General features: G+C 55.3%; 55 protein-coding genes (1 of these 55 running past the window's edge). 40 read left to right on the forward strand and 15 right to left on the reverse strand.

Annotation, left to right across the window (positions count from 1 at the left end; translation table 11 throughout):
• The 4 genes from C6366_RS13265 to C6366_RS13280 all read right to left on the reverse strand — a co-directional run.
• Positions 1–294: sodium:calcium antiporter (locus C6366_RS13265; protein ID WP_368731489.1), on the reverse strand; the 294-nt coding region annotated here is incomplete at its 3' end.
• Between the two features lie 11 nt (positions 295–305).
• A complete protein-coding gene (locus tag C6366_RS13270) occupies positions 306–1,367 on the reverse strand; it encodes a tRNA(5-methylaminomethyl-2-thiouridylate) methyltransferase (protein WP_107738667.1) in 1,062 nt (353 codons plus the stop codon).
• A gap of 217 nt (positions 1,368–1,584) precedes the next feature.
• Positions 1,585–2,112, reverse strand: coding sequence for a YeeE/YedE thiosulfate transporter family protein (locus C6366_RS13275; protein WP_107738669.1), 528 nt, complete (start codon positions 2,110–2,112; stop codon positions 1,585–1,587).
• Positions 2,109–2,627 carry a YeeE/YedE thiosulfate transporter family protein gene (locus C6366_RS13280; RefSeq protein ID WP_158269781.1) on the reverse strand — a complete coding sequence of 173 codons (519 nt, stop codon included), beginning with the start codon at positions 2,625–2,627 and terminating at the stop codon, positions 2,109–2,111. Before C6366_RS13280 ends, C6366_RS13275 begins: the two co-directional genes overlap by 4 nt.
• A gap of 299 nt (positions 2,628–2,926) precedes the next feature.
• Between C6366_RS13280 and C6366_RS13285 the strand changes: the two genes are divergently transcribed.
• From C6366_RS13285 to C6366_RS13320, 8 genes are all read left to right on the forward strand, one after another.
• Positions 2,927–3,700 carry a FadR/GntR family transcriptional regulator gene (locus tag C6366_RS13285; RefSeq protein WP_107738671.1) on the forward strand — a complete coding sequence of 258 codons (774 nt, stop codon included), beginning with the start codon at positions 2,927–2,929 and terminating at the stop codon, positions 3,698–3,700.
• 26 nt (positions 3,701–3,726) lie between these two features.
• Complete coding sequence (betA, locus tag C6366_RS13290) at positions 3,727–5,382, forward strand: choline dehydrogenase (protein ID WP_107738673.1); 1,656 nt, start codon at positions 3,727–3,729, stop codon at positions 5,380–5,382.
• Positions 5,383–5,420: 38 nt separating this feature from the next.
• Positions 5,421–6,365, forward strand: a complete 945-nt coding sequence (locus C6366_RS13295; protein WP_107738675.1) for an ABC transporter substrate-binding protein — start codon at positions 5,421–5,423, stop codon at positions 6,363–6,365.
• Positions 6,366–6,652: 287 nt separating this feature from the next.
• Entirely contained in the window at positions 6,653–7,114 is a 462-nt protein-coding gene (locus C6366_RS13300; protein ID WP_107738677.1) for a 4Fe-4S dicluster domain-containing protein, read from the forward strand.
• A complete protein-coding gene (locus C6366_RS13305; protein ID WP_107738679.1) occupies positions 7,111–8,994 on the forward strand; it encodes an aldehyde ferredoxin oxidoreductase family protein in 1,884 nt (627 codons plus the stop codon). The genes C6366_RS13300 and C6366_RS13305 overlap by 4 nt, the downstream gene beginning before the upstream one ends.
• A gap of 14 nt (positions 8,995–9,008) precedes the next feature.
• On the forward strand, positions 9,009–11,324 hold the full coding sequence (locus C6366_RS13310) for a CehA/McbA family metallohydrolase (RefSeq protein WP_107738681.1): 2,316 nt from the start codon (positions 9,009–9,011) through the stop codon (positions 11,322–11,324).
• 119 nt (positions 11,325–11,443) lie between these two features.
• On the forward strand, positions 11,444–11,746 hold the full coding sequence (locus C6366_RS13315; protein ID WP_107738683.1) for a hypothetical protein: 303 nt from the start codon (positions 11,444–11,446) through the stop codon (positions 11,744–11,746).
• A complete protein-coding gene (locus C6366_RS13320) occupies positions 11,743–12,663 on the forward strand; it encodes a glycosyltransferase family 9 protein (RefSeq protein WP_107738685.1) in 921 nt (306 codons plus the stop codon). The genes C6366_RS13315 and C6366_RS13320 overlap by 4 nt, the downstream gene beginning before the upstream one ends.
• Positions 12,664–13,174: 511 nt before the next feature.
• Here C6366_RS13320 and C6366_RS13325 read toward each other — a convergent pair.
• From C6366_RS13325 to C6366_RS13345, 5 genes are all read right to left on the reverse strand, one after another.
• Positions 13,175–13,873 carry an L-threonylcarbamoyladenylate synthase gene (locus C6366_RS13325; RefSeq protein ID WP_107738687.1) on the reverse strand — a complete coding sequence of 233 codons (699 nt, stop codon included), beginning with the start codon at positions 13,871–13,873 and terminating at the stop codon, positions 13,175–13,177.
• 175 nt (positions 13,874–14,048) lie between these two features.
• Complete coding sequence (locus C6366_RS13330; protein WP_107738782.1) at positions 14,049–14,639, reverse strand: RNA methyltransferase; 591 nt, start codon at positions 14,637–14,639, stop codon at positions 14,049–14,051.
• 48 nt (positions 14,640–14,687) lie between these two features.
• On the reverse strand, positions 14,688–15,071 hold the full coding sequence (locus C6366_RS13335) for a holo-[acyl-carrier-protein] synthase (RefSeq protein WP_107738784.1): 384 nt from the start codon (positions 15,069–15,071) through the stop codon (positions 14,688–14,690).
• A 47-nt stretch (positions 15,072–15,118) separates the two neighbouring features.
• Positions 15,119–15,844 carry a pyridoxine 5'-phosphate synthase gene (locus C6366_RS13340; protein ID WP_107738689.1) on the reverse strand — a complete coding sequence of 242 codons (726 nt, stop codon included), beginning with the start codon at positions 15,842–15,844 and terminating at the stop codon, positions 15,119–15,121.
• Positions 15,845–16,036: 192 nt separating this feature from the next.
• Positions 16,037–18,655 carry a tetratricopeptide repeat protein gene (locus C6366_RS13345; protein ID WP_107738691.1) on the reverse strand — a complete coding sequence of 873 codons (2,619 nt, stop codon included), beginning with the start codon at positions 18,653–18,655 and terminating at the stop codon, positions 16,037–16,039.
• Between the two features lie 177 nt (positions 18,656–18,832).
• Between C6366_RS13345 and C6366_RS13350 the strand changes: the two genes are divergently transcribed.
• Positions 18,833–19,213, forward strand: coding sequence for a molybdenum cofactor biosynthesis protein MoaE (locus tag C6366_RS13350; RefSeq protein WP_107738693.1), 381 nt, complete (start codon positions 18,833–18,835; stop codon positions 19,211–19,213).
• On the opposite strand, the gene C6366_RS13355 is transcribed toward C6366_RS13350, so the two are convergent.
• Positions 19,170–20,021: a glycosyltransferase family A protein gene (locus tag C6366_RS13355; protein ID WP_107738695.1), complete on the reverse strand. Its 852-nt coding sequence runs from the start codon at positions 20,019–20,021 to the stop codon at positions 19,170–19,172. The genes C6366_RS13350 and C6366_RS13355 overlap by 44 nt on opposite strands.
• Before the next feature lie 558 nt (positions 20,022–20,579).
• Here C6366_RS13355 and galE point away from each other — a divergent pair.
• Genes galE through dapB form a run of 3 tightly spaced genes read left to right on the forward strand, consistent with a single transcriptional unit; the run spans position 20,580 to position 22,920 of the window.
• On the forward strand, positions 20,580–21,557 hold the full coding sequence (gene galE / locus C6366_RS13360; protein WP_107738697.1) for a UDP-glucose 4-epimerase GalE: 978 nt from the start codon (positions 20,580–20,582) through the stop codon (positions 21,555–21,557).
• Between the two features lie 52 nt (positions 21,558–21,609).
• The gene (locus C6366_RS13365; protein WP_107738699.1) at positions 21,610–22,092 is read left to right on the forward strand and encodes a GNAT family N-acetyltransferase; all 483 of its coding nucleotides are present in this window, start codon (positions 21,610–21,612) and stop codon (positions 22,090–22,092) included.
• Positions 22,093–22,125: 33 nt separating this feature from the next.
• Complete coding sequence (gene dapB / locus C6366_RS13370; protein WP_107738701.1) at positions 22,126–22,920, forward strand: 4-hydroxy-tetrahydrodipicolinate reductase; 795 nt, start codon at positions 22,126–22,128, stop codon at positions 22,918–22,920.
• A gap of 191 nt (positions 22,921–23,111) precedes the next feature.
• Here the strand turns inward: dapB and C6366_RS13375 are convergent, their stop codons facing one another.
• The gene (locus C6366_RS13375) at positions 23,112–23,708 is read right to left on the reverse strand and encodes an HAD-IIIA family hydrolase (protein WP_107738703.1); all 597 of its coding nucleotides are present in this window, start codon (positions 23,706–23,708) and stop codon (positions 23,112–23,114) included.
• A 177-nt stretch (positions 23,709–23,885) separates the two neighbouring features.
• On the opposite strand from C6366_RS13375, the gene C6366_RS13380 reads away from it, so the two are divergent.
• Positions 23,886–24,938, forward strand: coding sequence for a hemolysin family protein (locus C6366_RS13380; protein WP_107738705.1), 1,053 nt, complete (start codon positions 23,886–23,888; stop codon positions 24,936–24,938).
• On the opposite strand, the gene C6366_RS13385 is transcribed toward C6366_RS13380, so the two are convergent.
• Positions 24,933–26,531, reverse strand: coding sequence for a DUF3880 domain-containing protein (locus tag C6366_RS13385; protein ID WP_107738707.1), 1,599 nt, complete (start codon positions 26,529–26,531; stop codon positions 24,933–24,935). The two genes, C6366_RS13380 and C6366_RS13385, sit on opposite strands and share 6 nt — an antisense overlap.
• A gap of 64 nt (positions 26,532–26,595) precedes the next feature.
• Between C6366_RS13385 and C6366_RS13390 the strand changes: the two genes are divergently transcribed.
• The 6 genes from C6366_RS13390 to thyX all read left to right on the forward strand — a co-directional run bounded on the left by C6366_RS13390 (position 26,596) and on the right by thyX (position 31,380).
• Positions 26,596–27,183 (forward strand): RlmE family RNA methyltransferase, encoded by a 588-nt coding sequence (locus tag C6366_RS13390; protein ID WP_107738709.1) that lies wholly within the window; start codon positions 26,596–26,598, stop codon positions 27,181–27,183.
• Between the two features lie 236 nt (positions 27,184–27,419).
• Complete coding sequence (locus C6366_RS13395; protein WP_107738712.1) at positions 27,420–28,163, forward strand: YebC/PmpR family DNA-binding transcriptional regulator; 744 nt, start codon at positions 27,420–27,422, stop codon at positions 28,161–28,163.
• Between the two features lie 72 nt (positions 28,164–28,235).
• On the forward strand, positions 28,236–28,742 hold the full coding sequence (ruvC, locus tag C6366_RS13400) for a crossover junction endodeoxyribonuclease RuvC (protein WP_107738714.1): 507 nt from the start codon (positions 28,236–28,238) through the stop codon (positions 28,740–28,742).
• A gap of 135 nt (positions 28,743–28,877) precedes the next feature.
• A complete protein-coding gene (gene ruvA, locus C6366_RS13405) occupies positions 28,878–29,483 on the forward strand; it encodes a Holliday junction branch migration protein RuvA (RefSeq protein WP_107738716.1) in 606 nt (201 codons plus the stop codon).
• Positions 29,484–29,595: 112 nt separating this feature from the next.
• Entirely contained in the window at positions 29,596–30,621 is a 1,026-nt protein-coding gene (ruvB, locus tag C6366_RS13410; protein WP_107738718.1) for a Holliday junction branch migration DNA helicase RuvB, read from the forward strand.
• Positions 30,622–30,630: 9 nt separating this feature from the next.
• Positions 30,631–31,380, forward strand: coding sequence for an FAD-dependent thymidylate synthase (thyX, locus tag C6366_RS13415; protein ID WP_107738720.1), 750 nt, complete (start codon positions 30,631–30,633; stop codon positions 31,378–31,380).
• Here the strand turns inward: thyX and larC are convergent.
• Positions 31,328–32,641: a nickel pincer cofactor biosynthesis protein LarC gene (gene larC / locus C6366_RS13420; protein WP_107738722.1), complete on the reverse strand. Its 1,314-nt coding sequence runs from the start codon at positions 32,639–32,641 to the stop codon at positions 31,328–31,330. The two genes, thyX and larC, sit on opposite strands and share 53 nt — an antisense overlap.
• Positions 32,642–33,004: 363 nt before the next feature.
• Here larC and C6366_RS13425 point away from each other — a divergent pair, with 363 nt between their 5' ends.
• Positions 33,005–33,682, forward strand: coding sequence for a CBS and ACT domain-containing protein (locus C6366_RS13425; protein WP_107738724.1), 678 nt, complete (start codon positions 33,005–33,007; stop codon positions 33,680–33,682).
• Positions 33,683–33,695: 13 nt separating this feature from the next.
• On the opposite strand, the gene C6366_RS13430 is transcribed toward C6366_RS13425, so the two are convergent.
• Positions 33,696–34,523, reverse strand: a complete 828-nt coding sequence (locus C6366_RS13430) for a tRNA1(Val) (adenine(37)-N6)-methyltransferase (protein WP_107738726.1) — start codon at positions 34,521–34,523, stop codon at positions 33,696–33,698.
• 188 nt (positions 34,524–34,711) lie between these two features.
• On the opposite strand from C6366_RS13430, the gene C6366_RS13435 reads away from it, so the two are divergent.
• A complete protein-coding gene (locus C6366_RS13435) occupies positions 34,712–36,040 on the forward strand; it encodes an ATP-binding protein (RefSeq protein ID WP_107738728.1) in 1,329 nt (442 codons plus the stop codon).
• 606 nt (positions 36,041–36,646) lie between these two features.
• On the opposite strand, the gene C6366_RS20080 is transcribed toward C6366_RS13435, so the two are convergent.
• Positions 36,647–36,871 (reverse strand): hypothetical protein, encoded by a 225-nt coding sequence (locus C6366_RS20080; protein WP_199221513.1) that lies wholly within the window; start codon positions 36,869–36,871, stop codon positions 36,647–36,649.
• 95 nt (positions 36,872–36,966) lie between these two features.
• On the opposite strand from C6366_RS20080, the gene C6366_RS20730 reads away from it, so the two are divergent.
• From C6366_RS20730 to C6366_RS13525, 19 genes are all read left to right on the forward strand, one after another.
• Positions 36,967–37,086: an adenylyl-sulfate kinase gene (locus tag C6366_RS20730; protein ID WP_368731490.1), complete on the forward strand. Its 120-nt coding sequence runs from the start codon at positions 36,967–36,969 to the stop codon at positions 37,084–37,086.
• A 23-nt stretch (positions 37,087–37,109) separates the two neighbouring features.
• Positions 37,110–38,111 carry a UDP-N-acetylglucosamine 4,6-dehydratase (inverting) gene (gene pseB, locus C6366_RS13450; RefSeq protein ID WP_107738732.1) on the forward strand — a complete coding sequence of 334 codons (1,002 nt, stop codon included), beginning with the start codon at positions 37,110–37,112 and terminating at the stop codon, positions 38,109–38,111.
• 110 nt (positions 38,112–38,221) lie between these two features.
• Positions 38,222–38,485, forward strand: coding sequence for a hypothetical protein (locus C6366_RS19340; protein WP_146164855.1), 264 nt, complete (start codon positions 38,222–38,224; stop codon positions 38,483–38,485).
• Entirely contained in the window at positions 38,472–40,202 is a 1,731-nt protein-coding gene (gene pseC / locus C6366_RS13455; RefSeq protein WP_107738734.1) for a UDP-4-amino-4,6-dideoxy-N-acetyl-beta-L-altrosamine transaminase, read from the forward strand. The genes C6366_RS19340 and pseC overlap by 14 nt, the downstream gene beginning before the upstream one ends.
• Before the next feature lie 18 nt (positions 40,203–40,220).
• Positions 40,221–40,511, forward strand: coding sequence for an ORF6N domain-containing protein (locus tag C6366_RS20085; protein ID WP_199221509.1), 291 nt, complete (start codon positions 40,221–40,223; stop codon positions 40,509–40,511).
• Positions 40,511–40,786, forward strand: coding sequence for a hypothetical protein (locus tag C6366_RS20090; protein ID WP_199221510.1), 276 nt, complete (start codon positions 40,511–40,513; stop codon positions 40,784–40,786). The genes C6366_RS20085 and C6366_RS20090 overlap by 1 nt, the downstream gene beginning before the upstream one ends.
• A gap of 105 nt (positions 40,787–40,891) precedes the next feature.
• Positions 40,892–41,176 carry an N-acetylneuraminate synthase family protein gene (locus tag C6366_RS13465; RefSeq protein WP_199221511.1) on the forward strand — a complete coding sequence of 95 codons (285 nt, stop codon included), beginning with the start codon at positions 40,892–40,894 and terminating at the stop codon, positions 41,174–41,176.
• A gap of 11 nt (positions 41,177–41,187) precedes the next feature.
• Positions 41,188–42,045, forward strand: a complete 858-nt coding sequence (locus tag C6366_RS13470) for a bifunctional 2-polyprenyl-6-hydroxyphenol methylase/3-demethylubiquinol 3-O-methyltransferase UbiG (RefSeq protein ID WP_107738738.1) — start codon at positions 41,188–41,190, stop codon at positions 42,043–42,045.
• 9 nt (positions 42,046–42,054) lie between these two features.
• Positions 42,055–43,074: an N-acetylneuraminate synthase family protein gene (locus tag C6366_RS13475; RefSeq protein ID WP_107738740.1), complete on the forward strand. Its 1,020-nt coding sequence runs from the start codon at positions 42,055–42,057 to the stop codon at positions 43,072–43,074.
• The gene (locus C6366_RS13480; protein WP_107738742.1) at positions 43,056–43,817 is read left to right on the forward strand and encodes an NTP transferase domain-containing protein; all 762 of its coding nucleotides are present in this window, start codon (positions 43,056–43,058) and stop codon (positions 43,815–43,817) included. Before C6366_RS13475 ends, C6366_RS13480 begins: the two co-directional genes overlap by 19 nt.
• A complete protein-coding gene (locus C6366_RS13485) occupies positions 43,814–44,872 on the forward strand; it encodes an N-acetylneuraminate synthase family protein (protein ID WP_107738744.1) in 1,059 nt (352 codons plus the stop codon). The genes C6366_RS13480 and C6366_RS13485 overlap by 4 nt, the downstream gene beginning before the upstream one ends.
• Entirely contained in the window at positions 44,872–46,791 is a 1,920-nt protein-coding gene (locus C6366_RS13490; protein ID WP_107738746.1) for a methyltransferase domain-containing protein, read from the forward strand. The genes C6366_RS13485 and C6366_RS13490 overlap by 1 nt, the downstream gene beginning before the upstream one ends.
• Positions 46,788–47,912, forward strand: coding sequence for a class I SAM-dependent methyltransferase (locus C6366_RS13495; protein ID WP_107738748.1), 1,125 nt, complete (start codon positions 46,788–46,790; stop codon positions 47,910–47,912). Before C6366_RS13490 ends, C6366_RS13495 begins: the two co-directional genes overlap by 4 nt.
• Complete coding sequence (locus tag C6366_RS13500) at positions 47,905–49,131, forward strand: ATP-grasp domain-containing protein (RefSeq protein ID WP_107738750.1); 1,227 nt, start codon at positions 47,905–47,907, stop codon at positions 49,129–49,131. Before C6366_RS13495 ends, C6366_RS13500 begins: the two co-directional genes overlap by 8 nt.
• An 18-nt stretch (positions 49,132–49,149) precedes the next feature.
• Complete coding sequence (locus C6366_RS13505) at positions 49,150–50,499, forward strand: radical SAM protein (RefSeq protein ID WP_107738751.1); 1,350 nt, start codon at positions 49,150–49,152, stop codon at positions 50,497–50,499.
• A 17-nt stretch (positions 50,500–50,516) separates the two neighbouring features.
• The gene (locus C6366_RS13510; protein WP_107738753.1) at positions 50,517–52,619 is read left to right on the forward strand and encodes a glycoside hydrolase family 57; all 2,103 of its coding nucleotides are present in this window, start codon (positions 50,517–50,519) and stop codon (positions 52,617–52,619) included.
• Between the two features lie 67 nt (positions 52,620–52,686).
• Positions 52,687–54,528, forward strand: coding sequence for a methyltransferase domain-containing protein (locus C6366_RS20095; protein WP_199221512.1), 1,842 nt, complete (start codon positions 52,687–52,689; stop codon positions 54,526–54,528).
• 97 nt (positions 54,529–54,625) lie between these two features.
• The gene (locus tag C6366_RS13520) at positions 54,626–55,453 is read left to right on the forward strand and encodes a DUF1698 domain-containing protein (RefSeq protein WP_107738757.1); all 828 of its coding nucleotides are present in this window, start codon (positions 54,626–54,628) and stop codon (positions 55,451–55,453) included.
• 141 nt (positions 55,454–55,594) lie between these two features.
• Positions 55,595–57,230, forward strand: the 5' end (the start) of a protein-coding gene (locus C6366_RS13525) for an FkbM family methyltransferase (protein ID WP_107738759.1). Its footprint extends 1,712 nt past the window's final position; the window shows 1,636 of its 3,348 coding nt (coding positions 1–1,636); it begins with the start codon at positions 55,595–55,597; the stop codon falls past the right edge of the window.

Here is a 57,230-nt window from a genome sequence, read left to right on the forward strand (position 1 = left end):
GGTGGGGATGGGGCGGATCATGGCCACCAGGCCGAGGATCATGCCCAGGTTGAAGATGTTGGAGCCCAGGACGTTGGAGAGGGCAATGGCGGGCAAGCCCTGGTACGCCGCGGTCATGGTGACCAGGAATTCCGGCGCCGAGGTTCCGGCGGCGACGATGGTCAGGCCGATGACCAGCTCGGAGATGCCCCAGCGCCGGGCAATGGTCGCGGCGTTGTCCACGATCAGCCCCGCCCCTTTCCAGAGCAGCGCGGCGCTGACCACGATCAGGCCAAGGTTGAAGAGGGTGTCCATAGGTGGTGGTTTCAGGACGGGGAGTTGGCGTTGATCCAGTCTTGTTTTTCTTGCTTTGTCCGGTCCCAGGTGAACTCCGTCCAACCGGTTTCGGACGGGGATTCGGCGGGGCATTCCAGGGTACGGGACTGGTCGGAACTGGTGACGCGAATCAGGGGAGCTTGTCCAGGGGGGCGTTTTTTCGCGGTGAAGCCGGCCACGAAGGTCGCGGCCAGGCGGATATCCTCCTCGGTCCAGATTATGCCCGGCTTACGACGGCCCAGGGCCAGGGGGCCTTGGACGTCCGCGGTCTTGAACAGCAGATCCTCGGCCTGGGCCATGCGCGCCAGGGCATCGTTATTCGCCTTGTTGCGGCCGACCATCATCCAAAGCCCGTCGTTCCAGTACTGCCGGGACATGTTGGCCAGGGCGAAGTCACGAGGGGACGGATCGGGAATGCGGGTCAGGACCGGCCAGAATCGTTTGGCGGATTCCTGTTCCGCCAGCAGGCAGCCGCCTGCCGGGGTGGGGATTTCGGTCAGACCATAGGTTTCGGCCAGGCGAAGCTGGTCCTTGCGGCCGCGGCCGGAAATGGAGTGCAGTCGGGAGCGGTCCACCAATCCTTCCTCTTCCATGGGCGTGGGGGGAAGGTGGCCGGCGCAGAGCGGGCGCAGCAACAGATCGCGAACTTCGGCCTGCTTGCTGATCAGGTTCAAGGTATCCCGGCGTTGGGACATGGGCCGCTGGCCGAGGACTTCCCCGCTGATCAGGAACCGGGCGCCGTACTGGTCCAGCAGGGATTTGGCGTGGGCGAGCATGGTTATCTTGCAATCCACGCAGGGGTTGAGCACCTTGCCGTATCCGAAGCGCGGGCCTTGCCGCAAAATGTCGATGAACTCCTGATGCACGTCCACGGGCCGGATTTCCAGATTATAGATGCGTTGCCAGTGTCCGATTTTGTCCGGGTGGCCGAAAAACGGGGAACAGAAATGCAGGCCGAGGACTCGCAGTCCCTGGTCGAGCACGGTCTTCATGGCCAGGATGCTGTCCAGCCCTCCGGAGAAGAGGGCCAAGGCGTGGTAGGTTTGGGTCATGGGGGGGGAGGAAAAGGTTGTCGGGAAGCAGGAAAACGCAGAGATTACGCCTTTTCCTTTCAGGATGCAAAAGTGAGGGCGGGTTACAAACCCGCCCTCACGGCTTTGATGTTTGCTCTTGCTCGACAACCGGTATCGGCATCGAAAACGCTAAGAAGCAGCGCAAAATGGCTTCAGTTTCGATACCGATACCGATACCGACTCCGACCCCGGCAACCTAGAGCCCTTTACGTTCAAACCAGCGAAATAGCAGGACCGCGCCGACAATGAACACCGGAATGACCAGCCAATGGCTGACGCCGAGCATTTCCGGCAGGGTCAGACGTCCGTAGTCGCCCCAGGTGTACACCGTGGATCGCAGCCAAGGATAGGCTTCGGCAAAGAGCCCTCCGCCAACGATCATCCCCAGGATGCCCCACAGCGCGTCCCAGCGGCCCTCGCCCAGCGCCCCCATGGAGGTGCCCGGGCAGTAGCCCAGCAGGCCCCAGCCTAGGCCGAAAAGCAGGCCGCCGATGATGATCGGCCCGAGCATCAGGGGTTTCACGGAGAGTTTGGCCACTCCCAGATCCTGGAGCAGATACACGCCGACCATGCCCACGATCACACTGGAAAGCATGAACTTGATGATGGTCATGTCCATCAACCGGAGTGCGCCGAGTTGCTTGTCGTAGCGCAGCACCCGTCCTTTCTGAAGCAGGAAGCCGAAGAGGAAGCCGGTGATCAGTCCGTAGATCAGGATGCTCATGACTTACCCCCTCCGTAGACGATGCGGGCCATGATCAACCCGCCGATAAAAAAGCAGACCAGAGCCACAAAACCACTGACAGCCAGTTGAAGCGAACCGCTCAACCCATGACCGCTGGGTCAGCCGTCTGCCAGTCGGGCCCCGAACATGGCCACCACGCCGCCGGAAAAGGCGACTACGGCCCGCTTTACCGGGGTGTGGCCGAAGCGTTCCCGCCACATGTCCGGGACGGATTGCCAGCGGAACGAGCCGGAGGTCCAGGCCGAGACCAGGGAGCCGAGGACGATTCCGATCACGAACATCCACTGCCAGTCGATGCGGGGAACCACCCGAGTGAAGTACTCCAGTTGAGCGACCCGCTCCGGGCTGAACCACTGTTCGATCATCCCCGCCGTGCGCACGAAGGACGTGGACGCACCGAAAAACTGCCCGGCCAACCAGACCGACATCACCCCGACCAGGCCGCTGAGTCCTCCGGCCAGATACGGGCTCCATCCTCCGTCACGTTTGATCATGATGCTGCCTCCTTGATGTTCGCCAATCTCGCGGTTTGGCGTTTCGCAAAAGCCGAATGCTTTTGTCCGAATGCATTTGCGATGGTTCTATCACATTCCGGAATCAGGTCCAGTCCGGTCACGGTTCCACCTCTTGTGAGCAGGTGAACAAGCGAAGTCTTCCGGCATATTTGGGGTTGACATTCATGCCGCGGCATGTAGATTGGTATGGCCATTAGGCGGTGCCTCTTTGTTGCTGCTTTTGATATTGTTCAATTTTTTTATAATATGGGGGGCATATTTTTATGGAGGGCAGTAAAATGGACCGTCCATTCAGTGTCGGCAAAGTCGAGGGGCTGGAGGATTACTGTTTCGCCCCCACCAGGGCTGGGCGCGCCGGGGAGGACATAGCTTTGCAGATTCAAGCCGCGGTGCTTGGCGGCAAGGTCAAGCCCGGCGAACGCCTGCCCAGCGAAAGAGAACTGCAAGTCCTGTTCAAGACCGGTCGCGGGGTGATTCGCGAAGCCCTGCAGGTGCTCAAGCACAAGGGGTTGATCGAGATTCACAAGGGGGCCAAGGGCGGGGCCTACGTCAAGAACATCGAAGTTGTCAGCATCAGCGAGTCCTTTGCCTTGTTCCTGAAGCAGAACCAAACCGATCCCATGCACCTGATCGAATTTCGGGAAAGCATGGACTACGTGATCACGGACTTGGCCATTGCCCGCGGCAGCGTGGACCGGAAGCGACTCCTTCAGGACAAAGCCGAGGCCCTGGCCGCCGTCGCGGACGAGGCGAACATGGAACTTCTGGCCGAACTGGACCGGGAACTGAATCTGTTGTTCGCCAAAATGGCCGACAATCCGATTTTTGAATGGATCATGCAGGCCGTTCAGATCGGTTTCAGCTCCATGGACAACGCCCTGTACGAGGACGCGGAATACCGGCGGTGCATCGTGGACAATTGGCGGCACACCGCCCTGGAGATCGCCCGCCACGACCCCATCAAGGCCAAGTCTTTCATCAGCTACCATTACATGATTTTACGCAGGAAGGTGGAAGCGTTTCAAGAAATGCGTCGAACCACCGAAATGTGAATCCAAACCCCAAGGAGCAACACCACATGTCCAAGAAAACATATGACCTGATTATCATCGGCGCGGGGACCGCCGGGAGCATTCTGGCCAACCGGTTGAGCGCGGATCCGGACCGTCGCGTGCTGGTTTTGGAGGCTGGCCGCTGGGACCACAAGATGGATTTTCGGATCCATATGCCCTCGGCCCTGGCCTTCAACCTGACAAACAAGTTCTATAACTGGGCCTACGAGTCCGAGCCGGAACAGCACATGCACAATCGCCGGATCGCCCAGCCCCGGGGCAAGGTCCTGGGCGGTTCCAGCTCCATTAACGGGATGATCCACATTCGCGGCAACGCCATGGACTACGAGAAATGGGGCGCGATCAAGGGCCTGGAGAACTGGGACTACGCTCACTGCCTGCCGTATTTTCAAAAAATGGAATACCGGCTGAAAGGCGCGGACGCCTATCAGGGCAGGACCGGTGGGCAGTACCTGACCACCCCGAAATGTGAGAACCCGTTGTTCGACGCTTTTTTCGCCGCGGTTCAGCAGGCCGGATACCCGATTACCTCGGACGTGAACGGCTTTCAGCAGGAAGGATTCGGCAAGTTCGAAAGCACCACGTATCGCGGCAATCGCTGGAGCACGGCCCGCGGATATCTGCATCCGGCCCTGCACCGTTCCAACCTGGAGTTGATCTGCAAGGCCCTGACCACCAGAGTGCTCTTCGAGGGCCGCACCGCCGTGGGCGTGGAGTACCGCAAGGGCGACAAACTGCATAAGGCCTACGCCGGGGAAGTCATCTGTTGCGGCGGGGCGATCAACTCCCCGCAACTGCTCCAGCTCTCCGGTGTGGGGAATGCCGAGCATCTCTTGGCCAAAGGCGTTTCCGTGGTCGCGGATCTGGCGGGTGTTGGCGAGAACCTGCAGGACCACCTGGAGGTGTACGTGCAGTGCGCGTCCAAGCAGCCGGTCAGCCTTTACCCGGCCCTCAAGCCCTGGAACATGCCCAAGATTGGTTTGGAATGGCTGTTCCGGAGAACCGGGATCGGGGCCAGCAACCACTTCGAGGCCGGCGGCTTCGTGCGGAGCAATGACGAGGTCATGTACCCGAACCTGCAGTTCCATTTCCTGCCCATCGCCATCCGGTACGACGGGAGCGCGCCCAGCGAAGGCCACGGGTACCAGCTCCACGTCGGCCCGATGTACAGCGACGCCAAGGGCTCGGTCCGGCTGCTGTCCAATGACCCGACCACCCCGCCGCGGATTCGGTTCAACTACCTGTCCACGGAAAAGGATCGCAAGGAATGGATCGAGGCCATTGGGTGCGCGCGCAAGATTTTCAACCAACCGGCTTTCGAGGCGTTCAAAAACAAGGAACTCTCCCCCGGCGAACACATTTCCACGGACGAAGAGGTCCTGGACTTCGTGGCCCGGGAAGGGGAGAGCGCGTATCATCCCAGCTGCACCTGCAAGATGGGCTACGACGACATGGCCGTTGTGGACAAGGATTTGAAGGTACACGGTCTGAAGAACCTGCGTGTGGTGGACGCCTCGGTGATGCCGGAAATCACCAACGGGAACATCTGCGCCCCGGTGCTGATGATCGCGGAAAAGGCCGCGGACGCGATTCTGGACAACACGCCTTTGCCGCCGTCCAGCGTGGACTTTTATCGGCACGCGTCCGCAGTCAAGAAATAATTTGAATTTTCCAACCATCCAACCAAAGGAGAGGATCGATGGACAAGAAATTACGTAAGTTGGCGATGGCCTTCGCCATGGTCATTATGATCGGCTTTGCCGGAAACGCCCTGGCTTCCAAGGAAGTTAGGTTCGTGTACGTGCCCTGGACGTGCGTTACGGTGAAAACCGAGGTGGCCCAGTTTTTCCTGAATGAACTCGGCTATGACGTCTCCAGCATGCTGCTATCCGTGCCAATCGCCTACCAGGCCTTGGCCTCGGACCAGGCGGACATTTTTTTGGGCAATTGGATGCCCACCATGCAGAGCATTGCCGAGCCCCATTTCAAGAGCGGCAAGGTTGAGTCGTTCTCCGTGATCATGGAGAACGCCAAGTACACCCTGGCCGTGCCCACCTATGCCTACGAGGGCGGCTTGCGCGACTTTTCGGACATCGCCAAATACGGGGAAAAGCTGGAGTACAAGATCTACGGCATCGAGGAAGGCAACGACGGCAACGAGGTCATCGAACTGATGATCAATGAAAACATGTTCAACCTGGGGAATTTCGAACTGATCCCTTCCAGCGAGACGGCCATGCTGACCCAGGTCCAGAATTTTGCCCGCAACCAGCAGTGGATCGTTTTCCTGGGCTGGTCCCCGCACTGGATGAACAAGATCATCGACATGTCCTATCTCACGGGCAGCGATGAAACCACCTTCGGCGGGAACGACGGCACGGCCACGGTGTACATCAACATCCGCACCGGCTTTGACCAGGAGCAGCCCAATGTGGCCGCGTTCCTGAACAACTTTCTTGTGCCCATCGCGATGGTCAACGAGGCCATGAACATGCTTCACGAAGACTCCGCCATGGAGCCCCTGGAAGCCGGTCTGGCCTGGCTGCGCGCCAACCCGGAGATCTATCGCGGCTGGATGGACGGCGTGACCACGGCCGACGGACAGCCCGCCCTGCCGGTGATCGAAGCGGCGATGGCGAAGTAGTTTTCATCCGGAAACGGCCCTTTTTCCTTTTGGCTGCGTCACTCTTCACAATTATTCGTCAACGTATTGATATACGCTTCCTCATAATTGCTTGATTTCCTTGCCAAAAGAAGCAATTGCTCGTTTCCGGATTGAAAACTGGCTGTTTCTGCATTTGGAAAAAAAATCCGGATGGAAACGAAGTAGAATGAGAAGATATAACGGTTCACGGTTCATGGCTGGAGGGTATTCCAGCCATCAATCCCTTGCTTTCATGAATCGTTGAACCACTGAACCCAGGATCTCCCATGCAACAGACTCGCCCCCCCGTATTCATCCGAACCCATTTTGACGCCTGTACCGGCTGCCAACTCTGTCAGGCCGCCTGTTCCCTGCATGTGTTCGGTGGGTACAATCCGCGGAGATCCATGCTTACCATCCGGCGGATGTGGGAGAATATGGCTCATATTCCGGTTGTCTGCGCGCAGTGCGCGGATCCGATGTGCCTGCGGGCCTGTCCGGTAAAGGCTATATCCCGTGATGAGGTAACCGGAGTCGTGGCCATTGACCGGGAGAAGTGCATTTCCTGTGGGCTGTGCGGTCGGTATTGCCCCTTGGGCATGATCCATCTGGACGCGGAAAGCGGCAAAGCCTTCAAGTGCGACTTGTGCGACGGCAGCCCTGGTTGTGTCCGGGCTTGCCCCACGGGGGCTCTGGAAATGCTCGAATCGGCGAGAATCCCGACAAGCGCCGGGGAGGGCCAATCATGAGCAGTGCGGCCTGGGGCGTGATGCTCCACGCGGATCTGACCACGGGTACGTTTCAGGATGTGCCTCTTCCGGACTGGTTCCAGGAGGGATACCTGGGCGGCAAGGGGTACGCGGCCAAGCTGCTTCTGGACCTGATTCCGGAGCGGGCCGATCCTTTGGGGCCGGGCAATGTCCTGCTTTTCCTGCCCGGCCCGCTCACCGGAACCCCGGCCCCGGCCATGCGGGCCTGCGTGGCGACCAAGTCCCCGCTGACCAACCTTTTCCTGGACTCCTATTTCGGCGGAATGTTCGGCCCGGAAATCAAGTACGTCGGATACGACGGGCTGGTCATCACGGGCCAAGCGCCGGAACCCGTAATTCTGGTCGTGGACCGGGACGGCCCTCGATTGCGTCCCGCAGGAGAGCTTTGGGGGCTGGACACCCTGGAAACCACCCAACGGGTCAAGGATATCCTGGACGACGATGGCTTCAAGATCGCGGCCATCGGACCGGCTGGAGAAGAACACGTTCCGTATGCCCTGATCTGTTGCGAGTTCAATCGTCAGGCCGGACGGGGCGGGGCGGGCGCGGTGATGGGGGCCAAGAATCTGAAAGCCGTGGCCCTCAAGGGCGATCGGCTGGTCCGGGTTCATGATCAGGCCGCGTTCGAGCAGGCTTTGGACCGTGCGAACCAGGAGATCCAAGACAGCGCCGAATGCCGGGCCCTGATGGGTTCCGGCACCGCGGCCTCTGTGGAGTTCGCCAATGAGGCCGGGCTGATCCCGGCGAACAACTTCAGTGACGGAACCTCGCTCCTGGCCAGGAAACTGGGTGAAGGCGGCCAGTCCCGGGCCTTGTGGTTGAGCCGGGCGGCCTGTTTGGGGTGCCCCATTGCCTGCACCCAGATGGGTGCGGTTCGGACCGGAGCCCATGCCCAGATGGTCACGGACATCGTGGAGTACGAGTCCGCGGCCATGCTTGGGACCAATCTGGGCATCGGCGACCCCCGGGCCGTGGCCCACCTGACCAAGCTCTGCGACCTGCTGGGCCTGGATTCCATCTCCACGGGCGCTTGCGTGAGTTTTGCCATGGAGGCCAAGGCCAAGGGGTTGCTGGCAAAATCCTCTTTCGAGGATATGGCCGACCTGGAGTTCGGCAGTGTCGCGGCGGCGGAACGGTTGATCAGGATGATCGCCGGTCGGCAGGGTGAACTGGGGCGTCTTCTAGCTCAGGGCGTCAAGGTCGCGGCCAAGGTCCTGGGGCCGGAGGCGGAAAGCCTGGCCCAGCACGTCAAGGGCCTGGAAATGCCCGCCTGGGGACCGCGCGGCGCACCGGGCATGGGCCTGGCCTACATGACCGCGGACCGGGGAGCCTGCCATCAGCGCGGTTTTCCCGTGGGCTACGAGGCCACGGGCATGGAGTGGCGGGGCAAGCCCGTCCGGGCGTTGGACCTGGAGGGCAAGGCCGAACTGGTGGCGGCCTTGCAGGACTATCTGGCCGGCACGGACTGTCTGGTGAAATGCGACTTTGGGGCCATGGGCGTTACGCCCCAAACCTACGCCGACCTGCTGAACGCGGCCACGGGCCGCGAGGTGGAGCCAGGCTTTTTCGACGAACTGGGCCGCCGGATCTGGAACTCCACCCGTCTCTTCAATCTCCGCGAGGGCCTGGACGTATCCCAAGAGCGCCTGCCCCGGCGCTTCGTGGAGGAGCCCCTGCCCAGCGGCCCGTACAAGGGCCACCGGATCACGGAGGAGGACATGCGCACGCTGCTGGAGGATTACTACCGGGTCAGAGGCTGGGACGCGCAGGGTCGTCCAACTGAGGAATGTTTGGAGCGGGCCGGTGTCGTGACGGATCGTCGATTCGTGATGACGGCGTCCGCGGTAAAGAAACCGTAACAAGAGAGGTCTAAGTGAAATATGCAAAAATCGTTTTCTGGTCGTTTTTGCTGAGTGTTGTTTGTTCCCTGAATCTGCAGGCCGCCGAGCCAGGGGTTCAGGTGCGCAAGGGGCCGACGGACATCGTCAACGGCATTGCCCTGGCTGATGAAGACATCACCGTCTCCAACGAATTCTACAAAATCGCCTTTGCCGTTGGAACAACCCCGCCATGGGGCGTTCCGCATGGCTCCATCGTGGACTCCGCTCTATTCGTGGACGGGGAGTGGACCGACAATCGAACCGCGTTGATCGATTTCCTGCCCCATGGCTGGTCCGCCTGGCCCAGTGAATCCCAGCGGACGCATATCGTGGAGCAGAGTCCAGACCGGGTCGTCATCCAGATCACCAGGGACTACGACGCGAACATTGAACTGATCACGACGTATACGGTTACATCCGGAAGCAATATCCTGGATGTTTCCACGCGGATGACGAATCGCGGTGAGAAAACCTACGAAGACCTGCTGGCCGGGTATTCGCTGTGCACCCTCAGCGGGTATATGTTCGGCCCCTGGGGCACCGTGGAAAGAGGCTACGATCAGGTGGCCGAAGACTGGTTTGGGGACTATGTTCTCGGGTATGACGAACACTTCGCCATGGCCGTGCATTACCCCGGGTTCACGGATTTTGCCTGGGGGACCGGATGGCGGGATCTCTACAGGAAACAGACGTTGGCTCCCGGGGATACCGTGGATCTGGCGGCCTGGATCCAATTCGACGATATCGGCAGTGCCGCTGGGGTGATGCGTCATAACCTTGCGCTGAACGAAAAGCCTTTTGGGACGGTTTCCGGAGTCGTACGATCCACTGAGGGGAATGCCGTCGCCGAACCCGTCGTAATATTCGAAAAGGCCACGCCGGAGGCCCGGGACATGCTCTTCGCCTGGACCGTCGGGGAAAACGGTACTTATGAAATCGCCCTGGAAGAGGGGGAATATGCCGTCCATGCCGTGGCCAAGGGGTATTCGCTGACCGCCAAGCAACGGATTACCGTCTCCCCCGGAGAAAATACCCTCCTCGATTTCAGTAACATCAGCAAGGGAGGCGAGGTTGTCCTTTCCGTCGTGGACAAGAAGACGCACCAACCCATCGACGCCCGGATCGAAGTGGTTGAGGGGCCGGAAATCCTCGTGGAGTACGTTGGAGCCAGGACCTTTTTCACGGAGTTGGAAGAGCCAGGCATGGCCAGCTTCCAGTTGGCTCAGGGCGAATACACCCTGTCTGTTTCCAAAGGTGCTGATTTTACGGCCAGAGAGGAGATGGTCAACCTGTCCGTTGTGTCCGAAGGGCGTCACGCACTGGATCAAGCCGTCGAGCAGTTGATCGACCTGCCCGGTTCAGGATGGTATGCGGCGGACCTGCACCACCATTCGGATATTCTGGACGGTGTGACGCCTCCGGATTATCTTGTTCGCTCTCAACTCGCCGGCGGATTGGACATCGTTTTTGTCAGCGATCACGACTCCATTGCCAACAATGAACAGATCGCTGAAATGGCCAAGTCCAGGTCAGTTCCCTTCATATCCGGGATCGAGGTTTCCCCGAACTGGGGGCATATCAATGTTCTGCCGATTCCCTTGGATGGGCGGGACGTGTCCATTGATCCCGGTGCCACGGTGGGAGAGATTTTTGCCAGGGCCAGAGAATTGGACGCCCTGGTGATGGTCGCTCACCCGTACATCACGTACGGGTATTTTCACAGCGCGGAACGCGACATGGTCCCCGGCGGCTGGGACGCGGATTTTGATTTGATTGAAATCAACGGCGCTATCTCCACCAAGGATAATCACAAGGCCCTGCAACGGACCTGGGAGTTTTGGAATAACCAGGAAAAATACTATCTTGCCGGTGGAAGCGATGTCCATGACGTGTGGCGTTACCGGTCCGGCAATGCCAGGACCATCGCTCGTGTCGACGGCGACTTCACTTTGGAGAAGTATTACCAAGCCCTGAAACAGGGCAACTCCTATGTTTCCTTCGGTCCGCTGGTTTATCCCGAGCATGCCTTTGGCCAGACCATTCATGTGCCCGCCAGTGGGTTCGATCTGTACTTCAAGACGGTCTCCGTTCATGGAGTTGACACGATCACGGTCGTTACCGAAGGGTCCAGATTCAACGACGACGGTGAAATCGAGGGATTTGCCTTCCAGAAAAACTATGACGGCGTTGGCGAGCAAAATGTCTCCGTTGCGCTGACACCGAAGAAAAATACGTGGTACGCTCTGGTCATCGAAGATGGCCAAGGAAACTGGGCCATGAGCAACCCCATTTGGGTGAATGTCCTGTAGCTGGACAGCCTCTTGCCCTGCGTAATGAAAACGCGGTACTTCAGCCGGAAAAGGTGAGGTACCGCGTTTTTCGCGTTGGTGCGCGCGCACCCTGTCTTGCTTCGCCACACGGGAAATCCATGCTGAATCTCATCCTCCCCTCCAACCTGGACGCTCTGCGGGAAATACTCGACGAGGACCCGGAATTCTTGCTCGATGTCGCCGCCATGGTCAACTGCCTGGGCACGTGTCGCCTTTGTGAGCGGCGTTTCGTGCCCATTACCCCTTTGGTTGAATCTTTGGAACCTCTGTATGGCGACTTCAAAGGATTGCATGCCCTTTTGCGCCATAATCCGTACATTTCCCTGTCCGAGGCCATCTGCGGGTTTTGCCACGCGGACCCTGGACTTCTGAACATGTTCCAGAAAATGAAGAAGCTGTGAGTTCCATTCTGCTGGTTCATCGCGGTGCACTGGGGGATTTTCTGATGGCCTGGCCGTCCATGCTCGCCCTCCATGAGCATTTCGCGGACAAAAATGTGTATTGGGCCGGAACGAACGATCGCGTGCACTGGTTGCGGCCTTTGGGCGTGGAGCCGTTCTCTTTGGAGATGCGTCGGGGCATGGATGCATTGTTCCTTCGCGAGCAGTGGCCGATGGAGTTGGGGGATGCGAGGGTTTTCTGGTTCGTGCTGGATACGAACCCGCCGGTTCGGACCCACTCCCGGCTGCATGTGTTGCGCGCCTTTTCCGGTTCCGAGAGAGGTCCGGCCATGTCGCCCAGGGATGCGTATGCCCAGGGGCTGCGCGAACTCGGCATCGCTTGGAACTCCGATTGGCCGGCTGTTTGGCGAGGATTCTTCGGTTCGTGGAGGGGCGGAGAGGGGAGGGAAGGAGGCCGCGAGATTTTGCTTTTTCCCGGCGCTGGGCATCCGGCTAAGCAATGGCCGCTTGTACAATTTTTTGAACTGGCCCGCTGGCTTCAGGAGCAGGGCCACGAGGTTCGTTTCATACTTGGACCGGCGGAGCTGGACCGAAGGATGGGTGTTTCGGATTATCCTGTCAGCTGTCCGGATTCATTGGAGGTCTTGCGTGAGCTGCTCTTGAGCGCACGTCTGGTGGTGGGCAACGACAGCGGGCCGATGCATTTGGCGGGCATGCTCGGCGTGCCGGGCTTGGCCTTGTTCGGGCCGGCCTTGGAGGCGCAGTGGAGCCCCGTGGGATTGCGGACCATCGGTCTGGAGCTTGCCTGTCGCCCGTGTACGCGGACCGGGCGGATATCCTGCGCCGATCCCCGTTGCATTCAGGGGATTCCTCAGAACAGAGTTCGCCGGGAAGTGGCCGCCTTCCTGACTCGGTGAGCAGGTCGGGCCTTGAATGTCTATAATTGCTCAAAAAAAAGTGGCAAGCATGACCTGGATGCCCGCCTTCGCGGGCATGACGAGCTTGGGAGAGCCTGACATAAACAGACATTCCCGCGCAGGCTGGAATCCAAAGGTAACGGAGCTTTCAGGCGATGCCCGGCCTTTTTGAGCAGTTACGAACTTCCTCTTTCATCGACAACGGGCACAAAAAAACCGGTTTCGCTTCAGGGTGGGCTGCCCAGATGCGAAACCGGTTTTTGCAAAAGGAGGAAGGTATTTTAGTTATAGCAAGCAGGATGCCAAACACAGATCTTCGCTTCTTTTCGGTCAAGCGAGCAAGGCCGTCGAACCGGAAACCTTGTCGTACCCTTCTCTTTCCGGAACGACGTTACGTCGCCTCAACTCCATGGACCCAGGTCGCGGGCCGGGAACCATGACCAGTAACGTACAAAAAATTATACTCCAAAAAAGAACGGCTTGGTTTCCGGGAATTCCTGGTTCAAAAAATTCAACCGACCTTCCAACCGGCCTGTTGAAGCTGCTCAAAGCCGATTGCTCCCAAACGAAAAATTTTCAAGCGCCCGTCGGGCAGAATACGGACAACGGTGGAAGGCGCTCCTCCGGCCGGATAGGGCGGTTGCCGGAGGATCATGCTTTTGTTGTGATTCGCCGCTTCGTCGCTTGATGGCGACAGCGAGGAAGGTGCTTCAGAGATGAGGGTCTTCGTCAGTTCCGGGTCCAGGTGTTCCGGGCGGGAGGCCGCGGGTCGGCCGCTGGTGTTGGCACTGGTGGCCGTCAGCGGGGTGGAACTCTGGACGGCCAATGTTTGGGCCGTGGGGTGAGAGGACCAGCGCACCGCGATGAAGCCGTGCTGGTCCTGCAAAAGCGGCGAAAGTCCTGTCCGCGCCGGAACGAGGATGCTCAAGGGGCCGGGCCAGAAATCTTGGGCCAGTCGGTCCAGAAGATGGTCGCGATGATCCGTGACCATGGCCAACTGATCCGGTGCGCCGATGAGCACGGGCAAGGGCTTGCCCTGGGGGCGGCCCTTGGCCCGGAAGACTCGCAGGACGGCGTCCGGCGATCGAATATCCGCGCCCAGGGCGTAAAGGGTTTCCGTGGGATAGACGACCAACGCCCCCCGGGTGATGGCTTCCACGGCCAGGGCAAGTTCCTGCTGACGGAGCTTTGCGGAAATTATCGCCTTCATTTTCGGGATGCTTCACTTCGCCGGTTAAACTGGTTGACACGTTCACAGGTAGGGGAGGGCTTCAAGCCCTCCCCTACCTGTGAACTCCAGGCCGCATGCGAAATGAAATCGCCGCGATGGGGCACGTCGGCAACCAATTATGAGCCATTCTTCTTTCTCGCGTCCAGTTGCGATTTCATCGGGTCATCCAGGAGCGAACCAGCTCCTCCATTTCTTCCGGATCAAAACTGGGCCGATCGTAGCTTCCTCGTGCTCGACGCTGCCGCCAAGCCTCGTAGAGGATTACAGCCGCGGCCACGGAGACGTTCAGACTCTGGATCATGCCCTGCATGGGGATAAACAGATTGTCCGGGATCAGGGCGTCCAGGGCCGTATCCTGGCCGCGGTGCTCGTTGCCCAGGAGGATGGCCGTGGGGCCGGTGAAGTCCCATTCCGGGAGCGGTTTGGCGTCAACGGTCAGGTTGGTGCCGAGGATCTGGTAACCCTGGGCGCGAAGTCCGCTGATCATGGCCGCGGCGTCATGGTGGCGAACCCGGTCCACCCATTTTTTGGCCGAGGCCGAGGAGCGCTTGCCCACCAGGGGAAAGGACTCGCGGGTATAGTACAACTGCACGCCGTGGACACCGAAGGCGTCGCAACTGCGCAGGATGGCGGAGACGTTGTGCGGGTCGTGAATGTTGTTCAGGATCAGGGTTAGGTCTTTCTGGCGTTTGGCCAGGACTTCCCGGATTCTGAGGATACGCTGTTCGGTGATGGAGGTTTTCATGTTCATGGTAACGGTTGATTCCCCAGGGGGTGCGGGCCAGTTACGGCATTACGGAACTCGCTCCAGGATGACCACCGCGGCGGCGGTATCCCGTCCGTGGGTCAGGCTGAGGTGGATGTGACGCGCTCCGAGCTTGGCGGCGGCGCTTTGGGCCGCACCGGAGAATTTCAGCTCCGGTTGGCCGGAAGGGCGTGAGGACACTTCGATCTGCTGGAACGTGACGCCGTCCCGGAATCCGGTTCCCAGGGCCTTGACCGCGGCTTCCTTGGCCGCAAACCTGGAGGCCAGATAGGGGACCGGTGATCCGACATGGAGCCGGGCCTGCTCAGCTTCCGTGAGCACGCGCTGGGCGAAGGTCTCGCCGAAGCGTTCCCATATCCGCTGAATCCGGTCCAGTTCCACCACGTCCAGACCCAGGCCGACTATGGGCATGGGCTCTTCCATGGTTCGTTTTGTGAAGACGACATGTTTCCTGGGGGTCAGGCGGAAAAAGTCCGGATGATGTCTGCCATCTCGCGAACCGCCTGGCCCAGACCGACGTGAATGGCTCTGGCCATGATGCTGTGGCCGATGGAGTATTCCTCGATGCCGGGGGTTTGGGCAAAGGGCAGGATGTTCGTATAGTTCAGGCCGTGGCCGAGGTTGACCTTCAGCCCGATTTCCCGGGCCAGCCGGATGCCGTGAAGGATTTTGGTCTGCTCGGCCACGCGCTGTCCCCGGCTCGGCGCGTCCGCGTAGTGGCCGGTATGGATTTCAATATATTCCGCGCCGATGGCCTTGGCGGCCTGGATCTGTTCCGGGTCCGCGTCGATGAACAGGCTGGAGAGTATACCGGCGGCGTGGATGTCCGCCAGGTAGTCCCGGAGATCCTGCTCCCGACCAATGAGATTCAATCCGCCTTCGGTGGTCAGTTCTTCCCGTTTTTCCGGGACCAGGCAGACCATGTGCGGAATGGTGGCCAGGGCAATGGCGTGCATTTCGTTCGTAGCGGCCATTTCCAGGTGCAGGTTGGTCTGGACGGTCTGCTTGAGCAGGGCCAGATCCCGATCCTGGATGTGCCGACGATCCTCGCGCAGGTGAACGATGATCCCGTGGGCCCCGCCCAGTTCGGCCAGATGGGCGGCGGTGACCGGGTCGGGCTCCCGGCCCATCCGGGCTTGGCGCAGGGTGGCGACATGGTCGACGTTGACGACGAGAACGGGCATGGGGCTTGGTCTCCTTTCTGGTGAATTTTGGACATGGTGGCGAGAAAAAAACGTCGTGTCCAACGGTTGTCGATAGTGCAGGGAATATTGCACTTTAGTCCAAAAGAACATGGTTGGTAAAGTGGTGGATTGTCAGGCTCCTTTGGTTGAGTGCCTTCTCAAGGTGATTGAGTGAGGGAATTGGCCTGGTGGTTACTTTCTTCGCTTCCGTTTCGCTTTTTCAAAATATTTCTGTTTGGTTTTTGCATAGCGCACGGTGGTCCAGAGTGCGGCGAGTATCCCGCTGATGAAGACCATGAGCATGCTCACGGTGCGCTGAACCTGCCACCGTTGGGTGGTCATCCACTCCGTGGCCCAGATCGAGCCGGATGCTTGGATGACGTTCAACAAGACCGGTACCGCAATGATCGAGGCCAGCAATCCGAACATGGCCAGCCAAAGGAATGTTCTACTCAAAAACAGGAAGAAGAGCGCCCCTTCCCTGAGGATCATCAAGCTTTTCGTGCGTTTGCCCATCCTGTCCAGGATGTCGTTCGCCTCTTTCATTTCCAACGTGGCTTGCCGGAAGAAGCTGCCGTTGTGCAGGTCCGACTTGGTAATGCGCTGAAGAATGCGGCCTGCCTGGTTATAGTCGCGGTTGGTTTTTCTGATCAGCTTTGGAAAGGGAAAATAGGCGATTTCTTCAAAAATGGTTTGAGCCCGTTCGATATTTTTATGGGCTTCCTTCTTCAAAGACGCCACGGCTTCCTTGATTTCCCGGTCAGTCTCTCTCTGCAGTTTTTCCGTGACTTCAGCCACCTTGGTGAAGGAGACAAAATTTTCCACCTGGCTGCTTTCCTGGAGGATCTCGGCGCGTTCCTCGGTGTTTTTACGAAATTGGTTGTCCGGAACGAACCATGTCTCCAGTTTCGTGCGAAGTTGCTTGAGCGCGTCCTGCTCTTTTTCGGCCTTTTGCATCGCCGCCGTCCAGGGGCCGGACAGGGCTGAAAGCAAAAAGGAGCGTCCTCGCTCAAGCTCGTGGTCGCACAGGATACGGTTGAAAAAATGTGGTTCCTGGATGATCAGGTCGGCGAAAATCGTCCAGGCTTGATCCAGAAAGCCCTTTTTGGTGAGGCAAACCGCCTGACGGTAGCGGGGCTCCAGCCATTTGGATGAATAGCGAAGGGAGTCCGAGTATGATTGATGGGCTTGGTCGTAGCTCCCTTGGACTTCGAGCAATCGGGCCTTGAGAAACAGCACGTACCCTTGCTGCAACGGAGTGTAGCAAAGATTTTGGGCATTTTTCCAGTGTCCCTCGGCTTGGCGTGGATTACCCGTCTCCAAGGCGATGAATCCCAGCAGGACATGAGGTTGATAGCTTTTCGACGTTCGCAGGATGGCTTGCTGCATCATGCGCTCGGCTTGAGGATAGTTGCCCGAACGGGTGTTTTCCAGGGCCGACCAGACGTATTCGCCCTCGGGCGGGTTGAGTTGGCGCAGTCCGTCCGGCAACTCCTTGCCGCGGCTTCGCCAAACCATGCGCATCATCCGGTGCTGGGCCGGACAATTGATTTCAAAAACAGTTTTGAGGAAGGTATGTTCCGGGCCCTCGGCCAGCAACAGTTCCGACATGGTGGCGAGGTTCCCGTTGCCGACGGTTTTGTCCAGGGTTTTGACGGCCTGGGCCAGTTCCTTGATGTCCATGGCCCCGAATTTGTCCCAGACTCCCGGCTCCGGGTTGAAGATCTGCCGACTGGGGCACTTCGATGATTCGTGGGACTTCATGCCGCAATAAAAGCAGAGCGCGTTGTTTCCGACGGACAGGGAAGCGGATGCAGGAAAGTCCACTCTGCGACGTCCCGAGGATTCGCCGCTGGAAAGTCCGAGTTGGCATAGAGCGTCCAGAGGCTGATCGCCCGCTGTATCCAGAAAGGTGATCTCGAACTCGTCGCGCAGTAACAGTCCCGCGCTCAGGGGCAGATGAGGGGTGTCCGGGGCGAGACGGTCCCAGTCAATCAAGACCTTGGTCAGTAGATCGTCGTTGAAGCTCAGGCCTTGAGATTGGACCGCGCAGTACAGGCAAGGCCAGTAGGCGTCTGGTTCGTCGGCTTTGACATGCGCGATGGTCGCCAGGATTTCCCGAATCCAGGAAGAGAGCTGGTTCAGTCCTTCGATTTTGAAGACGAGCAGGTTGGCTTGGTAAATATTGCGGAGGCCTAGGCGATCAAGAATGCCTTTCAGACGCATGTGGAAATTTTTCCAACCCAGGACATAATTATCGTTTTGCCTGTCCTGCATGGGCTTGATGAAAAAAAACCACCCCAGATCCGCGTCCAAGGAAAACCCGGGGTCGACCTTGATTGCGTGCCAGTTGATGGGCGTCATCCCAAACAGAGGCGGACGCTGTTCGACTCCCAGGCCGGGAAAGTTGGAAACGTGACTGATGACCTCCGGATGGACCCAGACGTCGAAGGACTCCCCTGGGTTGATCTTTTGCTCCGTGAGTTGATTTGTGATGCTCAACGAGAGTTCGCTATTCGATTCTCCCAGGATCAGTTTGGCCGGCAATACCTGGCTCAGGACCGGTTCCGGATGGACCTGGGTCCAAAGTAGCATTCTCGCCAGGGCTGGAAAGACCTGGGCGTTTTGAAAATACCACAAGCTTTGGTTGGAGCCTACGCTGATCTTGATTCCACCGAAGCGCGTCAAGGTCTGATGGATGGTGCTGTTGGCGTTTTTACGCCAGAGTACCCAGACGCCGAATCCGGACAGCACCAATCGAGGGTTGGTCACTTTGGGAAGACTTTTCAAGATATCGGAAAGCGGATACATGGCTTCCTCGTGAGAACTGGCGGTTATTCAGAAGGCAAGGAGCGCGGTTCTCGGTTCACGGTTGGTCGAGTGTAGTCAAGGGGGAGTCCGGTTCAGGGACGGCAGCCTCTGATAAGAGACGTTTCAGATGTTGCCGCCAATCTTGGTGCATAACACAGAAACCATAAGGATGGGGCTATGGATATCAGCAAGGCCATCGCGGCATTGAAACAGGAATCCGGTTTCGCGGACAACGTGGGCATGGTGCTCGTGCATAACGGCACTGTTCGTAGCTGGTCCAGAAAGGACAAGCAACAGGTCACGGCCTTGGAGGTGACGCCGGATCAGAAAAAAATTCAAGAACTGGTCCGGGAATATTCCGCCAAGCCGGGCATTTTTCGAATCGTGGTGGAGGCTAGGTCCGGTCTGTTCCAGCCTGGCGACGACCTGCTGTTCATCATTGTGTCCGGGGATGTGCGCGAGCACGTCAAGCCTGTTCTTTCAGAGCTTTTAGAGCGAATCAAGGCCGAAGGAGTCAGCAAACGGGAGATTCCAGCCACGGGCCCAGCCATCGCTTGATCCGTTCGGCCTCCTCGGGCTTGTCATGCTTGAGACAGCCGCTGATGTAGACTCGGGCCTTTGCTCGGAGCTCCCGGAGCGCGGCGGAGCGTTGCGACGAAGACAGAACTTCGGTTCGCAGCAGTTTGGCCAGGGCCTGGATCCGGTAGAGGTCCAGGCCGATGATTTTTTTGGAGAGTTGGTCCGGGTGGCCCCCGGTCTTGTGGACCAGCTTTTCCGGGCAGAAGCCTACGGGATGGCGGACCAGGGTTCGCAGCCAGAGGTCGTAATCTTCGCAGGCCGGGAGGGTCGGGTCGAAAGGCCCAACCTCTTCCCAGAATCGGCGGTCGAACAGCACGCAGGACGGGCTGATCAGGCACAGCTTTAGGGCGTCTTCAAAAAACCAGCCCTCGGGCTTGGCATGTTTGACCATGGGGTTGACCCGACGTCCGTGGCGAATCCAGATTTCGTCGGTCTGGGAAATGCGCCAGCCTCCGGCCTCGTGGCAGGCGAGGTGGATCGCCAGTTTTTCCGCCAACCACCAATCGTCCGAATCCAGTAGCGCCAGATACTCGCCTTGGGCCGCGGCCAACCCCGTGTTGCGGGCCGCGGAAACGCCTTGGTTTCGTTCGTGGCGCAGAACCCGCATCCTCGGATCCCGGATTTCGCGTAATACCGATGGGGTCGCGTCCGTGCTCCCGTCGTCCACCACCAGCACTTCCATTGCCCTCCAGGAACCGTTGCGGTCTCGCTGAGCCAGCACGGAGCGGATCGCTCGGAGGACCTGCTCCGGGCGGTTGAAGACCGGAATGACAATGGAAACCAGCACGACGCCTTCTTCGGACTCAGCGCGGGTGGGGAGTCGAGCCTTGGTCAGCCGAGTTTTGGCCCAAGGGCTGGATGTGGGAGCAGTGCATGGAGTTCAGCGGTTGCCCTCGGTCTCTACGTAAGCAGGTGGGCGCTTCCAGTCCGAGAGGAAGAAGAGCGCCTTAATGGGCCCCAGGGGAGAGACCAGTTGGATCCTGACATCCTCCCACCGTGGTGCGGAGGTGGTGGAAAAGACCCCCTTGATGCGGATATCTTGCGCGAGGGACTCGGTGAGTGGTGTCGGATGATGTTGCATTACTGAAGGAAATAGGAAAAAGTTGATGTGTCGCCTCGCACGGACTTTTTTTTGTAGTTGGCAACAGCGGGGGACGCAAGCGACCAGAGAAGGGAAGTAGGGGCAATATGTTCTTGATGGTCACTGAGTCGAGGACTGGTTGGAATCGAAATCCAAGTCGAAATCGAAATAGTCATCGTGATGCATCTTGGTCACGGGCCCTATTCAATTGCGATTTCGATACGGATTAAAGAAAACTATCGATACTCAAAAAGGGGTGAGGATATGAGCGACGTCATCCTGGTGACCGGCGGGGCCGGGTACATCGGCAGCCAGACCTGTAAGGCCCTGGCCGAGGCCGGATATCGACCGGTAACCTTGGACAACATGGTTTACGGCCATGAGTGGGCCGTGCGCTGGGGAGAACTGGTCAAGGGAGACATCCTGGACGGGGCCGCGCTGGATGCGTTGTTCGCGGCTCATGCGCCCAAGGCGGTGATCCACTTCGCGGCCTATGCCTATGTGGGCGAGTCCGTGACCGATCCACAAAAATACTACCGCAACAACGTGGCCGGGTCGCTCAGCTTGCTGGAGGCCATGCTCCGGCACGGGTGCCGACGGATCGTCTTTTCCAGCACCTGCGCCACCTACGGCGAACCGCTGGAGATTCCTATTCCCGAAACCCATTCCCAGCATCCGGTCAATCCCTATGGCTGGAGCAAGCTGATGATCGAAAAAATGCTTCGGGACTTCGATGCGGCCTATGGTCTGCGTCACGTGGCCCTGCGCTACTTCAACGCGGCCGGGGCTGATCCGGACGGAGAACTGGGCGAGGAGCACGATCCGGAAACCCACCTGATTCCGCTGGCCGTGCTCGCGGCCCAGGGCAAGCGCGGGCCGTTGTCCGTTTTTGGCCGGGATTATCCGACTCCGGACGGGACGGCGATCCGGGACTATATCCATGTCGCCGACCTGGCCCGGGCCCATGTGGCCGCGTTGCGATTCCTGCTGGCCGAGGACCGTAGCGATGCGTTTAATCTGGGAACCGGCTCGGGGCACAGCGTGCGCCAAGTCGTGGACATGGTCCGAGAAGTGGGCGGACGAGAGGTGCCGACCCTGGACGCCCCCCGGCGGGCCGGAGACCCCCCGGCCCTGGTGGCCGTTGCGGACAAGGCCCGGGCCGTTTTGAAATGGGAGCCGAGCCTTCCTCGGTTGCGGGACATCGTCCGGACTGCCTGGGACTGGCACGCCGGGCGGGGATGATTGCACGTCGGTCGGCCCGGTGACTGTCCTTCTTTGGGAATGTCGTCACACCATGATCCTGAACCACCGCCCCGTCGTCGAAAACGACCTTCACGCCATTTGCGCGTTTCCGCGCAACGAGGATGAGCTGTTCTTCGCGTATCCCAAGGCCACGTATCCGCTGACGCCGCCTCAACTGCTGGAGGCCGTCCGGCGACGCTCGGACTCCACGGTGGTGGAGGATGACGGGAACGTCGTCGCGTTCGCCAATTTTTATCGCTGGGAAACGCAAGGGTGCTGTTCCATCGGCAACGTTATCGTCTCCCCGGCGGCGCGAGGGAAAGGCGTGGGTCGGTACCTCGTGGAACGGATGATCGATCTTGCTTTCGCGAGATATCGGGCCATTGAGGTGACGGTGTCGTGCTTCAACCGCAACGCTGCCGGACTACTGCTGTATCCCCGGCTGGGGTTTCAGCCCTATGCCGTGGAGGAACGGCGTGATAAGAGTGGGAGCCGGGTCGCGCTGATTCATATGCGGCTGCGCAACCCGAACTGAGTACCATCGAAACAGAGAAAACAGGAGACGATCATGAGTGCATGTTCCGTGGTGATTATGGGAGCCAACGGCAGGATGGGCGCGACGTTGGCGCGGTTGGCGCGGGAGGATTCGGAACTGACTCTGGCCGGAGTGGTGGAACGTCCGGGACATGAGCAGGGCTTGGAGGCGCACGGTTGCGTGCATGGGGATAGCCTGGAGCAGGTGCTGGACGGACTTGGCGACGCGGTGGTCATCGATTTTACCGCGCCGGAAGCCTCGGTGGTCACGGCCAAGACCGTGGCCAGGACCGGGCATCGGGCCGTGATCGGGACCACGGGCATGACCCGGGAGCAGACCGAGGAACTGCGCGAGGCGGCCAAGGTCGCGCCGGTGCTCTGGGCCCCGAACATGAGCGTGGGCGTGAACGTGCTGCTGCGTGTCCTGCCTCAGCTCGTGGCCTTGCTGGGTCCGGCCTACGACCTGGAGCTGATGGAAATTCACCACAAGGCCAAGAAGGACGCGCCCAGCGGCACGGCGGTCAAACTGGCCCAGTGTCTGGCAGAGGCCAAAGGCTGGGAGTACGACGCGGTCAAGCGCTGCTGCCGGGAGGGCATCATCGGCGCTCGTCCGGCGGAGGAGATCGGTGTGCAGACCTTGCGCGGCGGGGACGTGGTCGGGGATCACACGGTCTATTTTTTCGGCCCCGGGGAGCGGATCGAGGTCACTCACCGCGCCCATTCCCGTGAAACCTTCGCTCAGGGCGCGCTGCGGGCCGCCAAATGGCTGTCCGGTCAACAGCCCGGCAAGCTCTACACCATCGCGGACATGCTGGATACGGCGTTGTAAGGGATATGGCTGTTCTGAAATATCGTTTTGAATTGGGTGGTGCAGGCATCCTGCCTGCACGGACAGGCAGGATGCCTGTCCCACCATTTTGACATGCCTCCTGCCCACTCTCGCGGAGCAAAAAGCACGGGCGGGGAAAATAACGGTAAATGAAGATCAGCCAACTCCCTAAGGCTTGGCAGCAAGCTGCCTCATGTTTTCAGAAGCAGATCCGCCACGGCGTCCAAGTCCGGTGCCAGAATGTCCGGATGGTCCGGGTTTGTCAGCGGGTGCAGGGCCACGGCCTTTGCGAGCTGATTCGGCAGGCCCAGGTCTATGGCCGCGTGGCGGCCATGCCCCGTGAGCACCAGGGCCGCGGCGGCCAGGCCCGCGGATCGGGCGAAGCGGATGTCCGCCATCTTGTCGCCGATCATGACGGTCCGGGCCGGATCCAGACCGTGCGAGGCCCGCAGTTCCTGCCACAGGCCGGGCAGAGGCTTGCGGCAGGCGCAGCCGTCATCCGGCCCGTGGGGACACATCACCGTGGCCGTGAGCTCCACGCCCTCCTCGCGCAGCAGTTGGAGCAGGCGTTCCTGCACGGCCTCGTATTGGGCTAGGGAAAAATAGCCTCGCCCGATGCCGGACTGGTTGGTGACCAGGAAAAGGCGTCGGCCGGAATCCATCAGGGCGCGCAGGGCCGTGCCAGCGCCCGGAATGAGTTGGACGCCGTCCGGATCGGCCAGGTAGTGGCGCTCTTCGATGACCGTGCCGTCGCGGTCCAGAAGGATGTTTTGGATTTGTTCGTGCATGGATTGTCGCTGAATTGGTTTCGGTGCGTCGGGCTTGGTGCGTTAATCGTGAACGCGTGCCAAAGTCCCATTGGAATGCGGATGTTTCGTTGATCACCCATCAACGATCAACCGTCAACCATCAACGAGCGAGACGCAAAACGATGTTTTGCACCCCGCTCCCGTCAGGATGGCGTAATGTTTGAGTTGCTGTTGGTGATCGGTCTGGCGACCTTGGTTTCGGGGCTGTGCTCGTTGTCCGAGGCCGTGCTCTATTCCGTGCCCTGGAGCCATCTGGAACGGATGCGCAAGAGCGGAAAGAAAAGCGGAGTGTTGCTCTTTGAACTGCGCAACAACGTCGAGCGGCCCATTGCCGCGATCCTGACCCTGAACACCGTGGCCAACACGGCCGGAGCCGCGGTGGCCGGGGCCTTTGCCGCGGCGCTGTTCGGCACGGAGAGCCTGATCTATTTTTCCGCCGTGTTCACGATGATCATTCTGGTCTTCGCCGAGATCATTCCCAAAACCATGGGCGTGATCTATTCCCGGCAGGTGGCCGGTTTCCTGGCCCAGCCCTTGTGCTTCCTGGTGGTGCTGTTCAGCCCGGTGATCTGGCTGATGAACCGGGTGACGTTGTTGATCGGGCGTAAAAAGATCGGCCCGGACGCCACGGAGGACGACCTGCGGGCCGTGATTAGCCTGACCCGCAGGGCCGGGGCGATCAAGCCCTATGAGGAAATGTCCATCCGCAACATCCTGTCCCTGGACACCAAGATGGTCAAGGACATCATGACCCCGCGCACGGTGATCTTCTCCTTTCCGGCTGAACTGAGCGTGGGCCAGGCCAGAACGTTGAAGACCGTGTGGCCGCACAGTCGCATCCCGGTATACGAGGACGAGGACCAGGAAGATATCGTGGGAATCGTGTACCGGCGGGAGTTGCTGGAAGCCCTGGCCAACGACCAGGACGATCTGGTGCTGGGCAGGATGATGAAGCCGGTCCAGTTCGTTTTGGAATCCATTACCCTGGATAAGCTGTTGGTGCGCTTTCTGGAGTCCCGGATGCACCTGTTCATTGTTCTGGATGAATACGGCGGCCTGGCTGGACTGGTGACCCTGGAAGACGTGCTGGAGGAAATCCTGGGCAGTGAGATCGTGGACGAGACCGACCAGGTCGTGGATATGCGCGAGCTGGCCCGGCAGCGGCGCAGCCAACTGGTGGTGAAAAAGACGACGTCCCAGGCGTCATGATGGAAGGAACGCTCGAGCTTCGCGGCTTGTGGCGGCTTCCAGCACCGTGACGATCCGTTGAGCGTAGAGGTGTTTTTTCAAGATGTGGTCGCGCCACGCGCGTCCGAGATCCTCGATCAGGGAAGAGTCCTTGTCCAGCCTGCGTATGAGAGCGTGCAGTGATGCCGGAGTTGCGAAAGCGACTTCCTGGACCAGTTCCGGGTCGAAGATCTCCAGGCCCGGGGTGAGATCCGTGAGCAGGAAGCCTCCCGCGGCCCAGACGTCGAAATTTCGCTGGGTCAGCCCGTGGGGCAGGAGCAGGCTGGTCAGGTTCAGGGTGAAGCGGGCCTGACGGTATATTTGAACCAAGGGGCCGTAATAGTCCACTTCCGGGCGGACGTCGCTCTCTTCAAGCAGGTCGTTCCAGCCCGTGTCTCCGAAAACGGTCAGATTCCCATCCCCGCCCGCCGCCTGAAGATATGCCGCGCGGCGACGTCGACTGAACTCCTCGGCGGCGAACCCCACCTGACGCACGGCTTGTCCCGGCCACAAAACCGGGAAACGCAGCTGTTGCCACCACCAGGAAAAGTCCGGTCGTCCGCCCTGGGCCATGAAGGCCGTGGCCGTGAGTTCCAGGTCTTCCGGGACGACGCACCCGGCGAAGAATCGTTTCTTGCCCGGAAACGCCGAGCGCCCGACGAACACGATCCTACGCCGAAGATCAAACCAGTCACCCCTTGGGGCTGGAGGTGTTTCCTGATTCAGAAAATGCTCGGCCGCGGCCAGGGGCAGATGGAAGACCCTGGTCGCGCCGTGGTCAAGCAGGCGGGGGATGAACCAGTCGTCCGTGACGAACAACCGGCACTGCTTCCAGTAGGCCGAGCGCAGTCCGGACAATAGATGGAACGGGTTGTCCACGCACCAGACGCAGACCTGAATCCCGGCTTGTCGAAGCAGTGCGTGGTTTTGGCCCAGAGGGTCCAAGCCCTGGAAATTGACGCTGAAAAACAGGTTCGGTCGCTGTTCCCGCAACCGTTCCAGGGTTTCCCGAGGCGACATGGATTCCGGTACGAACCGTACGGTCAGTCCCTGGGAGGTGAAGGCTCGGCTCAGTTCTCGGGTCAACAGCCTATGTTCGGATGAAGGCAGCCAAACAACGGCCTTGTCTTGGACGGTCGGGGGCGGAAGCCGTCGCAGGGCGGCCAGGGCCAGCACCGGGGACCAGAAGTCCGGGAAGAGGGTCAATCCCGGTCCGTAGAACAGGATGGTCCTGGCGGTCAGCTCCGGGTCGTCCAGGTCTTCCAGGGATACGGCCCGCCAATGCGAGGGCAGGGCGGCTCGGTGACCGGAGGGTGCCTGGTGTTGGATTTGACGTTGCAGCTCCGGGCATTCCAGGTAGGCCACGTCGCCGCGCCCTCGGAGCATGTCCACGGCAACCGTCGGGTCCGGCCCGATGCCCAGCAGGAGAACTCCAGGGTTTTCAGCTCCGTCTCCGGCGTGCAGTAACTGATACTGTTCCGGATTGTCGGGAAGAGACTTGCGGCGTCCGAATTGGTCCAGAACCTGAATGCGTTGAGGTCGATTTTTTCGGGCTTCCGTCGGTTTGCCGGTCATTGGGGGCGCTTGGCTCTGGAGCGGGTTTCAGGTAAGCTGCCCGGCGGAAACAGAGGTGGGCAGGATGAAAACGTATCGGGATCATTACTTTCAACGGGCCAAGCAGGACAACTATCCGGCTCGTTCGGTGTACAAGCTCAAGGAAGCGGACAAGCGGTTCAAGCTGTTGCGTCCCGGTCAAAAGGTGCTGGATCTGGGCGCGTCACCGGGGTCGTGGTCGCTGTTCGCCGCCGGGAAAGTCGGTCCCGCGGGCCGCTTGCTGGCTCTGGATCTGAATCCATTAACCATCGAGCTGCCCGAACAGGCGCTGTTCATGCAGGGAGACGTTTTCGACGAGTCCGGAGACGGCTATCGCCTGATCCTCGAAACGGCCCCGTTTGACGTGGTGCTCAGCGACATGGCGCCCCGCACCACGGGCGTCAAGTTCGCGGACCAGGCCCGTTCCCTGGACCTGGCCGATCAGGCCCTTGCACTGTGTAAAGCCTGCCTGATAAAGGGCGGCTCGTTCGTGGTCAAGTTCTTCGAAGCCCAGGAAGCCAAGCTGTTGCTGGACGAAATGCGGACCGTCTTTGCTCGGGTCCAAGGCTTCAAACCCAGAAGTTCCCGGGCGGAGAGCAAGGAAATGTTCTACATCGCCACCGGGAAGAAATAGGCGGACCTCACGTTGGGCTTGATGCGGGTCGGTATTATTCTTCATATGGGGTAACTACCTAGCACAGAGTAATGCCGTTGCCGGGGTCGGAGTCGGAATCGGAATCGGGATCGAAAACGCTGGGAGGCGTTCAAATTTTTTTTCTGTTCCGATTCCGATCCCGACCCCGATGGCCGCAGGAAGAGCACACAACGTGTGCCGAGTAGTTACAATCAAACGTTAATCAAGGATACTCCATGGCAGGACACAGCAAGTGGAAAAACATCCAGGCCCGTAAATCCGTGCAGGACAAAAAACGGGGCAAGGTCTTCACCAAGGTGACCAAGGAAATCATGCTCGCGGCCAGGCAGGGCGGCGGTGATCCGGACATCAACGCCCGGCTGCGTACGGCCATTGCCGCGGCCAAGGCCGTGAACCTGCCCAAGGACAAGATCGACACGGCCATGAAAAAAGGGACCGGCGAACTGGGCGGCGAGGCCCTGGACGAGATCACTTACGAGGGCTACGGGCCGGGCGGAGTGGCCATTCTCGTGGACGCGGCCACGGACAACCGCAACCGGACCGTGGCGGATGTTCGGCACATCTTTTCCAAGAACGGCGGGAACCTGGGCGAATCCGGGTGCGTGGGCTGGATGTTCGACAAGAAGGGCGTGTTCACCTTCAACCGGGCCGACCATACCGACGAGCAACTCCTGGAAATCGGTCTGGATGCCGGGGTGGAGGACATCCGCGAAGACGGTGAAGTCTGGGAGGTCAGCACGTCTCAGGAGCATTTCCAGGCCGTGCAGGAGGCTTTTGCCGCGGCCGGACTGACCTCGCTGAGCGAAGAAGTGACCATGGTTCCCCAGAACCTGGTTCCCGTGGACGTGGAGATCGGACGTAAGATCATCCGGTTGATGGATGCCCTGGAAGACTATGACGACGTCCAGAACGTGCATGTGAACTGCGACTTTCCGGAAGAATTGATGCAGGATGAATAGCCGGTCGAGGACGATTCCCTTGCCTGGGCCAGGACCTGGGCCAGGACCTGGGTCTGGGCCAAGGGGAAGGGATTGATCGTCCTGGGGATTGATCCCGGCTCGCGGATCACCGGGTACGGTCTGATCAGCGAGATTTCTGGTCGGTTGTCCCTGATCGACGCCGGGACCATCCGGACCACCCCGGACGCCGGGATGGATGTCCGCCTTGGCCAGATTTTTTTTCGGCTCGTGGAAATCATCTCCCTGCATCAACCCGCCAACAGCGCCATTGAAAACGTGTTTCAGGCTCGCAACCCGTCTTCCGCGCTCAAGCTCGGCCAGGCTAGGGGCGTAGCCATCGCGGCCTGCGCCCAGGGTAGGGTTCCGGTGTTCAGCTACGAGCCGACCATGATCAAGAAAAGCATCGTGGGCGTGGGGCGGGCGGAAAAGTCCCAGGTGGCCTTCATGGTGGCGCGGCTTTTGGGGGTATCCAAGCCGGACTGGGCTCTGGACGCCAGCGACGCGCTGGCCGTAGCCATCTGTCACGTCAACCAGCAGCGCTTTTTTCGTCTGACCGACGGGAGCCGAAATCATGGCTGAACGCCAAACCCGTCATCCCCGCGAAGACGGGTATCCGGATCATGCTCGCTTGGTTGTTGTACAGTTACAAGGTTGCCGCCTCTCTTGGCGGTTCCCTCGCCAAGCTTCCCTTCTTCTCACCCGTTCGAGGCACTCGTGATCGGATACCTGCAAGGCCAGATTCTGCAAAAGATTCCAAAGGGCTGCATTCTGGTCACCTCCGGAGGGGTGGGGTACGCCCTGGTTTTGCCGGTGCGAGAGATTCAAAATCTGTCTGCCCCCGGAGACGAAGTCGCCTATTTCGTCTACACCCTGGTCCGTGAGGACGCCCTGGAACTGTATGGCTTCACGACATGGGAAGAGCGGGCCGCTTTCGAGATCATGCTGAGCATTTCCAAATTGGGTCCGAAAACCGCCCTGGCGATCCTTTCCCATTTCGACCTGGCCTCTTTGCGGGAAACCGTGGCCAAGCAGGACGGCTACTCCCTGTCCAAGGTCCCAGGCATCGGCCAGAAGACCGCCCAGCGCATCCTTCTGGAGCTGCAAGACAAACTGAAGATCCTGCCCGCGGCCCCTCGCCAAGCCGGAGCTCCCTCCGGCCCGTCCTGGGTCCGGGGGGACATATTGGCCGGGTTGGTCAACCTCGGGTACTCTGAAGCCGAGGTCGCCCCTCTGGTGGATGCGGCCCTGCGAGACGAACCGGACCTGGCTCCCGGCGAGGTGATTCGGGTCGTGCTGAAAGGAATGGCGTCCCAAAAATGATTTCGGAAATAATCGTGAAAACGTCACGAACCAGCGGAAAAAGCGCTCATACTCATTTGCGTTGGATCAAGGACGGCTGTCGCCAAGCACGGCGAATACGTGAGCAAGCGCGATGACCCAGGCTCAAGCGTCACCCCAAACATTACCCATTGAAGAGACCATCCGGCCGAAACGGTTGGAGGACTTCATCGGCCAGGATGATTTGCGGGCCAATCTGCGGGTTTTTCTGCAGGCGGCCCGGGATCGCGGACAAGCCCTGGACCATACCTTGTTCTATGGCCCTCCCGGACTGGGTAAGACCACCTTGGCCCAGATCATGGCCAACGAGCTGGGCGTGAATCTTGTGACCACATCCGGTCCGGTTCTGGAGCGCAGTGGGGACTTGGCCGCCATCGTGACCAACCTGGGGCGTCAGGATCTGCTGTTCATCGATGAAATTCACCGCATGCCGGCCAGCGTGGAGGAGATTCTCTATCCGGCCATGGAGGATTTCAAGCTGGATCTGATTATCGGTCAAGGGCCGGGCGCACGCACCGTGAAGATCGACCTGGAACCCTTCACCCTGGTCGGGGCCACGACCCGCCTCGGCCTGCTGACCTCTCCGCTGCGGGATCGCTTTGGCGTGATTGCACGGCTGAATTTTTACAACGAGGCGGAGCTGGCGACCATCATCCGGCGGGCCGCGGCCCTGCTGTCCGCGACGATTACCGACGGCGGCGCATTGGAGATCGGCCGCCGCGCCCGGGGTACGCCCCGGATCGCCAACCGCCTGCTGCGCCGGGTTTGGGACTTCGCCTCGGTGCAGGGCGGCATACAAATCGACGCCCGGTTAGCCCAGGAGGCCTTGGGCCGGATGGACGTGGACGCCCACGGTCTGGATCAGATGGACCGGCGCATCCTCAGCGCTCTGATCAAGCAGTTCCAGGGCGGTCCGGTGGGGGTCAAGACCCTGGCCGTGGCCTGCTCTGAAGAGGTGCGGACCATCGAGGACATCTACGAGCCGTACCTGATCCAATGCGGGTTCATCAAACGCACGGCCCGCGGCCGCGTGGCCACGGCCCAGGCTTTCGCCCACCTCAAGGAACGCATTCCTCAAGCCTTCGCCGCTCGGGAGCAAGGGGCGTTGGATTTTGAGTAAAGGATATACATGTCTCAAGCCAAGTTGAACGTACGGCTTCTGTCCATGACCCCCGACGCCTTGGCCGTAATCTACGCCGCGTTTCGGCAGTGTTACAGCCCCGGATACGTGGGCGATCTCTGGCCGAGGCTGGTGGGAGGGGAGGTGGACCCAGCGGAGCAGGCCCGTTTCGTCGCGGACGTGATGGAGTCCGGCCATCACAGCCCGGTGGAGCACGTCAGCTTCACCTTTGCCGTGGAAGGGGTTTCCCGGGCCTTGACCCATCAACTGGTGCGTCATCGGCTGGCCTCCTATTCCCAGCAAAGCCAGCGCTACGTGAACGAGAGCGGGTTCGAGTACGTGCTGCCGCCCCAGATCGCCAAGATTCCGGAAGCCAGGGAACTGTTCGAGGAATTCATGGCCCGGACCGCCGAAACCTACGGGCGCTTGCGGGAACTGCTCCAGGCCCATGGCCGCAAGGGGGCCAAGGCCAACGAGGATGCCCGGTTCGTTCTGCCCCAGGCCGCGGAGAGCAAAATCGTCCTGACCATGAACTGCCGCAGCCTGCTGCACTTCTTCGCCCTGCGCTGCTGCGAGCGCGCTCAGTGGGAAATTCGGGCCATGGCCAAGGAAATGCTGGTCATTTGCCAAGAGCAGTTGCCGGTCGTGTTCCAGCACGCCGGGGCACGTTGCGTCGGCCTGGGGTACTGTCCCGAAGGGGAGCGCTTTACCTGCGGCCGCTATCCGTTGCAGCCGAAGCCGGCGCAATCCGGAGGATAATCTCCTCCCCTCGTTCGTCGCCTTCATTCAGGCCGTCTTTTTCTTCAAGAGTTTTTCCCGCGCATTGCTGATCCGAGGCGTTGCACGGCTTCAGCAAGTAGCGCAACTGGGCCACGGATCGCCCCGTCCGCTTGGCCAGTTCCTGGAGAGCCTCGAATTCCGGACGTTCGTATCGCTGATCTTCCATTTCCGCTTGTTTGACCGGCAACTCGCCCATGGGCGTCTCGGCCACGGTCTCTCCCCGGGCCAGGACGACTCGCTCCAGGCGTTGGCGCCGTACGCCCAGGGTTAATGTCTGCTGGAAGACGGCCTGTTGCACGGCGGCTGCATTCTCCGGCCTGCAGAGCACCTGAAGCTGGCCGCCCGGACGATTTTTCTTCATCATCCCCGGAAGAAACAGAACATCCAGTGCACCGACCTCGAACAACGCCTCGAAACAGCCCCCCAATTCCTCTCCGGTCAGATGGTCGATGTTCGTGGAGAACTGGACAACCTCTTCCGTGCGTTCCGTGCCCGCGTTCGGCGATTCCGCGCGGTCGGCGGGAGAGGAAGGGACATGGAGCAGGCAGCGCAAGGCGTTGGGCTGGTCGGCCAATTCCATAGTGCCGAGCCCAATGCCGCACCGGTGCAGCGTTCCTTGCGGTCCGGGACGGAATTCGTCCACCAGTTGGTCTACAAGAAGAGCCCCGGTGGGGGTGATCAGCTCCACCGTGTGGTCCGTGCTGAAAACGGGTTTACCGTGGAGCAGTTCCACCACCGCAGGGGCGGGCAAAGGCAGGAGGCCGTGGGCGCAGCGCACTTGGCCTCGAAACCAGGGCAGCGGTCCGGCATACACGGTGGCTATCCCCAACTCGTGCAGCCCCCAGAAAGCCCCAACTACGTCCACCACTGTGTCCACGGCGCCGACTTCATGAAAATGGATGGCCGACGGATCAACGCCGTGAACCTTGGCCTCCACTTCGGCCAGTCGCTCAAAGGCCCGCCTGGCGCGTCGTTCCACATCCGGAGCCAAGGCCAAGCCGTCCAGAAGTCGCAGAATATCCGGAAGACGGCGCAACGGCTGCGCGACGTTCGATCGTATTTCCAATCGTTTCCCCGCAAGTCCACACCGGACGTCTTGCTCCGTGCGCAGATTCAAATCCATTCCGGCCTGGTGAAAAAGCCGTTCCAGGTCGGCGATATCCAATCCAAGATCAATCAAGCCGGCGAGCAGCATATCACCACTGATCCCGCTAGGGCAGTCCAAATACAGTGCTTTCATGGTTTCCTTTCCAGAGCTGAACTGGTATGTCTTTCCCATTCGATAGATACAGGTCTTTCGGCATGAGCCGGGCGCGGCGACGACCCGGCAGCACGGGCCTTAACTGAGTGCTGAGAAAAGTTTTTTGTCAGCAGTCCGTTCAAAAACCTCAAGCGCAAGGAGCCAGAAAAGCTACCGGACACGTCCTGTGTCCGGCCCTCACGGGCTGTGGCTTCGCCACATTTTCGATTTACCGTACTGACAATCGAATCAAGGTCGAAGCGTATTTGCGATACGTGAGAGTTTGAACTTTTTGCGGCGACGCAGCAATTGGGAGTTTTTCAACGGACTGCTCATGTCTCATCTTCCAAGGAGGAACCATCAATGCTTATCAGTGATTGGATGACCAGGGAGGTCATTACCGTGGAGCCGGACGTCTCCATGATGAAAGTTTCCAAGATCATGAAGGAAAAGCGTATCCGTCGCCTTCCCGTGGTGGCTGCCGACAAGAAATTGCTCGGCATCGTCACGGACCGGGATATCAAGGAAGCCTCGCCGTCCAAGGCAACCACCCTTGATATCCACGAACTGTACTATCTCCTTTCGGAGATCAAGGTCAAAGACATCATGACCAAAAAGCCCTTCACCGTCCTGCCGGAGGACACCATTGAGCGAGCGGCCCTGGTCATGATGGAAAAGCGGGTCGGCGGCCTGCCCGTGGTCGACGCTCAGGGCAAGATTGCCGGGATCATTACGGAGAGCGACATCTTCAAGGTGCTGATTGCCATAACCGGAGCGCATTTCGGCGGCGTCCTGCTGGCTTTCAAGCTTCCCAACACCGAAGGCAGTCTCAAGGAAGTGCTTGAAGTGTTGCGCCACGAACAAGCCCGGATCATCAGCATCCTGACCTCCTACGGCCAGCAGGAGGAAGAAGGTTATCGGCAGGTGTATGTCCGGATTCAAGACCTGGAAAAGAACGTCCTGGATGCCTTGTTGGAGAAATTGAGAAAGCAGTTCGATTTGCTGTACTGGGCCAGAGATAGCCTGCACCCCGTAAAATAGAGGGGCGCGGCGATCAGGGCTGTTCCGGTGGCTTTTGGGAGGGGCGAGAGCTGTTGCAATCCAGAAAAGGGCAAAACGTCAGCGCTTCGTCGGTGATTCGATGGACGACGTCTCCAGCGGCAGAGCAGTCGCGGTGATACAAAATCAAGGGGGGCTCGACGGACAACCCGGGATTGCCCCCCTTTCCGGTTTCCAGCAACAGCAGGGAAGCCGACTTGTCTCGGTGAGCGTGGACCAGGCGCAAGCGTTTCGGCTCGAGCTTAACGGCCGCGAGATGGCCGAGGAGCCGTGGGAGATGCTCCGGCAGATGGACCATGTAGAGCCGCCCCTTGGTCGACAAAGCCCGTGACGCCGCTTCAAGGAAATCCTCGGTGCGCGTATCGGTTTCGAACATCGCGGATTGCCTTGCCGGGTTGGAGGGCATGCGCCCATGGCCGGATGGCCGATACGGAGGATTACAGAGCGCGGCATCAAAGCCGCCGGGGCGGAATCCCGGTATTTCGTTCATGGCCGCGACATTGCCCAAAACCGAAGTGAAGCGGGCCGCGAAATCGAGCTTCGCGGCATTGGCTTGGGCCGCGGCGACCATCTCTGGGTTCTTGTCCACCCCGAGAACATGAAACGATTTCACCTGGTCACACCTTTCCTGGTCAAGCAGAAGAAGTCCCAGGCTGACCACACCGCATCCGGTCCCTAGATCGATGACGTTTCGATGTTGGCGACCGGCCGCGAAACAGGCCAGCAAAAGGGCGTCGATGGAAAAGCGAAAGCCGTGCTCCGGCTGGACCAGTCCTCGGGGAAAGAGGCGTCGATGCGGATTGTCGGCGATTTGGGAGTGCATGGAAGTGTTTTGATTTGATGGGTGGCTTTTTCAAGCACCTGGGCACAGGTGGACCTTCGAAATATATTGCACAGTATCTTGGATGCTGGGATAAGACTTATTGCTGGCATGCTGGGAAGATTGATGTTTCCACTTGTCCCCGTCATGCGGCGTTGACGTTCCCGATTGTCAGGGTTAATGGGTAGCTCATGGACAACGATCTGCTTCAACGCTTACTTTTTCTGAATCCTTGGCTTAAAGGAGAGGTTTCGTCACGGAATTTTATTTCATCAAACATTCCGGATAAATACGTTCATCGATCCGTTGAGAAGGAAAGGCTTGAAGCACCTCTCTCAGGCAAGCCTAAGGTGCGGATGATCACTGGGCCGCGACAAGCTGGGAAGTCAACCCTGGCATGGAGAATCTTTCAAAATTCCGGACGATCTCCGCTTTTTCTGTTTTGCGAGGACATGCTCATCCGTTCCTGGTGTAGGGAGGTCATCCCGTTTTTGCACGACCTCAAGGAACTGCTCCCTGAACCAGTTCCCCTCTTTCTGGAAGAGGCTCAACACCTGACCGAAGCTGGTTTGTTCCTCAAAGGGCTGGTGGACTTAGGGCCTGTAAAGGAAATATGGGTAACAGGTTCATCAAGCTTTCATCTCCAGGCCAAAAACAGAGAGTCCTTGGCCGGACGGGCCATCAGGCACTCTCTCCTGCCTTTTTCCCTGGAAGAGACTGCCGCCTCAGACGCATCACTGCCGCCGCTATTAGCCATGGACAAACGCCGGGCACAGCTTGCTCGGCACCTGACTTTTGGCGGGTATCCTGAAGTCTGGTTCTCGGCCACGCCAGAGAAGGTGCTGTGGGATCTGATTCAGGCTTTTATCCTGCGCGACGCATCAGACATGTTTCATGTTCGGTATCCAGACGCCTTTCGTCGCCTTTTGAAGCTGCTGGCCTTTGACACTGGCAATCTCCTGAACATGTCCAACCTGGCTCAGGAATGTGGGGTGAACAGGAAAACTGTGCAAAACTACCTGGACATTCTTGAGGAAACGCATATCATTCGGCGCATTTTGCCATTCCAGGCGGGAAAGCGTTCAGAAGTGACACGTGCCCCCAAGTGTTACTTCGTGGACAATGGCATCCGCAATGTTTTGCTTGGCCTGACATCTGAAATGGATATCCTGGAGCGTCCGGATACAGGGGCTTTAGTGGAAAACTGGGTGCTTTCCGAATTGCTCAAAAACCTGCCAAACAGATGGTCCGTGCGCTACTGGCGATCGACTTCCAAAGCTGAAATGGATTTTGTCCTCAGTAACGGTCAAAGAATCATTGCCGTGGAAGTCAAAGCGGGTCGCATGGTCCGTCCGTCCGTTTCTCGTTCAGCCAGAAGCTTTTTGGAAGCCTACGCTCCTTTCATTCTTTTTGTTGTAAATCAGTCTTTGGATACGAAAGCTACCGTGCAGGATCGTCCTGTGCGGTTCATTCCGCTGGAAGCAGCCATCCCGGAAATTTTAAGGCATGTATCGGAGTAGAATACATGGTCAAAGGCGATGCGGATAGTTAAATAGTTTAATGGAGAAGTTGGTATGTCCCCATGTTATGGCTTTTGGAAATATTCTGGCGAGGTGGAGAAACTGCCTCCTGAAAATCAGGGTATGTTGGAGATATCGTCTACTCCGTGAAGGAGCAAATCACGGCATTTATACCAATGGGATAAAATTCATACCCATTAAGCGTCACAGGCAGCTTGACCGGATTACTGCCAACGAACTTTGCAAGCATGCAGGACTAGAGCCTGTTTTCTGATTCAGCATGAACATATCAGATATCAGGTTGTTGGACTTGAAAAAAAGTGGCCATCGGGAGCAATAGTTTTGCTTATATGCTACGGCTGAAAGTGGGTGCGGCTCCACGGAAAGAGGCAGTTGCTGTTATGCAGGAGGATCTTGGGAAATACGGTCAGGATGTCTGCGAGAATATGATTGACTGGGTAGTGTTCAGCTCTAGTGATTTTTGATTTTTGTCAAAGCATATTGGCTGTTTGGATCTAGAAGGCGGTGGTTTGAGCGACAAAAGTTGTCTGTAAGGGGTCGCCTTTCTTAGGGATCAAGGTTAATAATTACAAGGCGTTGCTCGTCTCAGAGACCCAGCCCAAACAGTGAGATTACGTTAATCTTTACGTACACTTGGTTTGTATAAGCTCCCAGTGATTTTCTATTTCTTCCTTGCTTTTGCCGCATAAACTGTCTGCCTTGGGCTTTGGTCTCGCACCATTGACGATTCCGGCCTGAAATTTGCTTTACCTTTTCAAAAACCACTAAGCAGGCAAGCCATGCATCGTAATAATCAAGCATATCGGCCAAGTCCAAGCTCCACCGCGGAATGTCAAAACATTGTCCCGTACCTGGGTGAGGTGCGGCGTGAGCATAGGGAGAAGCTGCTCGGGCAAGCCAGCATGATGCTTTGGTTCACGGGGCTGCCAGGGTCGGGCAATTCCACCATTTGCCTTTGCTGCGGAGGAGCGACCGCATGTCATGGACAAGCTGCCCCCTGTTTTGATGGTGACAACGTGCGTTGATAATTCCTGAGGAGTATTCTTTCATGTTTGAAGGCAAGAGCATCTTGATTACCGGCGGTACGGGGTCATTTGGCAAGTCATTTGTCAGGACGCTGCTGGCCAAGCACAAGCCCCGGCGCGTGGCCGTGTATTCCCGTGATGAACTCAAGCAGTTCGAGATGCAGCAGGAGTTCTTCGGGCCGGAGATGCGCTATTTCATTGGCGACGTCCGCGACCGGGAGCGCCTGACCATGGCCATGCGCGGAGTGGACTTCGTAGTCCATGCCGCAGCCCTGAAGCAGGTTCCGGCCGCGGAGTACAACCCCATGGAATGCGTGAAGACCAACGTCTATGGTGCGGAAAACGTGGTTCACGCGGCCCTGGCCCATAACGTTTACAAGGTTATCGCCCTGTCCACGGACAAGGCAGCCAATCCGATCAACCTCTACGGCGCGACCAAGCTCTGCTCGGACAAGCTGTTCGTGGCCGCCAACAATCTGGCCGGCGCTCATCGCACGACCTTCAGCGTGGTGCGCTACGGCAATGTTGTCGGCTCACGCGGTTCGGTGGTGCCGTATTTCAAAAAGCTTATCGATTCCGGCGCGGACCATTTGCCCATCACCCACGATCAAATGACCCGCTTCTGGATCACTTTGGACCAGGGTGTTGATTTCGTGTGCAAAAGTTTCGAGCGGATGAAGGGTGGTGAGACATTCGTGCCCAAGATCCCCTCGGTGCGCATCACGGACCTGGCCAAAGCCATGGGCCCGGATATGCCCCGCAAGATCGTCGGTATCCGGCCTGGCGAAAAATTGCACGAGGTGATGTGTCCCAAGGACGACTCACACTTGACCGTTGAGTTTGCGGACCATTTTGTTATAAAGCCGACCATCAAGTTCTACAGCAGATGCAACGAATTTCTCTGCAACAAGCTGAACGAGACTGGAAAGCCCGTCGCGCAGAGCTTTGAATATAATTCCGGAGACAATCCGCATTTCGTAAGCGCTGAAGAAATCCGCGTGATCAACCATTTGGCGGGGTTTTGAGCAGTATTTCGCATACTCGATCATCGCCGGAGTAACGTATGGAACATAATGAATACATCTGTGCGGTCCTGCCTGAAGGTAAGCAGTAAAGACTAATTTGAGGTAAAAATATGCCCTTGGAAATGCAATTTACGACAGAATATCATTCAGGCGGACTTATTGCCGTTGATCCACGGGTTGCCATGGCTTTGCGTGAGGGGCAGCGGTTGCAGGTTACTTTGGAAGTATTAGAGGAACCGATAGGTGATAAATGCACCCCAGGTACTTTCCACAATGAATCTTCTGAGTTCATTGATTTTCTGAAAAGCAATATTGTTCATGGCGGCTATCGCGAAGGGGTCGTGACCAGGGATTTTATCCATGAAAACGACTGACAAGCCGCTCTTTGATTCGAATATTCTGATCTACTCGGTGAATGCCGATTCTCCATTTCATGAAACAGCATTGGACCTGCTGGTCCGGTACACCCAGAGTGGTTTTTATGTGGCTGATATCAGTCTGATTGAGTTTTTTCAAGTCGTTACGGATGGAAGAAAATTCCACCACCCCTTAACCACGGAGCAGGCAGCTGAATACATCAGCAAACTTGTACGCATTCAGCATGTCGGCGTACTCAAAATCCGTTCGTTTCATGAGATTCTCCAGGACGAAGATGCACGTGCCGAAGTCCGACGGTTACAAATCAAGCGTTTTGCAATATATGACTACCTGATAGCGGACTGCATGCGGCGGCACGATGTCAAGCCGATTTTTACCGGGAATGCACGTGATTTTCGGATGTTTCCTTTTCTTGATGTCATTGACCCATTTATGCCCCAAACGACAACACAGCAACGAGCTGCTGGCCCCATCCCCTACGGTCGTCAATCCATCTCCGAACAAGACGTGGCCGCGGTCTGCTCGGTCCTTCGCTCCCACTTCCTGACCCAAGGCCCTAAAGTTCCTGAATTCGAAACGGCAGTGGCCGAATACTGCAACGCTGGCCATGCCGTGGCCGTGAATTCCGGAACCAGCGCCCTGCATCTCGCCTGCCTGGCTCTGGGGCTGGGCCCCGGAGACACGCTCTGGACCTCGCCCATCACCTTCGTGGCCTCGGCTAACTGTGCTTTGTACTGCGGGGCGAGCGTGGACTTCGTGGATATTGAACCGCGAACGTACAATCTCTGCCCCCAGGCCCTTGAGGAGAAACTGCGGGCCGCGCAACAGTCCGGCAAGCTGCCCAAGGTGTTGGTCCCGGTGCACTTCAGCGGCCAGCCCTGCGACATGGAAGCCATCCATGGACTGAGCCGACAATACGGCTTCAGAATCCTGGAAGACGCCTCCCACGCCCTGGGGGCCCGGTATAAGAACGAACCCGTGGGTAATTGCCAATACAGCGACATCACGGTTTTCAGCTTCCACCCTGTGAAGATCATCACCACGGGCGAAGGCGGCATGGCTGTGACTAATGATCAGGGGCTTGGGGAGAAGATGGCGTTGTTGCGCAGTCATGGGATTACTCGGGATCCTGCTCTTTTTTCCGAGGTCGGACGTAGGAGGTCGGACGTCGGATATCTGAAATCGGATATCGGGCCTCGGACCTCCGATCTCAGACCTCCATCCTTTTACTACGAACAGATCGACCTCGGCTTCAACTACCGCATGACCGATATCCAAGCTGCTTTGGGCTTGAGCCAATTGCATCGTCTGGATGCCTTCGTATCCCGGCGTAGCGAGCTTGCGAATAGGTATGACGAGCTTTTGGCCGGGCTTCCTTTGATCACACCCTGGCAGCATCCGGATGGTGCCTCGGCGTGGCATCTGTATGTTGTTCGACTCCAGCTTGATCAATTGCGGGTAATCCACAAGCAGGTGTTTGAGACCATGCGGGAACAAGGGATCGGCGTGAACCTGCACTACATCCCGGTGCATACCCAGCCGTGGTTTAAACGACTGGGGTTTATGCCTGGTATGTTTCCTGAAGCAGAAAAGTATTACCAGGAAGCCATAACCCTGCCCTTGTTCCCGGGCATGACCGAGGATGCACAGGATCGGGTGGTGGGAGCACTGAAAAGAATTCTTCCCACGGAACACACGGAAGGACAAGGATAGCCAATACCCGGATGACCGATGAAGTTGAAGACAGATGATCAAACCCTGCCCGAGGTTGCAGCAGCCATGCGAATACTCGTCATCAGAGGAAAGAGGGTTGTTGTCGACTCTTATCTGGCTGATATTTATTCAGTTACAACCAAGCGCTTCAATGAGCAGGTTAAAAGAAACAAGGATAGATTCCCCCAAGACTTCATGTTCCAGTTGACCAGAGAAAAGAAAACGAGCTGGTCGCAAAATGCGACCACCTCAAAAATCTCAAATATTCTCCGTATCTTCCCAATGTGTTCACAGGACATGGGGCGATAATGGCCGCTTCTGTGCTCAATTCTTCAAAGGCCGTCGAGATGAGTGTATTTGTCGTCAGGGCTTTTGTCCGGATGCGGGAAATACTATCTACACACGAGGAATTAGCCGCCAAACTCACGGAGCTGGAAGAAAAAGTGACTGATCATGACCAAACCATATCTGGCCTAATACAAGCCCTGCGGGAATTGATGACATCAAGCCCGCAGAAACAAAAAGCGATTGGATTTACGGCTGATCTGCTTGGAAACAAAGAGGAGATCGACCATTGTGGATAAACTGCTGGATACGGGAATTCAGCCCCATGATCACGGACCTTCGGCCTCCAACTACCGTGCCTTTCCGTGTATTCCGTGGGCAAATTTTATTTTTGACAAATCATTATGAACAACACCGTATTCATCGCCGAAGTATCCAGCAACCATCACCGCGATCTGGATCGCTGTTTGCGATTCATTGATACTGCCGGGGACATCGGCTGTGATGGGGTGAAATTCCAGCTTTTCAAAATCGATAAGCTGTTTGCCCCGGAGATCCTGGCCAGAAGTGAAATGCACCGCAAGCGCAAGGACTGGAAAGTGCCTCTGGAATACCTGTCACACCTAGCTAAACGTTGTCATGAGAGAAATATGGCTTTTTCCCGAACCGAACCCGTTAATTATTGCTAAAGGAAATAGAAATGAATAAATTTATATGTGAAATATGCGATTCGGACGAGTGCAGTTTTTATTGTCATGTCAAAGACGAAACTTCGCGCAATACAGGGTTTGAATTCAATTATGTACGCTGTGGAGGCTGCGGCACACTCTCACTCTTTCCTTTGCCGACCCAGGAGCAGATCACCCTTGCCAACGAAACCCTGCTCGGCATCACTAGGCCAAACTCTTCTTTCGACAAGCGCTACACTGATGGCTATCGAGAAGCCTTGCGCAACGAGTACCGGCAGACGTTTTCAGATCTCGGTATAGAGATAACCCCTCCGCACCCAGAGGCAAAATGCTTCGATTTTGGCTGCGCCATCGGCACCTCCCTTGATATTCTGGCCGATGCTGGCTGGGAAACCTACGGGCTCGATGTCTCCAAGCAATTGACTGCTTTGGCCAATCAATCGCGCCACAAAATCCACGTAGGTGAAATTGACACCCTCCCTTCCGACTGGACAGGCTTTGACTTTATCCTCACCATAGAAGTTCTAGAGCATTTGCTCGAACCAGCCAACACTTTGAAGAAACTCATTGCCCTTCTTAAGCCTGGGGGAGTGCTGTTGACCGAAACCCCGCAGGTAGGGATGCTGGCCGAGCTTTATGGTGAAAAATGGCGTGTCCTGGCCGGTCTCGACCACATTCATCTCATGCCCCAGTCCACGCAGTTCAAACTTTTGGCCGACAATGGCTGCAGCATCGAGCGATGGATTTCTTTTGGTAGCGGCTGTACGAGCGGGCTAACCCCGCGACACATCAAAAAAGCCTTCGATCAGTTGGTCAAAAAGCAGGGCATCGGCGACTTTCTCGCCATTAAATCGGTAAAGAGCAAATAAGGCAAAACCATGATCCAGGCACCATGGAAGAAAAAAGCGCCCTATATCATAGCCGAGATCGGCTCTAACCATGACGGCGACAAAAAACGCGCACTCGACTTAATCTCCCAGGCAGCTTCAACCGGTGCCGATGCGGTTAAGTTTCAGCTCTTCAAAGCCGAAACGCTCGTACTACCGTCACATCCAGCCTATGCCACCCTTCAAAAAGTCGCCACACCACGCGAATGGCTGCCCGATCTTGCCGACGCCGCGCAAAAAGCTGGAGTCGATTTTGCGGCTACGCCGTTCGACAGGGACGGAATTAAACAACTCGCTGATGTCAACCCGGCTTTCATCAAAATTGCGTCTTCCGATGTGACGTTCTTCCGTCTGCTGCAACAAATCGCGCACACCGGCTTGCCGATCATCATGTCTACAGGAATGGCGGACTTCGTTGACATCGAATGCGCCCTGTCCGAGCTCCGGAAACATAGCACGAACGAAATCGGACTCATGCATTGCGTGTCGATGTATCCTCCGGCGTATGCGGACATGAACCTGCGTGCGGTCGCTGAACTTGCCTCTCGCTTCGGTCTAGCCTCGGGACTGTCCGACCATACGCCGGGCTCGTGCATGGCTGTGGCAGCCTGTGCTCTGGGAGGGACAATTTTCGAAAAGCATATAACGGACGATCGAAATCGAGTCGGTGTCGATCACGGCTATGCCCTTGAAATAGCTGAATTCATAAAGCTGGTGGCAGATGTGCATCATACTTTTACAGCCATCGGTGATGGTAGCAAAGAAGCCAAAGGCGCTGAACCGTCCATCAAAATCAAGGCGCGGCGTGGACTTTACTCCGCCCGTGACATACTCCCCGGCGAAGCTCTGGCTGGCGACGACATCATCGAACTGCGTCCGACAAGCGAAATCAACGCTGAAGAAATTGATGGGATACTGGGGAAGATCGCTCATGAAGCGATTGCGGCTTTTTCTCCACTGCCACGCACCTTGATGAGCAACGGGACAGGCCAATGCGCAAAGTTGCCCTGATTCAAGCCCGGATGGACTCTTCGCGTCTTCCTGGCAAGGTCATGCTACCGTTGGCCGGGAAAGCCTCCGTCCTACATGTGGTCGAAAGGCTCCAACATGCCAACAACATCGACCATATCGTCGTTGCGACTGCGGAACACGCTTCCAACGACCAACTTGTCGCGCTTTGCCAACGCGAAGGTGTCGACTGCTATCGCGGTTCTTTGCCCGACGTCCTGCAAAGGCTCGCGGGAGCGGCTCGCCACGCCAATGCGGAGGTCATCGCAAGAGTGACCTGCGACTGCCCGCTGATTGAAACAGATTTTATCGATCAGCGGCTTGCAATCATCGAAAAAGAGAGCTGCGAGCTGACCTATTGCCTTACAGCAGGGATGATTTTTGCCGGGGCAAGCGTAATGACAGCCGAGCTTCTCTACCGTCTCGACCGCGAAATCACCGACGCGTCCGACCGTGAGCACGGAGGTCTCCCCTACGCATGCCGCAACAGGCACCTGTTCAATGCAAAAGAGGTCTTGCCCTATGCAGCGCTGAACGCGTACAATTTCAGGCTCACCGTAGATGAATTGGCCGATTATGAATTGGTGAGCGCAATCTACGACGAATTATATAAGCCCGGCCGCCCGATCCCGATCTGGAACGTCATCCGCTATCTCGAGGCGCGACCGGAACTTTCTGCCCACAACCGGCACGTACAACAAACCAAGGTCAACGATCGATCCCTTATGGAGAGCCCGACCAGATGAAAGAATTAGTCCTCAACGATGGCACCATCATCGGTGGAAGCCGCCGCGTTTTTATTATCGCTGAGATCGGCCTGTGTCACGACGGAGACCCCGAAGTTGCTCGCACACTCATCGCTCAATGCAAAGAAGCCGGTGCCGATGCGGTAAAATTTCAAAAACGTGACGTAGCCAACCTCGCTATCGGCGAGGTGCTGGACGCCAATGACGAAAGATTCCCACATTTTGGCTCGACCTATCGGCAGATTCGCGAACATATCGAATTCGATGTTCGCACGTATCAAGACCTGAAAAAATATGCCGATGAAATCGGCATTCCCTTTATCGTTTCGGTATTCGACAACTTATCAGTCGACGAAATGCTTCCGCTGAGATGCAGCGCCCTCAAGCTCGCAAGCCATGTTTTGTCCCGCAAACCACTCATAGAACATATTTGCCAGCTCCCTGAAAAAAATCCAATTTTACTCTCGACCGGCATGGCGCATCTCGAAGAAATCGACGAGACGGTGGCAATGCTCAAAAAGGCAGATGTTCCCTTCGGAATGTTTCATTGTGTGTCGATTTATCCGCACAGGCTGGATCAAGCCAATCTCAAAATGATACGTTTTCTTTCTGAACGGTATGATGTTCCGGTCGGCTATTCATGTCATGAAATCGAAAACACCTCCTCGCTCCTCGCAATAGCGGCTGGCGCGGTCAGCCTGGAACGCCATGTCACTTTGAACCGCGACCGCGAAGGTTTCGACCATAAAATCGCGCTTGACATGGGGGAGCTAGCCCAACTGGTCATGGAAGTCCGGGGTGTCGAGGCGGCAATGGGAACTACCAAGAAAACTGTCTCGGAAGATGAATGGATCACGCGTCGGAAATATCATTCAAGCGTAGTTTCAGTCCGTGCCATAAAGGCCGGAGAAATTGTTTACCGCGATATGCTGACGGTGAAAAACCCTGGCACAGGTATACCCGCTCGCGAAATTGACGAAGTCGTTGGCAGGAAAGCCTTAGTAGATATCGCCCAGGACATTTTAATCCTGCCCGAAATGCTGGCTGAAAACTGATGTCGCACAATACCATACCATATGCATCACCCCGCGTCGGGCTTCGTGCTGACGGATCGCTCAGCGAAGGTATGGGACATTTGCATCGCGAATTGAACCTAGCCCGCACCCTGCGCGATCGCTTTGCTTGGGCGCCAATCTTCCTGACCCGGACTCCCGATGTGCTTCGGTCGCTGTTCACTGAACCCGGGGAATTTGCAGTTGTCTCCCTCACTTCAGGCCAAGAAATCGAAGCTGTCAAAGAAAACGATATTGCGCTGCTGCTATGGGACACACAACGCGAAATCAGCCAGGAAGAAGTGGCAGCCTTAAAACAGGCCGGTACCAAAGTGTGGCTTTACGGCAATCAGGGAAATGGCAGGTTAGAAGTCGATTGCAATGTTTTCGCCTACCCCGGCGTCGCAGCTCAGGTAATCGAAGGATACGACCTCCTGTCCAGACTCCCTGGCTCAGACAACACCATGATCGCCGAGCGCTTCCGAGACTTGCGAAGCAACCGGAGTGCTCGCAAGCATCCGGCAACAGCCCGGCGCATCTTTGTTGCGATGGGCGGAGCCGATGAAAACTTCATGACCGGTCTGGCCCTTGCGTCGTTAAAACTCCTGACGCATCCCTTACATGTGGACTGTTTCTTGGGGCAACTGTTTCCTCATGAAGAACAGCTTGAAAAACTTCTAAGGGACGTCCCTTTTTCTTACAGAATTCATCGCGCATCCCGGTTTTTTTCGGAAATAGCCGCGATGGCCGATTTGGCGATCATTCAATTCGGCAATACGGTCGCCGAGCTCAACTGTCTCGGCATTCCGGTCGTGACACTCAATCCAGCGCCATTTCACGACCGGGTAGCGCGCATCTATGCCCAGGATGGATCGACTTGTAACCTCGGCCTGGCCGAAGATTTCGATTCCAAGACACTTTCTGTCGCTTTGGACCATCTCATCAGCAACCAAACTACGCGGGAACATCTGGCGCAAACCGGAGCGAATAAAATTGACGGACGAGGGGTTTTCCGCGTGGCTGATGCGTTGTTTGCAACATTGCAAAAAGACTTTAATTTGTATTGTTGCGACGTTTGCGATGGTGACGATTTCATCCCGATTGCCAAACGCAACGGCCGTAATATTGTGAAATGTAAAATCTGCGGTCTCGACTACATGAACGTTCGTCCAAATCGAAATATTCTGAAAAATGTATATGCGACAGAATATTTCACGGCAGAACGCATACAGGATAACGCCGAAAGCTATGAGGCAGATAAAGAAAATATTCTCCGCTTTGCATGCGCACGCCTAGACGTACTGGAAGAAATTCAGCCTGCTAAAGGCAAACTCCTCGATATTGGCTGTGCACTGGGTTTCTACCTCGAACTGGCAAGAGACAGGGGATGGAAAGTGGCTGGCTTCGATATCTCCAATTATGCCGTTCGCTATGCCCATGACAAACTTAATCTCAAAGAAGTACAGCAGGGTACGGTAGAGACTGTCGAGTATGAAAAAGATTCTTTCGATGCGATTATTTGCAGCCTTGTGCTGGAACATTTTGTAGACCCACGTGGCAGCCTGGCCAAAATCCTCTCATGGCTCAGGCCAGGAGGACACATAGCCATAAAAGTACCCCATGCGGGTGGAATAATGTACCGGTTCACACCTAAAAAATGGTTTTCCACACATCCGGATAACCATTTTTGCGACTTTACTCCGCAAACATTAGGTCGCCTGCTTTATGATACCGGCGCGGAACCCGTATCGTGGCACACAGAAGGCATCTATCTTGAACGGTTCGCCGAAGCGCTGGAGCTTTCGGCAAAACAGCGCCTCGAACTGCTGGCACTAGACGGCATACAAGAGCGGTACCATAGCTTTGCCAGCCAGAATCTACTAGGTGATTCCTTGGTCGTCTACGGCAGGAAATTCTTATGAACCGACCCACGTGCAACCTTTGCCGATCCCACGCCGCAGCTCCGCTTGATATCGGCGAACCGGCTGCGAAAGTCGGCTACAACGTAATTTGCGAAATCTGCGGGCTGATTTTCCATTATCCCGCCATGTCCGCAGAGGAAATGAAAAAGTTTTATGTTGACGACTACAGCGGCAATTATTCCGCCAGCGAAACCATTGGACGCGACATGGCGCGGGGCCGCATCGCTTTTCTGCAACAACAGATCGACATCTCCAAAGTGGAGACCGCGCTCGAGATAGGATGCGCGAAAGGAGAATTTCTTTCTGAACTCAACATCGCAGGTGTCCCAGCCGAGGGAGTGGAGCCTTCACAGGCCATGGCTGGGTTGGGAAGCAATACATACGGAGTGAAAATAACCGGCAGCGTATATGACGATTTTCCCTTGCGCCCCGGGTACTATGATCTCATGTCCATGTTTCATGTTCTGGAGCATGTCTCGGACCCTCTTTCCATGTTGCAACGTATCAAAAAAGAACTGAAACCTGATGGGTACCTGTTTCTTGAAGTGCCGACTATTGCAGAATGCCAACTCGCCATCGTGTTCAAGGCGATCCATCCGACGACTTTTGTCGCGGAAACGCTCACCGCCATGCTTGTCGAAGCAGAATTCGAGGTCCTCCATTCTGCCGAAAATGGCTATCATCTGCGAGTATTAGCAAAGCCGGCATCGCTTCCAGCCACGCCAATTTACCCAGCAGCCGACGTTGTTAAGACACGGGTTTATACGTATCTCGCCGAACGCCGTAGGGTAGTCGAGGGCATACTCGGCAAAATGCAGTGTCTCATCCACAAGGGTACGGGTGCAATATACGGAGCAGGACTGAACACCCTCGACCTCGATCTGGTTTTTCCACTTAAGCAACTCAAGCTAGACGCCGTATTTGACAGTGACACCAGGAAACACGGGAACACCATTTTGGGCCTGCCGATACAAGATCCGGCTGCATTACAGGATTGGAACGGAGAGTACGTAATAATTTCCAGCTATGCATTTCAGGCGGAAATAGTGCGTCAACTTGAATATCTGAAAGCGCGAGGCGTCGAACTGATAACCCTTTACGAGTGGAACGGCCATGAGTGACAAAAAACGAATCCTGCTTTTTCCTGCGGGACCCGCGCAAAAAGAAGCATTTCTGGCGGCGAAAGAATTAGACATGCATATTGTTGCGGTCGATCGCAACCCCGATTCCGCTTGCCGCCCGCTTGCCGATGAATTTTTTGAGCTGGATCCTGGAGAGGCAGAAACTCTGACGGAATTTGCGTTGCACTATCACTCGAGGCACAATCTTTCCGGTGTTCTGCTGGTCGGTTGCGATATCCCCGTATCCTGCGCCATGGCGGCAAAAGCCATTGGCAGTCCCGGTATTTCTGTTGAATCCGCCGCGCTCACCGTCGATAAATTCCGCATGAAGCAGACCTTACGTGAAAAAGGGGTGGCGGTTCCCGATTTTTTTGCGGTTGAAAATGCCGAGGCAGTCAAAGCCATCATACGCCGTAATCCACGCCGCATGATTATCAAACCCAACGACAATTCAGGCGCGAGAGGAATTTTGCAAGTCACCCCGGATAGCGATATCGACGAGGCGTTTGCATATGCGGCCAGAAACGTCAAAAAGCGGGGCGTGACTCTGGAAAGTTATGAGGATGGACCGCAAATAAGCACAGAAGCGCTGGTGATCGATGGCAAAATTGTCATCACCGGCTTTGCAGACCGCAACTACGAATACCTTTCGCGCTATTTTCCCAATGTGCTGGAGAACGGAGCGACCTTGCCTTCAGCATTGTCCGCAAATGAGCAAAAGGCTGTCAATGACATGTTCATATCCGGAATTCGCGCCCTTGGCATCGACAATGGCGTAGCCAAAGGCGACATGATTTTCACCAAGGATGGCGCGAAGGTCATCGAGATCGCAGGCCGGATCGGTGGAGGCAAGTTCGCATCGATGATTGTCCCGGAATCAAACGGCGTCAGATTGCTCCATGCAGCATTGCAGGCCGCGACCGGGCAAATTCCCGACTTAAAATACCTCACCCCCACCCATCATCGTGGCGTGGCGGTACGTTATATGTTTCCGCCTCCGGGCAAAGTGGTCCGGATCGACGGTGAAGAAACTGCCCGCCAAACCGATGGACTGCTCGAACTTATCATTACGGGCACAGTTGGGAGTGTTATCAATCGGATGGCCTCACACGCCGACCGCGCAGGCTGGGTGGTTTGCGTCGCACCGGACCGTGAAACCGCCATAAAACGAGCCGAAGCCGCCATCAATCATATTAATTTCGTTACCGAACCTGTATAAAACAGGAGGCGACAGCTCATGCGCATTTCTCTCATTCATCCGCGATTGACGTATCTGCCGTCACAACAACCGTTAGGTATCGGCTATATTGCGGCGTGCTTGAAAAAATCCGGCCATGACGTTCAGTTCATTGAAGCAGCGTTTTATCCCACTGATGAGGACGTCGTTAAAGCAGTTACTGATTTCGGATCACAGGTCGTGGGGATTTCTGTAATGATAAGTTACTATGGAAAAGCACTCAGTCTTGCCAAACTTCTGAAGCAGGACAACCATGACCGAATTACCGTTATGGGTGGACCGCATCCTTCAACAGTTCCTGAAAGCTTCACCATGGTTGACGAGATAGACTATGTCATTGTTGGTGAAGGGGAAGAATCATTTATAGCTCTCGTCAATGAACTCAGCAAGAAAGAATTCGATCGCAACAAAGTTCCTGGCCTACATTGGAAAGGAGGAAATGCGGAACAAGCCAGGTCCCAACGGATCATCGATTTGAATGCACTTCCATGGCCTGCACGTCAATTGATGCCCATGAAGGATTACCAACATCGTGATTACAACGTCTCATTTGGAATGCACGGAGGAAATTTTAATGTCATGACGGCCAGAGGATGTCCCAACGTTTGCAATTTCTGTGACCACACCGTTTTCGGCTACCGGACCATCTTTCGTAGCATTAAAGATGTGGTTGACGAAGTGGAAGACACCTCCAAACGCTACAACGTCCGCAATTTCGACGTGATGGATGATACATTCACCATCAGCGATAACCGAGTGATGAGTTTTTGCGAAGAACTCATGGTACGCAAACTTGACCTCTTCTGGTGTTGTCGCCTTCGCGTCACTGGAGTTAGCCGGAAAATGCTCGAAACCATGGCCAAAGCCGGGTGCGTCCGGTTCTCTGTCGGTATTGAAAGCGTGGACGAACGCGTCTTAAGGGCCACCAATAAAAAAATCTCAGTCCCTGAAGTGGTACAAACCCTTAAATGGGCCAAAGAATTCGGGATACTCACCATCGGCAATTTCATGATCGGCAATTTGGGTGACGACCGCGAATCGTTTGAAAGGACGTTAAAATTTGCGGTCGAAACAGATGAAATTGACCTACCGAGCTATGTCATCCTTGTTCCCTTGCCAGGCACACCTGTTTTTGAAATTGGGAAACAAAATGGATGGATAAGGAGTTTTAACTGGGATGATTATCGTATGAACAATAAAGACTTGCCCCTCATGCGTAACGAAAGTCTGTCACATACCGAATTGAAAGAGTTGTATTCAGTTGCCGCAAACGCAGTACGTCCCAAGATACAAAAAGCTTTAAAAACCATCCACATGCCACGCAAAAAGCTTTATCATGAGCTTTGTTGATAAACAAATAATATGCCATGCATCTTTACTCCTTCTTCCACCTCAACATCACTTATTCCTCCATTGAGGAACAAAAGCGGTTGAATGTCATCCAGCGCTGTTACCGGCCTCTTCTGCAGTTGGCGGATAAACTCAGGATACCCATCGGCATAGAAGCACCGGGCTATACCCTGGAAGTGATCAACAGCCTTGACCCGCAGTGGATTGCTGAATTGCGTCGGCTCTGCGGGCAGGGTCTGGTGGAATTCATTGGCAGCGGATACACCCAAGTTATCGGGCCTCTGGTGCCAGCGGAAGTAAATGCCGCTAATTTGAGGGTCGGCAACAGGGTGTATGAAAAACTGCTTGGACTAAAGCCCAGGATTGCCTTGGTCAATGAGCAGGCCTATTCAGCGGGCCTATTGCGCCATTACCTTGATGTTGGTTATAAGGCCATCATCATGGAATGGAACAACCCTGCCCGGTTTCATCCCCAATGGGACCCGGAATGGCGCTATCTTCCGCAAAGGGCGGTAGGGCAGTATGGCGAGGAACTTGCATTAATCTGGAACAAGTCGATATCTTTCCAGAAGTTTCAGCGCTATGCCCATGGGGAGATGGATCTGGGCGAATACATGCAGTACTTAGAGAGCCATCTTTCCGATTCCGAGCGGTCTTTCTGCCTCTATGGCAATGATGCGGAAATGTTTGATTTCCGACCCGGGCGCTTTCATACCGAAGCCGCACTGCAAACTGATGGGGAGTGGAGAAGAATTGAGAAGCTTTTCTGGCATCTTATCGAGAATGAGCGTTTTCAATTCACACGCCCGTCCTCAGTTCTGGAGCTTATGGAAAATTCCCATGCCGGGAACCGGTTGCGGCTCGAGACCGCTGAGCAGCCTGTACCGGTCAAGAAGCAGGAAAAGTACAACCTGACCCGCTGGGCTGTGACTGGAGCGCATGATCTGAGGATCAATACGGATTGTTGGAGGATATTTGAGGCGTTAAATAAGAAAGAAGAGTTTAGCCCACGGAATCCACGGAAAGACACGGAAAAGAGAGAAGAAAGAGAGCAGGACTGGAAGGAACTTTGCTATCTGTGGAGCAGTGATTTCAGGACGCATATTACAGAGAAAAGGTTGAAAAACTATTTGTTGCGGTTGGAAGATTTCAAAGAAAAGGTTTTAAAGACAGACGATTTTTCGCCCACGGAACACTCAGGAAAACACGGAAATGAAAGTGGATCAAGAATGTTGCCCGCTTCCGGACCACCGACCCCGGTTTCCGGACGTCAGGCATCAGGCTTTGGACATCAACACTCTGCTTCCATGCCCTTCCGTGTATTCCGTGGGCCAAATCTTTTAGAAATTGAATCCCATCACAGTAAGCTGCAACTCAACTGCCGCAAAGGACTGGCCATTCATAACCTCTGGTTTAAGGAACTGTCATCCCTCCCACTGGTCGGCACACTGCCCCATGGATATTTTGACGACATCAGCATGGGTGCGGACTTTTTCAGTGGGCACCTGGTACTTGAAATGCCCGGCAAGCCAAAAGTCACGGATTTGACAGTGGTTGAGCCTGTGGTCGATGAATCTGTTCCAGGCCGCGTCAGTGTTCACGGAACAATCAACACTCCGCTGGGTACCATTAACAAGGTCATAGTCGTGGGGACCAGCGAACAAGGTGGACCAATCATAAGAATCTCCTATGCCCTTAGCTGGCAAAAAATGCCCATCGGCTCCCTGCGTCTGGGCGCTGTAACCCTGAACCCGGAAGCTTTTGACCCCGAAACTCTTTTTTATGCAACACATAACGGCGGTCATGATCTGGAAAAGTTTTCACTGCATGGATGCGAAGTAAACCACGGCGCTCCAGCGTCATTTCTGGTATCCGCTTCCCACGGCCTTGGTGTGACTAAAGGTCAGGTTTTTCTGGGAGACAAGGACAAACAAATACGCATCCATATTGACAACGCACAATGCGCAGCCATTGGCTTGCTCACACATCGGAAGGTCAAGCCAGACTTTTTTTGCAGGCACGCATTTTCTGTGATGGAGATGGATGAGACCAGCGATAAATGGAGGAATGAAGCTCATAGCTCATTAGGGATAAGTAATTTTTGCTTTATAATAACCTGATTTACTTCTTGATATAATAATATTTTACTTATGTAAATTGAATTTGTACATATCTTGGATTGTGATTATGTTTTTTAAATCTATTAACATGTTAGCTGGTTCAACTGATGACAAGCTGAATACATTTGAAATATGTAAGCCAAATGATTATTATGGTCATGCAACTGTATTGAAAAAATATTGCAATTTACCTGATGAGTATCAACTTAAGTGCGTAGTTTCACATGGTTTAACATACAATAAAGATATGTGGAGTGTCGAGCAAGATGCTGAATTACCTTCATATATATGCTTTAGCAATGAACGGCATAGAGTAATATCAAAATATTCAAATAAGCTTTTGTTTTCAATTGGTCCATATATTCATTATTCGAATCCTTTGGTTGAATGTGAAGAGATGGAAAAATATAAAAGTGAGCTAGGTAAAACTTTATTAATCATACCAGCACATTCAACGCATTGGATTGATATTGATTACGATATAGATGATTTTATCTCGAAAATGTCAAATAGCTTGCAAGGCTATGATACCACGATTGTTTGTCTTTATTGGAAAGATATTCTTCGTGGTATACATAAGAAATACCAGAAACATGGTTTTCTGTGTACAACTGCAGGGCATATTTACAATAATAGGTTTTTATGCAGATTGAAATCAATTTTTGAATTATCTGATGCAGTTGTGTCTAACTCTATTGGTACTCACTTGGTGTACAGTGTCTACATGAATAAGCCTTTTTTATATATACCAAGCGTTGGTACTAAAATTACATTGCATAGAAATGATATACCAGGTCCACATAATAATCCTAAGAAATCTAAATTAATTATTCATATAAAAAAAATTTTTTCAGAATTTAATGAACAGATAACTGAAGATCATCAGAATATTGCAAATCATATTGGTGGATTTGATCAAATTAAAACTCCTCAAGAGCTAAGAACTATTTTTATGATTTCTGAAGATATGTTTCAACGCGGGAAACATTTTTTTATATCTTCTAAAGATGTTATTCAAGATCAAATAAAAAATTATATTCATAACAATGAGGATCAAAAAGCTGCTTTCTTGAATGAAATAGCTAAAAAAATAAGCATACAAAATGATTGTGCAAATAGATTCGGAAAAAACGCTATTGATTCAATTTGCCGTTACTTGAACCTTGGTTGTGGCAAGCGGTTTCATTCTGCGTGGACGAACGTGGACTTCAAATCCAGCAGTCCTGCTGTCATCGCTCATGACTTGGAGAAAGGGCTACCTTTTGAATCCTGTAATTTCGAAGCTGTATACCATTCCCATCTGCTCCAACGCTTTCCCAAAGGCTATGCGTCTTCTTTTCTAAAAGACTGTTACCGCATCCTCAAGCCCGGAGGGATCATCCGGGTGGTTGTGCCGGACCAGGAAAATATTGTCCGCCTGTATCTCATTCTGCTGGAAAAGTCCTTGAAGGGCGATGAAGAGGCCCAAAAGCGATATGAATGGATCATGCTGGAACTCTTCGACCAGATGATCCGCAACCATTCCGGCGGGGCCATGCTGGAATATTGGCGACAGAACCCTATGCCGGCGGAAGATTTCGTCATCGAGCGTCTCGGGTCTGAAGTAAAAGACGCCATCGCAAAAATTCGCTCTAACCCTGTCTCTAAAAAGCAACCAGCCAGCCAGTCCGGCAACGTTCTTGATCCTCAAAAGATTGGCCAGCCCGGCCTTTCTGGTGAAATCCATCAATGGATGTACGACCGTTACTCCCTGGGCAAGCTGCTCCAGGAAGCGGGTTTTGTGGACATCAAAGTCTGCCGGGCCGACAAATCCAGCATACCTGACTTCGACAGCTATCTATTAGACATTGAGGCAGACGGCTCTGTGCGCAAGCCGAATTCATTGATAATGGAAGGAAGAAAGCAATAATTGGACATTATTCTGTTGTAACGATTATTCAAGTTTTTGGTTATAAAGCTATATAGTTTGGTGTTCTTGTGAAACTTATAAGGCATTGGAGATATTAATGTACACACTGGAAGAAATTTCTGTTAAAGTTCTCCAATATTCACCATGGTATCATAAAATTTACCTTGGCCATGGAATAACGACACCTGGAAGAGATTATGATAAAATTTGGAATATGATTCGTGAAACACGAAATGTTTTAGATTTTAATAATAAAATTGTTCTTGACTTGGGTAGTTTTGATGGCATGTGGGCATTCGAAGCAGAACAATTAGGGGCAAACATTGTTGTGGCAACGGATTGTTATTATGAAAATTTTTATAAATTTTTATTTTGCAGAGAAATGCTCCAAAGCAATGTTGTTCCTTACTATAATGTTTCTCCATATCGCTTATTTGATAGACTCGATGTTTTTCTTCAAGAAAGTTGGAAGGGTGAGAAACCATATGATAGGCTTTTTGACATTGTTCAGCATTTAGGAATATTTTATCACCTGAGAGATCCTCTTTTATCACTATCACAGGCAAGAAGTGTTTTAAAAACTGGTGGACACCTACTCATGGAAACAGCAATTGTTCTTAACGAAGATAAGCCTATAATGCTATTTAATTGTTCGCCTCCAAAACAAAAGATATATAATGACATAACCACATGGTGGGCTCCATCGTTAGAGTGTCTTAAGGAAATGCTTAAGTCTACTTTGTTTGAAACAATTGATGAAAGTATCAAAATTTTAACAGTTCCATCAAAAAGTGATGGTGAATTATCAGTAACAAGAGCTAGCCTTGTTGCAAGAGCTGTGTCTGGTGATAATATTGATAAGTCATTGTATCGAGAACTTACTAGGACATATCGAAATCCTGGTTTAAACACCGACTGGATTTAGGAATTTGTTTGATTTAACTATAATCATTCAATATTTGTTTATAATTATGCATTTTTTTGGAAGTAGAGTTGTAAATTCAAATTTCTCTAGTTTAAAATAATTATACATATATTATTTCTTTTTTATTACAAGAAATACACTATGAAACATGTTTTTTGTGGGAATCTTTTTGATTCTCTAGCATACCTTAGAAATTTGGTCTCGAAATATGAACGCTGCAAGGTTGGCAGTATAGTTATTGATAATGTTGTGCTATATTTTGCTGACTTACACAGTTTTTATTTTGAACTTGATCAAATTTTTATAAAGAATTTGTATGGGTTTAGAACTGAGGAGCAAAGCCCTGTAATTGTTGATTGTGGAGCCCATGTCGGTCTTGCCTCACTTTATTTTGCTCGCCGCTATCCCAGGTCAGAAATCCACGCCTTTGAAGCCGACCCAGATATTCACCGTCTTTTCCAATCCAATATTCAAAGTGCCAAACTGAATAATGTAACCTCACATGCCAAGGCGGTCTGGGCAGATAACAACGGTGTATGCTTTCGACTTTCCGGGGACGATTCCGGCCATATCAGCAACACGGATGGCACGATTATCCCCTCAATCCGGCTGAGAGACTATCTTGAACAGTTTGAGCGGATCGATATGCTCAAGCTTGATGTGGAAGGAGCGGAATTCGAAATCATTGAGGACTGCCTGCCTGTTCTGAGCCGGGTTCAAAGAATGATAATCGAGGTTCACAGACTTTCCGACGACAATAAAAGCTTGGCAAATTTTTTGAGGTGTCTGGAAAAATCCGGTTTTCAATTTGTTCTATCGGATATCCATTCCGCTTCATGGGCACAAGTCGATCACATTCCGCCATTCGATTTTGTTGCGCACGACAAGTATATAGTGTCCGTGTTTGCATGGCGGCCAATTTATGATCAGACCAAATCCAACAGTAAAACAATAAGACCTTCAGGAAAGCCGAACATTGTCCAGTTCTGCATGCAGGACTACGGAGGTGCCGGAACAGCGGCTTTGCGTCTGCATGACGGGCTGCTTTCATCCGGAGTGAACAGTCTGTTCTTCGTTCACAATATCCAGCGCTGGAAGCCAGGTACAATACCTCTTTTTGCCAAAAGCTGTTCTGCGCCTATTCCCCACAAAAAGATTGTTTCCTCCGACTGGAAAGCATTTCAAGCCCACAGCCAAAGACTTATTTCCAAATACCCTCAACGCCCCCAAGGCCTTGAAATCTTCACGGACACATGGGCAGCCACGAAGTTGTCCAACGTGCCTGAAATTGCGGAAGCCGATATCATCCACTTGCACTGGATCGCCGGGACCGTGGATATTCCCAGGGAAGTCGAGTTTTTGAAAACCAAGAAAATCGTCTGGACCCTGCACGACATGAACGCTTTTACCGGTGGGTGTCACTATGCCGCAGGTTGTCAAAAATATGAACAGCAGTGCGGGGGGTGTCCGCAGCTTGGGTCAAGCCGGGACAACGATCTTTCCCGGCAGATCTGGACGCGGAAAATGGCGGCCTACAAACAATTAGACATCACCATCGTCGCTCTCTGCCAGTGGATGGCTGATTGCGTCAAAATAAGCTCACTGCTTTCATCCTTTCCAGTTCATGTCATTCCCAATGGCCTGCCCACGAATATTTTCAAGCCCTATCCCCAGGCCCAAATCAGGAAATCCTTGCAGGTGCCTAAAGACGCTTTCGTGATCCTTTTTGGCGCGGACTCCGTGACCAATGCCCGCAAAGGCTTCGTGTATCTGTTGC

Source organism: Desulfonatronum sp. SC1 (genome assembly GCF_003046795.1).
GTDB lineage: Bacteria > Desulfobacterota > Desulfovibrionia > Desulfovibrionales > Desulfonatronaceae > Desulfonatronum.

Excerpts from the sequence above, each read along its gene's own strand:
- larC (WP_107738722.1), bottom strand. The coding sequence starts at position 32,641 with ATGAAAGCACTGTATTTGGACTGCCCTAGCGGGATCAGTGGTGATATG.
- C6366_RS13520 (WP_107738757.1), top strand. The coding sequence starts at position 54,626 with ATGTACACACTGGAAGAAATTTCTGTTAAAGTTCTCCAATATTCACCA.
- C6366_RS13395 (WP_107738712.1), top strand. The coding sequence starts at position 27,420 with ATGGCAGGACACAGCAAGTGGAAAAACATCCAGGCCCGTAAATCCGTG.
- C6366_RS13500 (WP_107738750.1), top strand. The coding sequence starts at position 47,905 with ATGAGTGACAAAAAACGAATCCTGCTTTTTCCTGCGGGACCCGCGCAA.
- C6366_RS13335 (WP_107738784.1), bottom strand. The coding sequence starts at position 15,071 with ATGCCCATAGTCGGCCTGGGTCTGGACGTGGTGGAACTGGACCGGATT.
- C6366_RS13475 (WP_107738740.1), top strand. The coding sequence starts at position 42,055 with ATGATCCAGGCACCATGGAAGAAAAAAGCGCCCTATATCATAGCCGAG.
- dapB (WP_107738701.1), top strand. The coding sequence starts at position 22,126 with ATGAGTGCATGTTCCGTGGTGATTATGGGAGCCAACGGCAGGATGGGC.
- C6366_RS13485 (WP_107738744.1), top strand. The coding sequence starts at position 43,814 with ATGAAAGAATTAGTCCTCAACGATGGCACCATCATCGGTGGAAGCCGC.
- C6366_RS13470 (WP_107738738.1), top strand. The coding sequence starts at position 41,188 with ATGAATAAATTTATATGTGAAATATGCGATTCGGACGAGTGCAGTTTT.
- C6366_RS13375 (WP_107738703.1), bottom strand. The coding sequence starts at position 23,708 with ATGCACGAACAAATCCAAAACATCCTTCTGGACCGCGACGGCACGGTC.
- C6366_RS13270 (WP_107738667.1), bottom strand. The coding sequence starts at position 1,367 with ATGACCCAAACCTACCACGCCTTGGCCCTCTTCTCCGGAGGGCTGGAC.
- pseC (WP_107738734.1), top strand. The coding sequence starts at position 38,472 with ATGAAAACGACTGACAAGCCGCTCTTTGATTCGAATATTCTGATCTAC.
- C6366_RS13505 (WP_107738751.1), top strand. The coding sequence starts at position 49,150 with ATGCGCATTTCTCTCATTCATCCGCGATTGACGTATCTGCCGTCACAA.
- C6366_RS13345 (WP_107738691.1), bottom strand. The coding sequence starts at position 18,655 with ATGTATCCGCTTTCCGATATCTTGAAAAGTCTTCCCAAAGTGACCAAC.
- C6366_RS13275 (WP_107738669.1), bottom strand. The coding sequence starts at position 2,112 with ATGAGCATCCTGATCTACGGACTGATCACCGGCTTCCTCTTCGGCTTC.
- C6366_RS13380 (WP_107738705.1), top strand. The coding sequence starts at position 23,886 with ATGTTTGAGTTGCTGTTGGTGATCGGTCTGGCGACCTTGGTTTCGGGG.
- C6366_RS13390 (WP_107738709.1), top strand. The coding sequence starts at position 26,596 with ATGAAAACGTATCGGGATCATTACTTTCAACGGGCCAAGCAGGACAAC.
- C6366_RS13325 (WP_107738687.1), bottom strand. The coding sequence starts at position 13,873 with ATGAAGGCGATAATTTCCGCAAAGCTCCGTCAGCAGGAACTTGCCCTG.
- C6366_RS13510 (WP_107738753.1), top strand. The coding sequence starts at position 50,517 with ATGCATCTTTACTCCTTCTTCCACCTCAACATCACTTATTCCTCCATT.
- C6366_RS13315 (WP_107738683.1), top strand. The coding sequence starts at position 11,444 with ATGCTGAATCTCATCCTCCCCTCCAACCTGGACGCTCTGCGGGAAATA.
- thyX (WP_107738720.1), top strand. The coding sequence starts at position 30,631 with ATGTCTCAAGCCAAGTTGAACGTACGGCTTCTGTCCATGACCCCCGAC.
- C6366_RS13430 (WP_107738726.1), bottom strand. The coding sequence starts at position 34,523 with ATGCACTCCCAAATCGCCGACAATCCGCATCGACGCCTCTTTCCCCGA.
- C6366_RS13305 (WP_107738679.1), top strand. The coding sequence starts at position 7,111 with ATGAGCAGTGCGGCCTGGGGCGTGATGCTCCACGCGGATCTGACCACG.
- C6366_RS13435 (WP_107738728.1), top strand. The coding sequence starts at position 34,712 with ATGGACAACGATCTGCTTCAACGCTTACTTTTTCTGAATCCTTGGCTT.
- C6366_RS20095 (WP_199221512.1), top strand. The coding sequence starts at position 52,687 with ATGTTTTTTAAATCTATTAACATGTTAGCTGGTTCAACTGATGACAAG.
- C6366_RS13480 (WP_107738742.1), top strand. The coding sequence starts at position 43,056 with ATGCGCAAAGTTGCCCTGATTCAAGCCCGGATGGACTCTTCGCGTCTT.
- C6366_RS13365 (WP_107738699.1), top strand. The coding sequence starts at position 21,610 with ATGATCCTGAACCACCGCCCCGTCGTCGAAAACGACCTTCACGCCATT.
- C6366_RS13495 (WP_107738748.1), top strand. The coding sequence starts at position 46,788 with ATGAACCGACCCACGTGCAACCTTTGCCGATCCCACGCCGCAGCTCCG.
- C6366_RS13465 (WP_199221511.1), top strand. The coding sequence starts at position 40,892 with ATGAACAACACCGTATTCATCGCCGAAGTATCCAGCAACCATCACCGC.
- betA (WP_107738673.1), top strand. The coding sequence starts at position 3,727 with ATGTCCAAGAAAACATATGACCTGATTATCATCGGCGCGGGGACCGCC.
- C6366_RS20090 (WP_199221510.1), top strand. The coding sequence starts at position 40,511 with ATGGCCGCTTCTGTGCTCAATTCTTCAAAGGCCGTCGAGATGAGTGTA.
- ruvB (WP_107738718.1), top strand. The coding sequence starts at position 29,596 with ATGACCCAGGCTCAAGCGTCACCCCAAACATTACCCATTGAAGAGACC.
- C6366_RS13330 (WP_107738782.1), bottom strand. The coding sequence starts at position 14,639 with ATGAAAACCTCCATCACCGAACAGCGTATCCTCAGAATCCGGGAAGTC.
- C6366_RS19340 (WP_146164855.1), top strand. The coding sequence starts at position 38,222 with ATGCCCTTGGAAATGCAATTTACGACAGAATATCATTCAGGCGGACTT.
- C6366_RS13300 (WP_107738677.1), top strand. The coding sequence starts at position 6,653 with ATGCAACAGACTCGCCCCCCCGTATTCATCCGAACCCATTTTGACGCC.
- galE (WP_107738697.1), top strand. The coding sequence starts at position 20,580 with ATGAGCGACGTCATCCTGGTGACCGGCGGGGCCGGGTACATCGGCAGC.
- C6366_RS13385 (WP_107738707.1), bottom strand. The coding sequence starts at position 26,531 with ATGACCGGCAAACCGACGGAAGCCCGAAAAAATCGACCTCAACGCATT.
- pseB (WP_107738732.1), top strand. The coding sequence starts at position 37,110 with ATGTTTGAAGGCAAGAGCATCTTGATTACCGGCGGTACGGGGTCATTT.
- C6366_RS20730 (WP_368731490.1), top strand. The coding sequence starts at position 36,967 with ATGCTTTGGTTCACGGGGCTGCCAGGGTCGGGCAATTCCACCATTTGC.
- C6366_RS20085 (WP_199221509.1), top strand. The coding sequence starts at position 40,221 with ATGAAGTTGAAGACAGATGATCAAACCCTGCCCGAGGTTGCAGCAGCC.
- C6366_RS13295 (WP_107738675.1), top strand. The coding sequence starts at position 5,421 with ATGGACAAGAAATTACGTAAGTTGGCGATGGCCTTCGCCATGGTCATT.
- C6366_RS13285 (WP_107738671.1), top strand. The coding sequence starts at position 2,927 with ATGGACCGTCCATTCAGTGTCGGCAAAGTCGAGGGGCTGGAGGATTAC.
- C6366_RS13350 (WP_107738693.1), top strand. The coding sequence starts at position 18,833 with ATGGATATCAGCAAGGCCATCGCGGCATTGAAACAGGAATCCGGTTTC.
- C6366_RS13340 (WP_107738689.1), bottom strand. The coding sequence starts at position 15,844 with ATGCCCGTTCTCGTCGTCAACGTCGACCATGTCGCCACCCTGCGCCAA.
- C6366_RS13425 (WP_107738724.1), top strand. The coding sequence starts at position 33,005 with ATGCTTATCAGTGATTGGATGACCAGGGAGGTCATTACCGTGGAGCCG.
- C6366_RS13490 (WP_107738746.1), top strand. The coding sequence starts at position 44,872 with ATGTCGCACAATACCATACCATATGCATCACCCCGCGTCGGGCTTCGT.